Here is a 57671-nt window from a genome sequence, read left to right as displayed (position 1 = left end):
GGATTGGAAATACATTGAAGCCATTTTTTGATGCCAGGTTCACTTCTGCGCCTTTTAAAACCAGAAAACGGGCCAATTCCTCATGTCCGAAATAGCAGGCTAAACCAAGCGGTGTAAAGCCATCTTCAGAAAATTCATTGATACTGGCAGGGTTTTGAAAAATCAGTAGCGTAGACGCGTCGAATTTGCCAACGGCACAGGCCTCAAACAGGGTTAAATGATCTACAAACTCAGCAATCAAATCTGCTATTTCTTGTTTTTTGTAATAACAAGCCAATAACAATGGCGAAATGTGATGAGAAGTATTAATATTTGCCAATTTTGGATTTTCAACCAAAATTTCTTTTACTGATTGTAAATTTCCAGCCTCAATTTGCTCTTCGAGTTGCGTTATACCCATCATATTGTTTCAAAAATCGCTTTAAATTAACGAAAATTAAGGAATTGTAAACTTTAATGCTTAAATATATATAGTGTGAGGCAATCTACCAAGGCTTCGGCGGTTAAAAAACTATTATGTTTCCAAAAAGAACCAGCGGACGAAACTTGCCAGCTGAAAGCTGCCAATTGATTTGGGCGTTCCCCAAGCTACGCAAGGGGCGGGCTTTGCAGGGCTGCGCTGCGCTCCGGTACCGATGAAGGATCGGTACTGAACCCTTACAATCCCTAACGCGGTATTAATGGAAGAAGACACTGAAGTGACTAGTAGTTTTCAGCAATCTGTTAAATCTGGGGCGGTAATATTATATTAATATTTAAGAAAAGATTTTTCACTGCTTTCAGAATGACATAGTTTAAGCACTACAGGCCCAGGTTAAATAAACCTGATAGAACGGAAAGCCCGGAGTATAGCGAGGACTTGAAGGGATAGCAGGACTACCGTAACCGAAAAGCACCGAAGCCTGCTTTACAAATAATATTGAATAAATAAGTTGACAAGGTCCTTCGACAGGCTCAGGATTGACAAAAAAATCCCGTTTAACCTCTCCAGGTAAAACGGGATAAAACCTAAAACAAAATCCGCTTCATTTGATAAAAACGTTACAACTTATGTGTTGTTAAAATAATAGACAATAATTTCTGTTTAAGGTTTAATGCCTGATGAATATTTTTATTTAATTTAAGGCAGATTAAAAAATAAGGTATAAGGATATATTTACCTGGGTTTAATGCGTTGTTTTAAAAGAGGAGGCATGGCAGAAAGCATATAACAGTAATGGTTACAGTTTGTAATTATTTTTTTTGTCAGGCTTTCGTTAATGCTGCGCAGTTTTATCTAAGTTTGTTCAATATTAAATTATTTAGGATAGAAAATGTCGGTAAGGGGTAACCAGTTTAAAACCAATACATTCAGAGATAAAGGTGCAGAAAGTGCACCCGGCAGATCATCATCAGGCAGGCAACCGAAAGAAAAAGAGATTTTTTGCCAAGCTTCGATCTGGCAGATGGCCGTGCAGTTAAAATTGCAGGACTGTTTTTTGTGATCTTATCGTTATATTTTTTAATTGCCTTTACTTCATACCTATTTACCTGGCAGGATGACCAGAGTTATGTAATCGATGCCAATGGTGGTTGGGGCAATCTTTTTAAAACAGCCGAAGAATTAAAAACTGCTGGTGTTACCACGCCTGTTGTTCAAAATTGGCTGGGTAAGTTTGGCGCATTATTGTCACATCAGTTCATTTACGAATGGTTCGGTATTGCCTCTTTCCTGTTTGTTCTGGCCTTTTTCATTATCGGTTACCGTCTGTTATTTAAAGTTAAAATCCTTTCCATCTCTAAAACATTAGGATACAGCTTTTTCTTTTTACTGTTTATCTCATTAACCTTAGGTTTTGCACATGGTTTCTGGTCAGAATCACCACACTACCTGGAAGGTGAATTTGGCTATTGGAGCAATAAATTATTGAGTGCCCAAATTGGCGCGGCCGGTGTTGCCGGATTAATTGCTTTTGCCGGGTTAACCATTTTAATCATTGCATATAATATCGATTTTAAATTTCCGGAACGTAAGGCAAAAGAAGTTTACCTTGATAATGAAACACCAGATTATGTAAACGATATCAGGGAGCAGGCGGTAAAAAACAAAACTTTTGAAGAGCCGTCTGCGCCTATTGAATTTCCGGTGCGCGATAAATCTGTAAATAACGAACGTAAACAACAGAACGTAGTATTACAGCCAAACCGTTTCGAGGAAAAAGAAGAGGAAGAAACTGTAGCACCTGTAGTATTATCTCCATTGGCTGCTAATTTGCCATTGGCTACTGCTGCGGCTACATCATTGCCTCTAGTGGTAGAACCACCAATTGAAGTGGAAAAGGAACCTGCTTTTACCATCGAAAAAACCGAAGAAGAAAAAATCGGATGACCTGGTTGAGCAATTTGGCAATTATGACGAAAAACTAGATTTATCCGGTTATAAATATCCAACCATTGATTTGTTAGAAAATTATGGTACGAATAAAATTTCGGTAAATGCTGAAGAACTCGAAGCCAACAAAAATAAAATTGTGGAAACGCTTAATCATTACAATATTGAAATTGATAAGATTAAGGCAACCATTGGCCCAACGGTTACCCTTTACGAAATTATTCCGGCCCCGGGGGTCAGGATTTCGAAAATTAAAAACCTGGAGGATGACATTGCACTTTCGTTGGCTGCCCTGGGGATCCGTATCATAGCGCCAATGCCTGGTAAAGGTACTATCGGTATCGAGGTGCCAAATCAACACCCGGAAATGGTACCTATGCGCAGTATTTTAAATACCGAAAAATGGAGTCAAACCACTATGGATTTGCCTATTGCCTTAGGTAAGACTATTAGCAATGAGGTATATATTGCCGACCTGGCTAAAATGCCGCACTTGTTGGTAGCAGGAGCAACCGGTCAGGGTAAATCGGTGGGTATTAACGCCATTTTGGTTTCGCTGCTTTTTAAGAAACACCCCGCACAACTTAAATTCGTACTGGTCGATCCTAAAAAAGTAGAGTTAACCTTATTTAATAGAATTGAAAGACACTTTTTAGCAAAACTACCTGGAGAGGCTGATGCCATTATTACCGATACCAAAAAAGTAGTCAATACGCTAAACTCACTTTGTATCGAAATGGATCAGCGTTATGATTTATTGAAAGATGCACAGGTTAGGAATTTAAAAGAATACAACGATAAGTTTGTTAAACGCAAGCTCAATCCGAATAACGGTCACCGCTTTTTGCCTTTCATTGTTTTAGTGGTAGATGAGTTTGCCGATTTAATGATGACCGCAGGTAAAGAGGTGGAAGCACCAATTGCCCGTTTGGCACAATTGGCGAGGGCAATCGGAATCCATTTGGTGCTGGCTACTCAGCGTCCATCAGTAAATATTATTACAGGAACCATTAAAGCCAACTTCCCGGCCAGGTTAGCATTCAGGGTTTTATCGAAAATCGATTCGAGAACCATTTTAGATAGTGGTGGTGCCGATCAGTTAATTGGCCGTGGTGATATGCTCTTATCTACCGGTAGCGACTTAATCAGGCTACAGTGTGCTTTCGTTGATACACCTGAGGTAGACCGCATTTCTGAGTATATCGGTAACCAGCGCGGTTATGCTGATGCCTATCAACTGCCAGAATACATTGATGAGGCAGGAGAAGGAAGTAAAGCTGATTTTGATCCTAATGAGCGCGATAAGTTCTTTGAAGATGCGGCAAGGCTGATTGTAATGCATCAGCAGGGCTCAACCTCGTTAATTCAGCGTAAACTTAAATTGGGTTATAACAGGGCCGGAAGGATTATTGATCAATTAGAGGCTGCCGGAATTGTTGGCCCATTTGAAGGAAGTAAAGCAAGAGAAGTTTTATACCCTGATGAGTATTCTTTGGAACAATTCTTGAATGGTATGGATAACAAGGATTAGATTAAACCATTTAACAATAATCTACTCTAACGTTTCAAAGAAAAACTTAAAAAAGAAAAGATGAAGAAATTAATTTCAGCATTAATGGTTGTAGTTGCTTTTACAACTTCAACTTATGCTCAAACTGATGCGAAAGCTAAAGCCATTTTAGCTGAAGTGAGTAAAAAATACAAATCGTATAACGTAGTTAAAACAGATTTTACCTTTACTTTGGATAATCCAAAAGCTAAAGTAAAAGAAACCCAGCAAGGTACCTTGTATGTTAAAGCCAATTCTAACAAGTATAAAGTAGCCATGACTAACCAGGAATTGTTTAGCGATGGTAAAAGCCAGTGGACTTATCTGAAAAAAGACAAAGAAGTACAGGTAAGCAATGTAGATAATAGCGGGGATGCCATTAATCCGGCTAAGATTTTTACAGTTTACGAAAAAGGATTTAAATACGTTTATACTGGCGAAGAAAAAGCGGGTGCTAAAACTTATCAAATGATCGATTTAACACCGGTTGATGCTAAAAAATCGATTTTTAAAGTACGTTTAAGTATCGATAAAGCCGCTAAACAAATTGCAAATGTGGTGTTGTTTGATAAAAACGGAAACAAATACACCTACAATGTGAAAACTTTTTCGCCTAACGTAAACATACCAGAAACTACTTTTGCTTTCGATGCCAAAAAATATCCTGGTGTTGAAGTGGTAGATTTGAGATAACAGATTTGGCAGGCAGCGCAAGGTTTTAGCGCTATCTATAAAAAAGCGATTTAATCAGGAGATATCCCTGGTTAAGTCGCTTTTTCTTTTATATGCCTATACGTTTATCTTTTATGATTTACATTAATGCGTAAAAGCAAGATCTTGATTTTGTAATTTTATTTCGTTTTTAGTTACGGGAACGATTGCATAGATATATATGATTTATCATACATTGTTGTATTTTAATGATTAATTTCATGCTTAGTATTAACCAAATATAATTCTACAAACATGAAAAAAATCAGGTATTCTCGTACTCGGGATGGCTATTGCATTGTTCGGATGCAAGAAAGACAAAACAACAGTAGCTGATGTTGCAGGTGGTCAATCCATTGTTCAACCCAACAAACTAGGGCTAACAGTTGCGGCGGTAAGCACTACAGTGAGCAACGAAGCGGCTTTAAAAGCTGCCATATCAAATGCCCAACCGGGAGATGTGATCACGGTAAGCGGTACCATTTACCTCACCAGTACCCTTCAGTTACTTAAAAGTGGTACATCCAGCTCCAAAATTAATTTTACGGGTGGTATATTGGACTGTTCCGGTATTTCTGGTGCCAACTGGGGTGTAAAAGTAAATGGAAGTTACTGGAATATTACCAATATGACCATCAGAAACGCACCCGACTGCGGCATTGTTTTCCAGACAGGTGGCTACAATTATGTGAATAAGGTAACTACTCATGGAAATAAGGACTCCGGACTTCAGATTTATAACGGCGGTCACCACAACAGCATCAATAATTCTACCTCTTATGATAATTACGACGTGGCCAACGGTGGTGAAAATGCAGATGGTTATGCCTGTAAATTATCTGCTGGTGCAGGTAATAGTTTTAATTCGTGCAATGCCTACCACAATTCTGATGACGGATGGGATTTATACGGACAACCTTATACTGTTGTCATCAATAATTGTACGGCCACCAATAATGGTTATGGTACCAATGGTGATGGAAATGGTTTCAAACTGGGTAGTGCCGGACAAAATGTGCCCCATACCGTTACCAATTGCAAAGCCAATAACAACAAAGGAAGCGGTTACGATGGAAATGGAAACGCCGGCCACATCACGACCACAGGAAGCGGTGGCTCTGGTAATGTAAAAGGGCTTTTTAACCGGATTAATTAAGATTGTTCTCCCCGTAAAAAGGTTCAGTTGGAAACAGCTGAACTTTTTTGTTACAAGGATTAATAGCTACTTAGAGGTGAGCACCTATCTAATGTTCATTAAATCATGAGAAGGCATCCTGATGAAGTTATGCGTGTAGTCACATCTTTTTGAGAATAGTTTAGGCGTCATGCTAGCTTGCTTTAATAGCACACAGGTTTTACCGAAGAACGCCGTCAATCCCAAGAGCCGGTGAAATCAAAAAAACAGGTGCACAACAGTAAAAATGGCACTAACAAACCTGAAACGCAGTGGTTTTGTGTTCATAACCGATAATTTGATTTTTTTAAAAAAATATTGAACACAAAACGAAGTGTCGCTGTTTTTTTGATGAGCATAGGATTGTGCAAGAGGCTCATTGCTGGATTGACAATGCGCTTTGGGTACTTTGGCGCCCCAAAGTACCATGCCTCCGCGGCAAAGAGCGGGAAAATGAACATTGCGCTACATTTTTTTTACTGCGGTATTTATGAATGCTGCGCAGATTTATCTAAGTTTGTTTCCAATGTCATTGCCACTAACAAACCATACTTTAGAGAAATTAGAAGCCCTGCTTTTTGCTATGGGTTATAAGGTACGTTATGAGAAAGGGAACTTTAAAACCGGTTCGTGCCTGCTCGAACACAATAAGGTTGTTGTAGTCAATAAGTTCTCCAACCTGGAAGGAAAAATTGCCGCATTGATTACCCTGGTAAAACAGACCAATGCCGACGAAAACCTTTTAGACGAGAAACAACGGCAGTTTTATCAATCTTTACAACAAACCGAATTATTTTAATGAAGATACAACGCAAGGATTACTTATTTAGAAAGGAAAGTTTAAGCAGATGAAAGTTACTTTTTTAGGTACCGGCACATCACAAGGCGTTCCTGTAATAGCTTGTACTTGTGAGGTCTGTAGATCTACTGATAAAAGAGATAACCGTTTAAGGACTTCTATATTAGTGGAAACGGCTGATAAAACCATTGTGGTAGATAGTGGTCCTGATTTTCGTTACCAGCTTTTGCGCGCCAAGGTAAAAGACCTCGATGCGGTTTTATTTACCCACGAACATAAAGACCATATTGCCGGTCTGGATGATATCCGTCCCTTTAATTATTTATTGCACAAAGTTATTGATGTGTATGCTACCGAAAGGGTACAAACTTCGTTAAAAAGAGAATTCTATTACATCTTTGCCGAAACCAAATACCATGGTTTGCCGCAGATTAACCTGCATACCGTTACCAATGGAGAAGATTTTAAAATTGGCGAAACTACCATCATTCCATTTGCGGTAATGCACCATTTATTGCCGATTACAGGCTACCGGATTGGCGACTTTACCTACATTACCGATGCCAAAACCATATCGGAGCAAAGTTTTGAAAAAATAAAGGGTACAAAAATACTGGTGCTCAATGCTTTGCAGAAAGAACCGCATATTTCGCATTTTACTTTGGGCGAAGCCATTGCCTTTGCAGAAAGGGTAGGCGCCGAAATTACTTATTTAACGCATATCAGCCATAATTTAGGCTTACATGCAGCGGTAGAAAAAGATTTGCCATCTAACATCAGGCTAGCCTATGATGGTTTATCTTTTGAATGTTAAAATCATAAAATATGACAGTTAATTCGCCTCTATCAAAAAATAAAACTGCCACAATACGTACTCGCAGATATCCCCATTCTGTCGTCTGCAATGAAAGCCATCCAGGTGTGAAATGTATTTCCTTTATAAAAGGAAGGAATTTCCAGGCTTTCCCTTTCTTTTGACCGCCTGGCGCCACTTGTTTCATAGATGGCCGTTTTGTTGTCCACATCATAAACCATTAACATCACCTGGTCATGTTGCCTGGTGTAATCGCCGTCAGCATTATCCGTCCAGCTGAAATGTACACCTGCATCGTCATGTTCCAGCTTAACCCCTCCGCACCGCTGAGGTTTCCATAGCTTAAACGCACAGCGGCATAGTCAATTTCGCCGGCGGCATTCTGGGCATTCAGCATGTTATAGGATTTCGCCACATTATGGGCGGTCATCATGCGTTTTTTCGACTCCAGGTTAAAACCAATCCTGATAAAAGCAACAATAGGACTTAAGAAGGTCTGCATTATTGTAAAACGGGATCTGCAGGCCTTTTGATCAGCACTACCAGTTTTGTTTTTGATGGATTTTCTGCGTTTGCTCCTGATCACCCATTTCCCGTTCAGGTAATAACCCGTAACGGCGCCCACCGTTCCGGTGAAGCCGCCGTTAATTCCGTTTTCTATTTTTCCCATGATGGCATTAGTTTATATTATACAATATAGTAAATTGCTGATTAATAAACAAATAAGTTGTTATTGCTTCTGATTTACGCCGGCTTTTATTCGGGTACAATTGTCATAAGTCCGACGAAACTCCGGCTTAAGGGCGTCGAAAGTCCGTCAAAACAGTTACGCTGTTATGTCGGTGTCCAATACTGAAATAAGTTTACCATAGGAAGTTGTGTTACTGTATCTGGTTGACCATGTTAAGATAGCTATCCGGAATTTCGGTTCAAAAAATATTTGATGAATGTTGCAAATCGCTATGGTTAATTTATATATTTGCAAACTTCAAACCCAGGTGGGCGGTCCCGATAGGTATCGGGATGATAGACGCTTTCGGGAATGATTGAGTAGTAAATACCCAGGTGGGCGATCCCGATAGGTATCGGGATGATAGACGCTTTCGGGAATGATTAAGTAGTAAATACCCAGGTGGCGAAATTGGTAGACGCACCAGCTTGAGGGGCTGGCGCCCGTATGGGTGTGGGAGTTCGAATCTCCTCTTGGGTACAAAGAGTTTGGTTTTTACCAAACTCTTTCTTGTTATATGGCATCAGTTTATATTCTTTTCTCCAAAAAATTGAACCGTTATTATACTGGTAGTTGCCTGGATTTATCCCAACGACTAGATGAGCATTTACAAGGTGTTTATTCTGCTAGTTTTACGAGCAAAGCTACTAACTGGGAACTTTTTCTTCATATCAATGATTTGGCATACCAGCAAGCCAGACAGATTAAACTGCATATTAAAAAAATGAAAAGTAGAACTTACATAGAAAACCTAAAAAAATACGAAGATATTCAGACCAAGCTGATTATGCTGTACAGATAATCGTGGCGACCCCGATAGCAATCGGGGTGGTAGACGCACCAGCTTGAGGGGCTGGCGCCCGTACGGGTGTGGGAGTTCGAACAGATAGCTATCGGATCTCCTCTTGGGTACTTTAAAAGCTTCGGTAGCACCGAAGCTTTTTTGTTTGTTTATGGCATCAGTTTATATCCTTTTTCCTGAAAAATTAAATCGTTTTTAAACCGGTAGTTGTCTGGATTTGCTACAGCGATTAAAATCGCATAAGGATAAATTTTTACGGATAGTTTCACATCTAAGGCAGAAGATTGGGAACTATTTTTCACTATAAATGACCTTGACTACAAACAGTCTCGATTAATCGAATTACATATCAAAAAAATGAAAAGTATAATTTATATTAAAAACTTAAAGCAATATACTGAGCTGGTAGCTAAACTTATTAAGCGATATCGTTAAAGGCTACCCCGAAGTTATAAGCTATTTTGAAAATTCCGTTATATTTCAGCAAAAGGTGATGCTATTGGCTAAAGATGTTGTAATCAAATGTAATGTAGAATTTATGGCATGTAATGATAAAAAGTGTCTTCCACCCTCTGTAAAAGAATTTCGCGTCCCCGTAAAACGCTGAACGAGTCGAAAGCAAGTCCATCACCTTTAATTACAGAGCTTTGTTTCAAGGCCACTGGTATATCGCGATGTATGAATTCAGTCCATATCACATTACTGGTATACTGAACACTTTTACATCCTGAGACCCTTAGCTTGGTAACGCGATTGATAAATTCACCATTTCGGTTTATCGATGATTTATAATTCTATGATGGTTTATTTGTTATTATTTCTCTTCAAAATTTTATATATTTAATAAAGATTAAGATATTATTAATAAATTAACTGCGTTTTTAAACAGTCATTTCGGCCTGGTAGTTAGGTTTAATTTTAACCGTAATTCCGGGGTAATACTATACATACATTGGGGATGTCAAAGTTAACACGTGAGAAAGAGCAGGAATTACTTAGTCGTCTTCAATTAGATGACGAGGAAGCCTTTACTGCTCTTTTTTACAGTTATAAAAATAAACTCTACGGTTTTATTTTTGGAATAACAGGCTCCAGCGAGGTTGCAAAAGATATTCTGCAGGATGTATTTTTAAAGATATGGAATATGCGTCATCGCAGCCACGAAGTAGAAAACTTTAATGCCCTGGTTTACCGCATGGCCAAAAATGCCGCTCTTGATCAGTTGAAGCGGGTTTCGCGTGAATCAATAGCCCTTTCAGGTCTTTGTTTGCTTTCTGATGAGCACATGTCCATTGATCCGTTTGAGGATATGAAAGCTACGGAAATTCAATTGAAATATGAACGTGCTTTAAAAAAACTTCCAAAACAGCAACGCATGGTCTATGAATTACGCCATATAGAAGGTGTGGAATATTCCGAAATTGCAAAAAAGCTCAATCTTTCTGTAGCAACTATCCGAAGCCATTTCAGAAATGCCCTTAATACTTTAAAAGCGAGTATTTTTTTGCACTTATTTATTTTATTTCTTAGCTCTAAGTGAGAAATAGCAAAAAAAATAAATTTCTTTTGCACATTTTATTCATTCCGTCGTCTTACAACTAAAAACACGCTAAAATTGCCGTGATTTTAATTTAAGTTATATTGGAAGATAGAATACGCACTTTACTGGCTAAATATTTACAGCGCAAATGTGATAAACAGGAGCAGGATGAGTTGTTCAGGCTACTGAATGGGTTAGACCCACAGCAGTTGGATGAACTTTTAAACGGTATATGGTTAGAATATGAGTCTGACCAGGAAGTTCCTGAAGAAGATGCACAGCAAATTCTGAATGCTATTTTAGTTAAGCCCAAAAGGTATTCCATGAGGTATATCGCTATAGCAGCATCTGTTCTGATCTGCGTTTTTGCCGGCACCTATCTGTTACTGAGTTCGGGAAAATCCAATAATATTGATCAGATTGCCGATTCTGATATCAAACCAGGAGGCAACAAGGCTGAACTTACCATGGCAAATGGAAAAAAGTATTGCTTGGCAATGGCATCCGGGAAATCAACATCCCCAATACAGACCTGGTCATTCAACAAGATGCTAAGGGATCACTAACTTACTCCAAAAGTATAAGAAATGATGCCAGGATTGCCTATGATACGCTTCGGACGCCAAAAGGAGGCGTTTATCAGTTAAATCTGAGTGATGGCACAAAAATCTGGCTCAATACTTCAAGTGCGATTAGATTTCCCGAAAATTTTGCGAATAACAAACGCGATGTAGAGTTACTTTATGGCGAAGCCTATTTTGAAGTGAAACACAGGTCAGAAGCACCATTTACAGTCAAAACTTTCGCTGGTATCGTTCGCGATTTGGGTACTCATTTCAATGTTAACAGCCAGACTGGCGGCGGCCATGTAGCCGCCACTTTGTTGGAGGGGGCCATCGAAGTTGAGGCAAATGGCCAGGTGAAAAAATAAACCCGGGTCAGCAGGCATTATTTGGCAATAAAAAATTATCAGTTCTTGATATAGACGCAGATCAGATGATTGCCTGGAAAGAAGGCTATTTTATGTTCGACGAATCGCTGGAAAGCGCCATGCAGAAAATTTCGCTATGGTATGATGTAAGCGTTGAATACCAGGATGAAGCGATAAAAACCATACCGGTTTTGGCCACAATTACCCGCGACAGCAACATCAGCAAAGTTTTGCGCATTCTGGAAATGACAAAAAAGGTAAAGTTTAAATTAGACGGAAGATCGATTAAAGTTGTCCGTTTTAAATGATAAGATAATATTAACCAACCAAATTAACTATTAACCACCCACTAAAAAACATGAAAGATAACTAAATACCTCCGCCATTAAAAAGAGGAAAAGGAGTGCTGGAACACCCCTTTTCAAACTCTTAAATCTTTCCGATCAGATCGGAAATGAACTTTCTTACCAGACAATTCACGATTTAAAAGAATGTAAATGTATAAAATTTCTACGATAGATTTTATGCAGCTTCTACGCTGCGCCCCTAAAGTTCTTAAGCTTATGAAGCTAACTTTTTTCTACTGTTCTTGTCGTTGTTACAAGTAAGTGCCTCCAGTTTAGCACAAAACATCACACTTAATCAAAAAAACGTCTCCCTGATAAAAGTGTTCAGGGAAATCCGATCTCAAACAGGCTATAGCTCTGTTTGGTCTGTTACCGGTGAACAAAACAAAACGGTCAATGTGGCTTTCAAAAATACGCCATTAGAAACGGTACTTCAACAGGTACTTGCGCCAAAAAATCTTACATACAGTATTGACAAGGAAAGTAAAGCGATTCTAATCTTTCCTAAGCGCAATGAAATAATTGTAAAGCCTGTTGTAGCCGTAATGGATGTAAAAGGTATTGTTGTAAACTTCCTCAAACAACCACTGCGGAGTGCCACTATTAAAGTTAAAAACAGCACAGTTTACACCCAGACAGGTATTGACGGTTCGTTTCACTTAACGGGTATACCGAGTGAGGCCGTGCTGAACATCTCTTATGTAGGGTATGCAACAAAAGAGCTAAATGCTGCACCAGACATGGGTACCATTCAGCTTGAATTTGCTGCCAACGAACTTGAAGGCGTTAATGTTACCTACTCGACCGGTTATCAAACGCTATCGAAAGAAAGAAGTGCAGGCTCTTTTTCAAAGCCGAGCCTGAGTGTGATGAACAACAGATCAGGCAGTACGAATGTATTACAACGTTTGGACGGATTGGTTCCGGGATTAACAGTAAATAACGCTCCGGATGCGGGCAACAATCCTTTTTTGATACGTGGTTTGTCATCAATTAATTCGAACAGGGGCCCACTGGTGGTTTTGGACGGTGTACAGGTACCGGATAATGCTATCCAAAACATCAACATGCAGGATGTTGCAGATATCACCGTACTTAAAGATGCGACTTCCTCATCGATATGGGGCGCCAAAGCAGCTAATGGTGTAATTGTGATTACCACAAAAAAAGGCACTGCCGACGAAAAGTTAAAAATTGACTATGACGGCTATCATAATTTTCAGGGCATACCTGATCTGGACTACATTCAAAAGATGAACAGCAGCCAGTTTATTGCTACAACAAAGGAGTTATTTCCTCAGTATGTAGGTAGCAATGCTTATAATGCGACCCAAATAATTGCCCCGCTAACACCGCATTTGCAGTACCAGTATGATGCAAATAGGGGCTTAATAACTCAGGACCAGGCTAATGCAAAGTTGGATAGCCTGGCTGGAATCGATAACCGCGATCAGCTTAAACAATATTTCTACAGGCAGGCAGCAACCACTAACCATACCCTATCTATATCAGGAGGTGGCAAAGTCCATTCTTTTTATGGCTCTGCCAATTATATTGGAATGGTTAGTAATATTCCTGGCGAAAAAAATGACCAATATAAGATCAACCTGCGTCAGGATTTTAAGTTTAACAAACGTCTCCAGGTTTACCTGATCACAGATCTGACAAACCGGGTTACTGCCAGTAATAATATAGCTGTTCCAAGTTTAGATCTGGTACCTTATCAGTTATTTGCTGATCCCGCAGGAAATCCGTTAATCGTCAATCATATGGGCAATTATAGCGATGATTTACGTAAAGATTATCAGGCAAGAAGCCGGATCAACCTGGATTACTCTCCATTACAGGAAATAGATCGAGGCTACACTAAAGGCAATGCTTTATCCACCAGGATTGTTGGTGGGGTTACATTAGCGCTATTAAAAGGCCTCCGATATGAAGGAACCTTTGGATATCATATAAACTCCTTTAAAAACCGCGTAGAACTTGATCAGAACAGTTATACAGTAAGAGAGGAGGTGATGAGGTTTACCCAGGCGCCAACGGTGAACAGTACACCGATTTATAATATTCCGGCTTTCGGCGGGAGATTAACTGCTATTGACCAACTGCTCAAAAGCTGGACGATCAGAAATCAGTTTTTGTATGATCACACCTGGCTTGATAAGCATCAGTTGACCGTTATGGCAGGACAGGAAGCGACCAGCATTTCGCCACTTTCAACAACAAGTATCTACAGGGGATGGGATGATCAGCTACAGGTAGCAAGACCTGTTAATTACCAATTATTAGGTGCCGGCATTACCGGAACAGTGCCTGGAACAAATGGAATATTACCAAATGATGTAACTGGCGGAGAAGGTGTAATTAGCAGAACCTCTTCTTATTTTGCCAATTTAGGTTATACCTACAACCTTAAGTACACGCTGAACAGCAGTTTCCGTATTGACAGGAGCAATTTGTTTGGTTTTGATCAGTCAGCACAAAACAGACCTGTCTGGAGTGTTGGTGGCAAATGGGCGCTTGGAGGAGAGGAATTTATGAAACCAGTAAATTGGTTAAGCCGTTTAGATGTCAGGCTTACTTATGGTGTCACCGGTAATGCACCAACACCCGGTACTGCAGCATCATGGGACATTTTACGTGCTGATGCAAATGTTAATTATCCAACCGGCGTTAGCTTGATTATTAATGCGCCGGCAAACAAAAAACTTACCTGGGAACTTACCAAAAACTACAATTTGGGCCTGGATTTCGAAATCCTGAATGGTGTATTATCCGGTTCAATAGATGGGTATATCAGGAAAACAAATGATCTGATTGGCAACCTGGCAACCGCACCGCTTACCGGCTATGCATCTGTTGTAGGGAATTTTGGAGATTTGGAAAATAAAGGTTTGGATGTTTCGCTTAACTCGCTTAACGTCAGCAGTCGTAATTTTACCTGGAGCAGTTCATTCAATTTAGGTTACAATAAAAACAAAATCACACAGCTTGCCAATCCATCTCCTATTACCACAGGCCCTGGCATGATCAATGCCAGATTTCTGGATGGGTATCCTGCATTTACTGTTTTTGCCTATGACTATGCCGGTTTAAACGCTTCCGGAGATCCACAGGTTAAACTTGCTAACAGAACAATTTCGTCAAATCCAACCGCAACTACTGCCCGGGATGTGCAGTACATGGGAAGCTCACAACCTGTGTACAGCGGTGGTTTTTCTAACTACTTGCGCTATAAAAATGTCACCTTAGGCGTCAACATTATTTATAATGGCGGTAACGTAATGTTTCGCGACGTAAATACATTTTGGTCGGGTGTGCCTTACCAAAATGATATGCATCGTGAGTTCGCCGATCGTTGGAAAGTAGCTGGCGACGAGAACAAGACTAATATCCCTCGGTATGCTGGAACCAGCGCAGTTAGTGGTAATAGAAATACCAACTATTACACTTATGCAAATAGCAACGTGTTTAATGCTTCTTTTGCCAAGGTTCGCGATATTACGTTAGCCTATGATGTTAGAGGTGGGCTAATCAAAAAACTGCGTGCACAGGCTATAACTTTCAGGGCACAGGTTTCTAACTTAATGTTATGGAAAGCCAATGATTTAGACATTGATCCTGAATTCCAATCCTTAGGTAACAGAGGAGCAACGCTTACTGCCGGTAACACAGGTGCTATCAGAAACCTCCGCACCGGACAAGGAACAATAACATTAGGTGCTCACATAACACTTTAAAAACATCACGAGTTATGAAATTAAGAACAAAATATTTATTAATCACATTGGTTGCCTGCACAATGCTTTTAGCCGGTTCCTGTAAAAAAGATTTTTGGAAATACAGCCTAAAGGATCACTAATAGCAACAACTACGAATGATTACGAGCAGATATTGAATGGTTTGTCTTTGCAAAACACAATTTCCGCTGAAGTATACCTTGGAGACGATGTTGCTTTGCAAAACGATTATATCGGCGGTGCGCCTTTAAGGGTTCAACGCTTATTCAGATATGAGGACAGGGTTTACGAGCAAAACGAACTTCCTCAGGAAATTACCGCGCCTTCAGGTTATATCCCAAGGCTTTATCTTTTTAACAAAATCATCAACGAGGTCATGTTATCAACACAGGGAACAGCGCAACAGAAGAAGCAGTTACTGGCTGAAGCCAAAGTTGGCAGAGCGGTTTGCAACTTAGCCTTTTTGAATGAATTTTCTTTGCCATATAATCCTGCTTCAGCGTCAACTGATCTGGGTATACCGATCATCACTACTGCTGATGTTACGCGCACATCCTTTATACGCTCAACTGTAAGCGAATGTTATACTAACGTGATAAAAGATCTGACTGAAGCGCTGCCAGATCTGGAACCGTTGTTCCATCGCCGGCGGCTCTCTAAGCTAGCTGCCGAATTCTATTTAACAAGGGTGTATATGAACATGCAGGATTTTTCTTCTGCTAAAACACATATTGATGGCGCTTTTGCAGAGGTATCCAAAGCAACAATTCCATTGGCGCTTTATGATTATAATATTGTTTTAGATGAAAATGCTGCCGACACATGGTTCCCGCTTAGTTTTCTGGGGATATTGAACGGCTTTCCCCTTGCAGCAAACAACAGCCAGGCTATTTATAATGTGCAGGCAAGTGTATGGGGTTTAGATTTTGCCGATTGCCCGGTTTACACACCCCAGGTTGCAGCGCTTTACGGAAGCAACGACAAGCGCATACAGCTTTATTCTGACACCGAATTATTTGGAACTTATGTCTACCCTAAGAAAGTTCGCAGGTTCCCCAATTTCTTTCTGGAAGTCGGGCCATCGCTACCGGATATGTATCTGATGCGTGCCGAAATTAGGGCAAGAGCAAATGATTTGACCGGTGCGAAGGCAGATGTAGAAGCATTAAGGTCTAAGAGAGTACCTGCTTCGGCTGTCGCGGTACCCTCAGGCGTAGCAATAAATCAACAGGCAATGGTGAGATTTATTCTGGATGAACGCATCAGAGAATTTGCGCTTTCAGGTTTGCGGTGGTTAGATATGCGTCGTCTTTCTGTTGATCCGATTTACAAGGATCATATTAATCCGAACCATTACCTACTGGATGCTAATGGTGACATCATGAAAACCTATACTTTAACGCCAAAACGTTATGCGCTGAAATTTGGGGAATTGATGGTTAACCAGAATCAGGGGTTAGTAGACAACCAATAATCATTCTATTTGGGTAGTCTATTGTTACCCACTAATATATCATAAATAAAATATCAGTTATGAAAATCAACAAATTAGTAAACTACTTTATGGCTTTAGGCATGATGCTTATTATCAGTTTCGGAGCTAAAGCACAACAGCCTAATCCTTTGGCTGAAAAGTACGAGGAATTCACACTCCTGGGTAAAGTGCAGGATCAGGAAAAATTTTATAAGGACTTAATTAAAAAGATTCCTGAAACGGAGAAAAATAAAAAGATTTATGATCGGATTCGCGGCGCAATAGCGATCAACTGGCTTCACGAGGAAAACTTAAACAAGTTCAAAGAATATGATAAATCTGTTAAGGATCCGCTTTCGCAAATGGAACTGACCAACATTCTGGAAAAGTGGCTGGATGACAAAAAACACCTGGAATGGATCGATGTGATTTCAAAAGATTATCTTAAAAAATTTGATAGCGGCATTATTAAGGATGATATTAAACGTTCACACGAAATCTTATTGGAAATATCAGCTACAGTAGACTGCCTAAAAGGCAACAAGGGCTCTGCATTAACTAAAATTCAGGAAGCGCTGAAAGACACGACGATGAGGAACATGAATTATTTCAAGGACTCAAAGCCAAATTTCATCAGTCGTTATGCACTCATTTTAGATGCAAACGGCCAAACGCAAAAGGCGATTGATACACTTACAGCTGCCGTTAAAGCGGCAGAATCTAATCCAAAACTTTTAGCTACGCTTAAAACAGTTTATTCCAGGAAGAATGGCGAGGAAAATGCAATTAAGTATATCGCTGCATTACAAGATGAAGCTTATCAGCACTATTATAAGGCGCTTGAGAGCAAGTGGGATCCAGTTGGCAAACCAGCACCAACCGTTGCCATCACCAAGTTAAACGGTCAGGAATTTAAAGTGTCTGATTACAAAGGAAAAATTCTGGTAGTTGATTTTTGGAGCACCACATGTACGCCATGTAAAGCCTGTTTTCCCGCTTTCGAACGAGTGGTTGCAGACTATAAAAATGAACCCTTTCAGTTGTTCGTAGCAGGAATAGCGGAAGATAAGGAAACCCAGCAATTATATGTAGATAAATCTAAGCTGACATTGGATGTATTAAGAGATCCGGATATGATATTTTATAAAGCCATTGGTGCTAAAGGAACGCCTCATAAATTTGTAATTGACCCTCAGGGAATGATAAGAATGGAGGGAATTGGCTACGCGGGTTCGACAGACCGCGAATATTATGAACTCAAAGCAATGGTAGAGATCACTAAAAAGCATGCCGCCATTAATAATTAATATATAAACTATCAATATGAAAAAGATTCTCATGCTCCTGTTTATCTGCGCATTTTTTACGCTAAAAGGATTCGGTCAAATCTATCACCCAATCAAGTGGAGTTATGCGGCAAAGAAAACAAGTAAAACTGAAGCTATTGTATTTGTAAAAGCAACCTTAGAAAAAGGCTGGCACTTATATTCACAATATGTGGAAAAAGGTGGTCCGCAACCTACAAAGTTTACCTTCGAAAAATCAAATTCCTATGTTCTGTCTGGTTATACAAAGGAACCTCAGGCAATAGTACGTTTGGAGCCAACGTTTATGATGGAAGTCGGGTTTTTCGAAAATTCAGTAATCTTTCAGCAAAAAGTAAAGCTAAATGGCAAAAAAGCAACCGTAAAAGGAAAAGTAAAATTTATGGTGTGTAATGATAAAATGTGTCTTCCTCCGGATGAAGTCGAATTTGCCATTAACGTAATTTAATATTCCAGATTATAAAATACAACATGAAAAAATTAATGATCATCGCTTTATCAATAATTCAATTGAGTGCTTTTGCACAGGGCGGGAAAAACACTTTTACGATCACAGGGAAATATGGCGAGTTTAATGCGCCGGTAAAAGCTTACTTAGAATATACTATAGATGGTAAAGACATAAAAGATTCAGTAACACTAAAAAACGGAGCTTTTAAATTTAGCGGAACAGCCCCGTCTTCACCTGCTTATGCTGAACTCATTTTTGATTCAAAAGCTGTTGGAAAGAAAAAAGCCCCGAACGGGGAGTCGTATTTATAGAGCCAGGTAATATCACAGTTACTATAAAAGGTACTACTTTCGATGGCCTTAAAGTGACCGGTACGCCTTCTAACGACGATTATACTGAATTTAATGAAATTGTAGATGCTGAGTTTTCCAAAATGTCTCCCGAAGATAAAAGTTTCATGGAAGGGAAAATGAACGCTCAGAACACTTCCAATTTTGAGGAAAAACTGGAAGCATTTAAGAAGAGGTATAGTAAATTAACAAATGATGGGTATATAAAATTTGTAAAAAGCCATCCCAACTCTGAACTTGCTTTGGATCTAATGTCAAAAATTGCTTATGATTCAGAATATGCTGAAGTTAAACCTTTATTTGATGGCTTTTCTGATAAGATAAAGAATAGTGCTGACGGTAAAAGTTTTGCTAAAGCCCTGGAACAGATGAAAGCTACAGCAATTGGTCAAAAGGCGCCTGATTTTGAAATGGCTGATACTGAAGGTAAACTGTTTAAACTTTCATCTTTAAAAGAAAAGTATATTTTATTAGATTTTTGGGCATCCTGGTGTGGACCCTGCAGAGCGGAGAATCCAAACCTTGTAAAAATTTATAATAAATTTAAAGACCAGAACTTTACGATAGTAGGTGTTTCACTGGATAAAGCAAACGCTAAAGACCTTTGGCTGGCTGCTATAAAAAAAGATGGCCTGCCTTGGCTGCAACTTTCAGATTTGCAGAGTTTTGATAATACAGCAGCTAAACTATATGGTGTGCGTGCCATACCACAAAATTTCCTGATAGATCCTAATGGCAAAATTATTGGTAAAACCTTGGTTGGAACAGGGCTTGAGCAAAAACTTACAGAAGTGATTGGTCAGCCAGCCAAAAAAGATTAGCGGTCTAATCCTTAATTACAGACCCAATAAGCAATAAAAAGCGATTAAATTTTCAATTATTCCTGCTTAGGGGTACTTCACCGGAGTTTAGGTTTTTTAAATCCTGACTCCGGTTTTTTTATTTCCTATTAATTTGCGCTTTAGTAAAAATGATTAATTTATTAACCTGAGTTCGATTAATAATGTGCTTTCATTTGGGTTATTTGGCGCCTTACATGAACGGTCGTCACCCTGAACTTGTTTCAGGGTCTTTATAGCAAGGCGGTTTAACAGGAAAGATGCTGACCACGATTAGCTATTAGGCCTTTAAACAATAAAAACTGCTAATAAAATAAATCCGATAGCTATCGGATCAGCATAACGAAACGGCTAGCCAATTCGTCCTAATAAAGTACATTAATTTTTAAACATTAATCGAACTCAGGTTATTAAGTTTTGAAAGCACAAGTCAGCCACAACAGCTTTTCAACCACTAAGACTTGAGCCAGGAAAGCGATCTGGTGATTTGATTAATAGTGCTTTCTGGATTAAACAGAAAAGCCGTATCAATTTTTTTGATACGGCTTGTTTATGGGATGCAAATTTCGCCTCTGTAGGGGTAATAGCTTATCCTTAAGTTAATAATTGGTTTTAGTTGCCAGGATCTTTCACTTTCTCCACCACGTCCTGTATGTTCTGCGGTAAATTTGAAAGTAAATTATAACCCGTTGCACTTTCTATATCGCGGACAGACACAATATAGTTCTTCCAGCTTGGATTTGTGCTGTTGATGTTGGGTGTGTTGATGGCAATAACCCGTGTAGAACTACTCACGCGGCTGATATCATTGTCTCCCGTTTTTAGCAGTACAGCCACTTTCCATACGTTTGCCGGAACGGTAACTTTGCCATTGTTGATGGTGTTCACTACCGACGCGCTTGCCGAACCAATGCCGCCTGTGCCATAACTTCCCATGATCACATAAACCTCGTATCCGTTCAATGCCTGGGCGCGGAGATAGCTTTCAAAAGATTCCCATGTTTTCTGGTTGTTGTTCGGCGCCTGAGGGATCATGTTGGTCATCAGGAAAGTTGCTGAATTGGCAGTATTTGAGCTTGTACGGTCACCGCTTGGACAGTTATGCCCCCTGTCAAAACCGGAGCCTGAATAGCTGTTGCTCTGTACCTGGTACCAATTTGCCGGCAGGCCTGTAAATGAAGCGAAATCGTCTTTTCTGCTTGCTGCACCAGTAAAGTTGTTCGGATCCAGGTGCCAGCTTACCCAATTTGGTGTCCCGCGGGTCATGCTGTAACTCTCGGTGTAATATTTTTGATCGATCAGGTAATTTTCTGCTGAAACCAGGTTGGCCGTAGCGCCTGATGGGTTACCAAAAAGTAGGTTGGAATTATCACCTCCGGCCGGTGGTGCATCCGCACCTGCATCCGGTGTGCCTCTTCCGGGGGTTGCTGTGGAGCCGCCGTTATCCACAGGATCTGTATCCGCTCCACCTACGGTAATGCCCGGATCACCTGTACCTTTAAAGATGATATCGTCGATGTTGATCCTGGTTGTACCGGCTTTTTTGATCTGAAAGCGTATTTTACCTGTTGTATTAACCTTAAAGGAATCGGTCACCAGTGTGGTGCTGGTTTCTGTAATATCCGTACCTAACTGCGTGAAGGTTTTACCACCATCGGTAGAAGCCAGAAGCTGCCAGGTTGAACTGGCGTCTGTTCCATATTTGGCATGGGAAACGTAAATCATTTGAGTGCCTGCGATATCAAAGTTCATAGACAGGTAACCTGTTCTTAACCGGACAGACTTCGCGCCGTCCCTGGCATCAGCTGCAAGATTGCCCAGCAGCGCATCGCTCAATGTCCATTTGCCGGTTAGTAGCTGAACACTGTCTAACGCATAAGCGCCTTTGCTGCCGAATTCGAAAGTCTCCGTTATGGCATAAGCCGTTGGCGCTTTTGGTGGTGGTGTGGTTGGTGTTTCATCTCCGATGCTTGTTTTTTTTGAACAGGAGGATAGGATCAGGATGCCAATAAATCCTGAATAGGTAAGGATGTTTTTTAATTTCATGCTTTGATTTTAATGTCTGGTTGTTCGCGTTAACATAGATCATTTTTCAATGCGCCGCGAAGGTATGGAGAAAAGATGTTTGTTGTGTTAAGTTAATATTAACAAAGAGCAGGGTAATTGCAATTGGCTAGAATGCTGGTGTTTAATGCTCGTTTCGCCACGGTAACTACCTGTTTCACCACGTTAGATGATTGGTTTTGATTTCTTTACCTGATTTCTTTGGCTAAATTGATAGGGGAAGCCTTTGTTAACCAGCCCAAATTAATTAACTGTTATAAACTGGTTCGGCAAATTTATACTTACTGTTTTCTCAGCTTTTGCTGTATGATCGGTGCGCCTGGTACAAAGTATCGGGTTTCAATTTTTATTAAGTTTTGGAAAGCACAAGTCAGCCCCAACAGCTCCCCAACCGCTAAGACTTGCGCTAGGAAAGGGGTCATAAGCAATAAAGAGTTTGTGAATACTATTTGCTTATGGCTTACTTTCGTGTTAAATTTAATCACAACTTTGCTCATGTAAATTAATAAGAACATGGCCTTAAAGATGCAAAGATCGGTATAATCATTAACTAACACTATGGATCCAATAAATCTTACTGACGAACAAAAAGAATTTAACAAAGTATTTGAAAGCATAGGCGGTATTTTGATACCGCCAGATGATAACTTAACTGCATATGTACTTAATGATCAAGGTCCAAAAATCATTGATTGGGTAAGAAGACATAATTTAGAATATCCAGAATGTAATTTCGGAATCATAAACAACAATACTGTAGATGCAAAAGCCAGGATCACAAAAGACGGCAAATATTTTATCGGCATAAACAGCGGGGCAATAAATTGCATAACAGATCTTTTTAATAGACTTCTCGCACATCCCGATGTTCTTGTAAAATACGGTAATCCTGCATTAGAAAATCCAACAACAGAAATATTAGATATAGATCTTATCCCTGCGGATATCTATATTCAATATGTTTCCCCGCCGAACCTAAATTACCAAATTGTCCTCTAAGGAGGGATTTAGCACAATTTTTAATACAGACTACTTTGAAAATGTTGTTAATGCATGAATACACACACGTTAAGAATGGACATTTAGCTTGGCTACAGTCTAAAAGAGAGGAAGAATCCATGATGGAGGCATTTGAATCTAATAATCTATCTAGCGGCAATATCACGATGCAAGCTCTTGAGATGGATGCTGACTCTATTGCTATTAATCTGTTGCTTATGGAAGTAGAAGTGTTTTTCAAGTACCCAGAATACATCCCTCTTGCCTATATCCCATTTTTTGATAATATGGAGACTATTGGACTTATGTTGTTCTCAGTCGAATGTTTTTTTAGTATATTCGGAAGCATCGAATGGAGTTTTACCGACCTGGCTAACTATAAACATCCACCTGCACCCATCAGAAGATCCATGATGAAAGCTACAGTTTATGCATATTTTGAACAATATTTCCCTCATTCGATTGAATCGCTATTAAATCAAAGTAATAATGTTTTATATGAAGTAGAAATGGGATTTTCGAAAATTTCAGGGCAAAATGTAAACGCAAGTTCTCTAAAATTGTCAGCAGACACAGAATCTATTGATCATGTCCATAATATTATGGAAGCGTGGAAAAAGTCCGGGAAGAGTTGTTGCCATACACAAAGGCACCTTTAGCACTTTAATATATAAGAATAGTTTATTAAAGTCATTCCTCATTTAATGATATATTAACAAAAAATGTTTGATCTGTAGTAAATATTAAAGGAAATTCAATAAATGGTTAATTTTAAGGATAAAGGCCATGAATTAATTGATGGCCTTTATTATGAGCTGTATCTTTTTCGCAAACTGGAAAATTTATATAGATCTTTCTATCCACCGAATAGCAGTTAGATGTCCAATCTCATCGAATTCTTTAAATAATGAATTAAATAACGAGTTTTCAACCGTAACGGTGGCTTCAAATGTATGAGGCGCGGGGTGACCAATTGAAGTTAGTGACGGATCATATTTCTTAAGTGTTCGATAAACTGCGTTCCACACCATATTCCGGAGACCTTCATCTTCCTCATCAACGTCTCCTTGGATTTTAACAACCTTAACTTTACTGGAGCTATTTAAGGGAGTACTAGACATTGTTGACCTAATAACCCCTGATGAACTACTAGAAGAACCATTTGCCGAATTATCTAATTTGTCTAATTTCTCTAAAATTACTCTGATAGGATCATCATCCTTTATGTCACGAAATAATTTAGCGCTTTCCAGATACGAATAAATCGGATTGTCTGGGTTCTCATCTGCCAAGGCAAAAACTATTTTATTTCTTAATTCAGATTTTGCCTGCTCAACTCCAGAAAGGGTATCGGAATAAAAAATTGTCCTTTGATCAGTAATATCAAACGGTAGTCTGGTACCTTGTTCAGCCATAATTATAACTGGTTTTCTGGCGGCATGCCTAATAGCCAGCTCATACATAACATTAGGATTTAAGCCTGTTAAATTGGCTATCACGAGCCTATCTTCTACTATTCTTTTAATTAATTGCTTATTTATTGACCCTAAATCATCCATCCTATTTGCAGGCAAAGCTTTCATCTTGTTTTCTGCTAAAACTGGCTCGATAACAGCATCAATTAGTCCCATTGCTTTTACAAAAGTATCTGAACCAGCTGCACCAATAGGGGTTATTATAAAACAATCTTCAATAATTACATCTTCTGTAGCCTCATTCGGCTGGATTTCAGTTTTCTTTGTCATGAGCTTTTTATTAGATTTCCTAAAAATAATGATTTAATTTACAAATCGTAACTTTAATTTTCACGCCTTGAGGCAGAGTAATAGGACATTTTCAGCTTATCAATTTTAGATGGCGACCACATTCATTTCCAAAAACCTATACCCGAAATCGATGTTTGGTTTATCGATCAATTGTTCAATCGCGATGGTAAATCAACCTCCAGATAAATGCGGTTATAATATTTTTAAGTCTATTTGCTAACAAAAAATATTTGATGTTTTTTTTCATTCAAAGCCACCCAAGTGGCTTTTTTAACTTATAGCTTTTTTGCTATATTGTATGATAAGAAATTATCAACCAACATCCGACACCTTGATGAGGCTTATCCAAATTTGACCTATCACATCGGTAGGCCCTTTTAGTCTATAATCTATAATAAGCCCTCACATTCCGCAAGGGCTTAAATTTAAATTACCAATTCCATTTTACCTCACTCAAAACTTCCTTTCCCATCAGCAACATAACTGTAAATAACCATGTATTCGATTCCATTCTTTTGAAAATGCCCGATAGGAATATCGCCTTTTTCAAAGTAAGCTGATTTACTTTCGAATGGAATACCGCAAAGCATTGCATTCGGTTCTATTTGATGATAAACAACATCATTTCTACTGGTTGCAATAGCCATCAATGCTGATAAATTTTTGCTCGAACCTTTCTGGTTATATTTTGGATGGTGCGGGTGTTGGCTGGCCGTTACCCAGGAGCCCGGTTCCATTGGTTTATAAAATTTGCCCAGTGGTATATCGAAGCGGCGTGGTAAAAAGCAAGAGGCTATTGTTCCATTGGTGGTGATGGTTCCGGTTTCTATAAAGAAATGGGTAATTCGAATCCAATGCCGGGTGAGCTGATACACATATTCCCGAATGGAATTTTGCCCATCCTCTAAAAATTCTGCCCATCCGGCGTAACGTGGCAAAGTCATCATGATTTCAGAAACATGGCCATCAATATGATGTAAGGTAGCCTTTACCGCACAAATGGCAGGTAATACATTAGTGTTGGCTGATTCAGCTGCAACCTGAGCAGGGAGCTGTGTGTTTTGGTTTTTACAATTGTTGTTTCGCATAACATTGTTAAAAAGATCCTGGGTGCTGCGAAACAACAATAAACTCTTTTCAGAGAAAATTTAGATACGGTGCCAAACCGCTCACCCAGGAATATTGTTAAAAATTGATTTGCTTACTTAATTGCTTCTCTGTCTAAGTTGAAAATTCTGTTTATTATTATTTCGCATAAGCAATTTAGAAACAATATCTCAAATCACAAAGAAAAATCTTCATTATTTAATTGGTTTCTCATCAGCGTTCCAAGTAGCTTCGGTTATCCTCTTTTGTTGCTGTAATTTACTAAACTAAGTGATTTTAACAGGCTCTATGTATTCCCTTAGAAGTTGAACTTTCCAAAGCTTTGACAACTGAATTTGGGGAAAGGTTTTTCCTATTCTAATTTATATAATTTCAGACAGTTTTATCTTACCTACCCAGAGCAAGACAAATTCTACACACTGTGTAGCAAATTGACATGGAGCCATAATAGGTTAATAATGAGGGTTTAAAATGTGGCTGCAAGGGGATTTTATTTAAATGAATTCAATAAATACCAGTGACGACGTCAAAAGGTTCATCTGCTATTTTCTAAAATAATTTTCCAGGTATTGGCGTACAGAAGTTGGTTCCCTTTTCAAAAACCGGCTAAAGTATCATCTTCCTGATCCATTGCCTGCTGTTTCAATGCAGTACCCCACATGGTTAACATATTAATGTACATTTTCAGGACATTTGCCTTTTGCAGCATAGCATTAAATTCATTGATGCCCGGCGATTTGTATTCAATTTCTTCGCCTAGTATTTCAGATATATGCTGTGCAATGAATTCAAAACCTACAGCTTCGGAATTAGTCAAAGTATAGATTTTATTTTTATGGCCTTCGGTGATTAAAACATGAGCAGCAGATTCTGCTAATTCTTCACGAAGAACCCAACTCGCTTTTCCTTCGCCTGCCGGAAACAAAATGCTTTTAGTTTCGGCAACCTTATCACCAGAAAAAGCCAATATCATTTCTGCATAGATACCATTTTGAAGTATAGTATAATCCAGACCGCTCCCGGTCAGGTGTTTTTCAGTCTCGAGGTGGGCGTTTTGAAAATCAGCAATCGCTGAATCCTCAAATCCTGGTTTTCTCACAAAAGAAGTGTACACAATATGCTTTACACCGGCTTCTTTGGCCGCATTTATTGCGTTTTTGTGATGCTGTGTCCGGTTTTCAATCGCTTCTCTATTGTTACTTGATACCAACAATAATTTATCTACACCTGTAAAAGCCTTTACCATCGAAATGTGGTCGGTATAATCACCTTCCCTAATCGCTATTCCTTTTTCCAGCTCCTTTGCTTTGTTGCTGTCTCTTACCAAAACAGCAATTGCTGAAGGTTCAATTCCATTCTTTAACAAATGTTCAACTGCTTTAGAACCAAACTGGCCTGTTGCTCCTGTAACTAAAATCATAAATTTATTTTTTAAATTGTTATTAATCTCTGTTTGTTTTTTGAAGTTTTGCATCACACACATACGACACAATCAGGATCGCCAGGAAAACCAATCCTGTTATCACTTTGCCAAGCGGATCGCCTACTGCCGCATGTGCTAGGGAAGCTGAGGCAAACATAATAGCGAAACCGATGTATGCGGCTTCCCTCAACAAGCGGACAGGCAACCAGATTAAAACTGCACCTATAATTTTTGCAATTCCCAATTCAATCCTGAAATAATCGGGGAAACCTAAATGTGTCATTGATATTTTGACTTCGGGCTTCGTAAGGGTTTCAAAAGCAATAAATAGCATCATTGCTGAAATAATTGCAGTGGTAGCGTAACAGGTAATTTTTAATTTGTTCATTTCTCTATTATTTTATGTTACAAAGCTATGTATATTAGCTAACCAAAATATAGTAGTATACCAAAGGTGAGTAGTAACCTTTTGGTTAGTTAAATTAAATAGAAACGATGGCAACAAGTAAATTAGAATACACACCAGTGCAGTGTACAAACCGTATCTCGGCAACTGAGGATGCCCTTTATGTTCTTGGCGGTAGGTGGACCATCAGGGTGATGATCGGGGTTTTAGGTGGCAATACCAGATTTAATGAACTGCAACGAACGGTAAAAGGAATTTCTGCAAAAATGCTGTCGGTAGAATTAAAAAAATTAGAAATAAATCAACTGGTGGAAAGGAAAGTGCTGGCCGATCAGTTTCCGGTTATAGTGGAGTACCTGCCCACTGAATATAGTGAATCTTTAAAGGATATCATCACTGCCCTGGCGCAATGGGGTACAAACCATAAAAAGAGAATTACAACTGATAATTAGGGAAAATGTAACCGTTTTATCAAAGAGGGTGGATTGTAAGGTGCGTTAATTGTAATTAAATCTAATTTTTTTCCAAATTTAAGAGCCTGTTTAAAAATTAAAAAAAAATATTTCGTATGTCAGTCTGAGGGTTAATTAATTGTTTAAAATCAATACGAGTGAGGTATAATTGTCTTTTTCTTGTCCTACGGCGCGGTCTTGCCTCGGCTCGCCGCCGCCGAAGGGCTCTTTCTTTTGGCATCAAAAAGAAACAAAAACTGCCGGCTGAAAATTTTTCTTTCGAAGCTGGTAGGTTGGCTTTGTCAGTGGAGCCCGAAAAATTTGTTAGGCCGGATTTAAATAGAACGGGGATATCGTGCTATGGCCTAGCTGGGTGGAAATACTAAAGTAATTAAATTATTGATTAATAACGACTTGTAAAATAACGTCAATGGTAGCGTAGTCGAAGACCATTTCAAAGCATTAAAAAAGCAATCGACTCTGGTACTATAGACAGAATCCATTAGCACTGTCGTCATTCCCGCGCAGGCGGGAATCTTAAAGCGCTTGCATTACGATTATTCATGAGTTTACCCCGTTTCAAAGGCATTCATGAGCATTCCGTGGTTCCCAATCGAGTTGGGAATGACGATCTCACGCAGCCAACCATTTTGCCAAAAAGATTTATCTTTTATATTGATTTTATGAAATAATTACCCTCTATGTGAGAGCAAAAAGCCATTTATATTTGTTATAAAATTTAAATAGACTCTAACATTGATTCTTTTTTTGTTTCCAATTCATTCAAATATCATTCTAACCCGCAAAATTTGTTTAATGCTCCGGGGATATATTTGACTTCAAATGTCATTGTATCACGTCAGTCCGTTAGGCTAAGGTTGGAAATAGGGATATACCCGGCTGTTTCTTTGCCGCCCTTACCCTCAAAATAAACATATAGCCAATTTTGTGTGCTGGCGCCAATTCTATCGATATCTAACCTAACTTTATCACCTTTTAATACGTAGGTTTTAAGTTTGCTTCCTGCATCTGGTTTTCGATAAAAATAGGCCTTAGGTACTTTTACAATGTATTCGCCAGCTACGGCATTGGTAATTTTATTGTAGAAGCCATCAAAGTCTGTAGTAAGGTGATCGGTATTGCAGTTATTAAACGAAGCCTTAATTTTGCCCTGAACAAGATTTAGCGTAACAACACAGCCTGGATCGTTCTCCTCACTGTGTAAAACAACCCTGTTCTGCTGTAATGTTCCTTTACCACTATAGCTACCCATCTGTGCCGACTTGGTATTCCACCAGCTAAAAATTTCTGCTATTACCTTATCGCCATTTTTTTGAAAGGAAATGATTCCATAAGCCCCATTTGCGGCTTTTTTTCATAAGTGCCGTTTTGAGCCTGTGTTGTTAAAGATGAACACAGGATGAGTAAGCCCAATGCGATCTTCACTTTAGATTGCTGTAATTTATTTATGATTGATAATTTCATGATTGTAGCTTTAAGATCAGATTTATTTGCGAACCATTGTATCCGGAAGCGACCAGGCTTTGTGCTAAATATTCTTTTTCGGCTCTGCATTTCCGCCAGGCAGGGAATTGTTGACTATCGGAGCGGATTTGGATAACAGACCAGCCAAAATAGAAATTATTAGGATAACAAACACAATTGCGGCTATGGTAATGATAAGCTTCGTTTTTTGAGCACCCAAAGCAGGATTCGCGTTGGCGTAGCTGTAGTTATGGTTATAATTTACAGTGATGTCATCATCGTCCAGGTAATACTCCGTTTGGCGGTTTATGTTAGGGTAAACGTCGGGCTTGATTTCAGTTTTGGCAGTACTGCCGCATTGAGGAAACTTGATCGCTTTAATTCTTTCGCCATGAGCGCGTTTATTCATTTGGGCTGCGAGCATATTGTTGCAGTTCGTAAAAAATTAATGTGTGCTGAACCGATATGAAGATACAACAATATTGTTAAGCAAAGGTTTTAGTGCCGGACTGTTGTTTGTAAGATCTACAGAAATTGGACGAAATGCACCTGATTTCGGGCAGCAAAACCCGTAAGAAATTTGATTAAATTATCAGATTTAAAGGGGAAATATGTACTTATAGACTTTGTAATTTGGCTTAATTTTCAGTTTGGTAAAGTGGGAATGGCAGATTAGTTTGAACACCCGTTACAGCTTTAAATCTAAAACGTCATTTTGACTTACCATAATTCGTTTTAGACTAATTTCAGTGTTTATGCAATGCCCACTTTTGTATAGTTCAATCTAAAACAAAGAATTATGCAAAAGACAATTTTCATTACCGGAACCTCATCCGGGCTGGGCAAATCAACAGCCAAATTATTTCATGCAAATGGCTGGCATGTAATCGCAACAATGCGCGATCCCGAAAAAGAAAATGAATTGAAGGAACTTCCAAATGTAACCATAGTTCAATTGGATGTTACTGATTCGGAAAAAATCAAGAATACGATATCAGAAGTTTTGAAGTCGCATGCTGTTGATATAGTATTAAATAACGCCGGTTATGGGTTGATTGGTCCGCTGGAAGCCTTTACAGATGAGCAAATCCAGACTCAGGTACAGACGAATTTATTTGGCGTGATCAATATTACAAGAGCATTCATCTCGTATTTTAGAGAAAGAAAGAGTGGAACGTTCATCAATATTACCAGTACATTTGGCCTGCTGGGATATCCAACCTGTTCTATTTATAATGCTACCAAATTTGCTGTTGATGGTTTTTCAGAAGGTTTGGCTTATGAATTGGCACAATTTGGAATATCGGTGAAAGTAGTGGCCCCAGGTGGAATGCAAACTAACTTTGCAGGAAGATCTCTACAGGCTGGAATGCACGAAGCTTATGCTCAATTGGTGGCTCAGGTTAGTGAAGGTTATAGCGAAGAGCAGATTGCCAGTTACACAAAAGCAGAAGACGTAGCCAAAATCATTTATGATGCAGCTACAGACAATAAAGAACAGCTGAGATATATTGCCGGCAATGATGCTAAAGGTTTATATCAAGAGCGCCTTGAATTAACTCCGGAAGGACAATTCGAAAAACTCCGTTCCCAGTTCGTATTTTAATAGATATAGCCATTCTATAATGGATTGACATGGGAGTGGCTGCTGATGAATTAACTAAATTTGTACAATGAGAAAACATCCGGTCCTATTCGATTCGCTTTCCCAGTTGCATAAGGCGATGGGGCAGGCGGCTCCGTCCCATCCGCTGATCAGCGTTATGAATTATGGAGATGCAAAGTTTGATCCAATGGATTTTGAGCATGGCATCATCCTGAATTTTTACAAGATATCTTTCAAGACGAGTTTTTCAGGGAAACTGAAATATGGTCAGGGATACTACGATTTTGAAGAAGGCGGAATGTCATTCATCGCCCCCGGACAGCTTTTGAAAATGCAGGATGAGGAAGCGGACTACAGCGGGATGACGCTCCATATCCACCCGGATTTCTTAAGATCCTATCCGCTAAATTCTGGGATTAAACAATATGGTTTTTTTAGTTATTCTGCCGCAGAGGCACTATATCTTTCGGAAAAGAAAAAGCAACCATCCTGAGCATTTACAGGTTTATACAGGATGAGCTGAATGAGCGTATTGATAAATTCAGCCAGGATGTGATCATTTCGCAAATCGAGTTGCTGCTCAATTATGCCAATCGATTTTATGACCGGCAGTTTCTCACCAGGAAGACTGTGAGCAACGACCTTCTTGCCGGATTGGAACAGCAATTGGATGACTATTTTAGAGGAGAACGTTCTTTAATTAAAGGGCTTCCTGATGTGAACACTTTGGCTGAAAATCTAAATGTAACGCCAAGATATTTGAGCGATCTGTTGCGAAATCTTGTCGGATTAAATACCCAGCAATTCATACACGAAAAGGTGGTAGAAAAAGCAAAGGAATATCTTGCGAAAAATGAACTTAGCATTGCCGAGATCGCCTATCATTTAGGCTTTGAGCACCCGCAGTCATTCAATAAGTTATTTAAAAATAAGACCTCCTTTTCTCCGTCAGATTATAAAAAGAGTTTGCTGAATTAGATTGAAAGAGTAAACAACCATAGTGATATGGTAAAAAAGAAAAAATGGACATACAAACTTTTATCACGGAATGGATTGCAGCCAGTAACACATTCGACACAGAAAAATATTTAAGTTTTTATTTACCTGCTGCTATTTTAGACGATCCATCGGTAGGTAGAAAGTTTAAAGGGCATAAAGGAATTCAGCAATATTTTGATGACTACTTTATAGGGTACAATACCCATACAGATCAGGTAGCGCTCAAGATAATAGATCAACAAAATGCATATTTGGAAGTTCAATTTTCTGGTGATTTTCCGGAAGGTAAAATTGGAGGAACATTTGAATTCAAATTTGAAAACGGTAAAATCTCTTTTGTTAGCGCCAATTTAATTCACTAAATGATATGTTAATGAGTAAAGAAAATTTTGACGAGATTATCCACAGATCGCTGGAAATAAGAAAAAAGTACCATGAGCTAGAGCTGCTGCATCACGGAAGTGAGTGGACAGTGGAAGAAGATGCTTTGGCCTACCTTACTGATGCCGGACTGGTTGGACGCAACATTATGTCGCAGCAGCAGCGCTGGCCCAAAGCCGGTTCTGAGACAGAACTGGAACATAAACTTGCTGAAAATATTTGGTGGTTAATTGTGTTGGCCGAGAGGTCTGGAATTGACATAAAAGAGGCGGTTGATAAATTTTTGACAAAAATGGATGTTGCGTTAAAGTAGAAACCGTGAGAAAATGAGGATAGCATAATCTAAGGGCTGTTGCAATTAAGGGGAGGATTAGCAGATTGTTTGAACGCTTTTGACCAGAAGATATTGCGGAGACTATAGTATTTCGCTTGATACAGATTAATATACTCAATAGTAGTGTTAAACCTTTATTTAAATATCTAAGAGCCTGTTTAAAATTAAATAAAATTTAATTCGTATGTCAGTCTGAGCGTAGTCGATGACTATTTCAACGCATTAATAAAACAATCGACTACGCTACAATTGACAGAATCCATTAGCACGGCCTTCATTCCCGCGCAGGCCTATAGTGTAGACACAATTAATTATAACATCTTCTATCGCTATATGCCGCGGGGCATGGTACTTTGGAGCGCCAAAGTACCCAAAGCGCTTTGTCAATCCAGCAATGAGCCTTTGCGCAATCTCACACGTATCAAAAAAACAGGGACACTTCGTTTTGTGTTCAATATTTTTTTTAAAATTAAATCATCGGTTATGAACACAAAACCACTGCGTTTCAGGTTTGTTATTGCTATTTTTACTGTAGTGCACCTGTTTTTTTGATTTCCCCGGCTCTTGGGATTGACAGCGTCCTTAGTTAAAATCCGTGCTTTATTAAAGTTGGTTAGCAAAACGCCTAAACTAACTCAAAAAAGATGTGTCCACACGATAGGCGCAGGCGGGAACCACGCAGTGCTCAGCGAAGCTAATCTTAAAGCACTTGCATTACGATTATTCATGAGTTTACCTCGTTTCAAAGGCATTCATGAGCACTCCGTGGTTCCCAATCAGGTTGGGGATGACGATTCCTCGCAGCCTGTAATTCGCTAAAAATCTGTCATTTATATTGATTTTATACAATAAGTTATCCCTTAGTGTGACAGCAAAAGGCTATTTATATTTGTTATAGAAATTTAAACAGGCTCTAAATCAGCCAAAAGTCTGCCCCTTTCATATTTTGTTAAAAATAATTTGGATAGTTAATCATTACAACATTACCCGGTAATAGCATAGTGGAAGAAAACCGCCTTATCTAAGATAGGCGGTTTTCTGATGTTGTGTGTCATCGTGCTATATCTATGCCCAAAATATTATTCGGTCACATTTAGGGAATCGATAAGGTTGTCCTTAAAGCCAAATTTGAAATTCAGCTTTACCGGACTTCCCGGAAAGGTGCCCGAAACATTTGCTGTCAGTACACCGCTTGAGCTGGTCTGCTCATAGTTGAGTGGTTCCAGCTCAGATTTGTACGCATCCATTGAATGCTGAATCCATTGATGAATTTCTTGTCTGCCATTATGGGTTTTTCCCTCGTCATGAACGATGGCAGATTCGGTAAAACAATCCGCGAAAGCCTTGCTATCGTAATTGTGCTGCGTTTCTATGAAACGCGATACTACTTGTGGTAATTCCATGATGATATGATTAAGTGGTTAAATAGTCGGTACCGTTCCGCCATCGATGACGAAGTTTGTTCCTGTTAGGTAATTGGCTCTTGGCGAGACCAGAAAGCCGACCAATTCGGCCACTTCCTCTGGTTGGGCCGGCCTGCCGAAAGGTATTCCTCCCAATGCATCCATAACACTTTGCTGAGCCTGCTCTATGGTGCTATTGGAATTTCTGGCAATCTCACCCAGCCAGGCTTCCGATGCTGTAGTATTTATCCATCCCGGCGAAACGGTTAGCACACGTACACCTTTTGGCGTAACCTCATTTGATAAACTTTTACTGTAATTGATCAGTGCTGCTTTTGAAGCTGCATAGGGCAATGTAGAATCGTATAGGGGCAATTTGCCCTGGATGGAAGCGATGTGAATGATAACACCATCTTTACGATCGATCATCTGTGGTAAAAATCCCTTGTCAAGTCTGACTGGCGCAAGTAGATTAGCTTGCAGGGTCGATATCCAATCTTCATTACTCAATGCTGAAAACCCACCGGCTGGTGTTGTTGAACTGCCAAGGTTGTTTACCAGGATATCCAGCCTGCCATAGGTTGACAGTACCTCGCTGATTATTTTTTGCGCATCTTCTGGTCTGCTCAGGTCAGCAGAAACAAAATTAAGTTCCGGATCTGGTTGTTCGGCTTTGTTCCTCGCCGTAATGATCACTGTGGCGCCAGCGGCCTTTAAACGTTCTGCAATTGCTTTGCCGGCACCTTTGGTTCCACCTGTTACAAGGGCGATCTTTCCGGAAAGTTCATTGCTGTAATTGATTTGCTGTGTCATAATTTTAATTGTTATTTTTGACTAAATGGCTTTTGTTTACAATACAAATCTAGGGACTGTGAATGCTTAGAAACATGGCCAGATACGGCCGAAATATGTTCAGATTTCCTTGCCATATTGATGTAGTATTTTAGATGATATGATAAATATTGTTATCTTATGTCAACCTGCAACAAACAGGAAAAACGCCTGGGTTATAGTTTTATCGGTATAATGAAAAATAAGAAAAAACGTATTGAGGAACTGACGGTTGATTTTCTAAAGTCCCGGCTGGATATCAATACCAAATTTAAGGGCCTGTACGTTTTTGATACCGATTCGCAGGAAATGGATACATCCTTTTATCTCGCCATATCGTGCCGATCATAATTCGATTCACCTGATCACTGATGGAGAGGTGAATGTAAAGATCAATCTGCTGGAATACACACTGAGAAAAAATGATCTTGTATTGTTTACGACCAATACCATCCGTCACTTTGGTACGGTTACCCCAGATTGTAAAGCGACCAATCTACTATTCTCAAATGACTACTTATTAAACTCAGCCATCCCGTCGAAGACCGCAGAGGCTTATGATTACCTGACCGGTATCATTAGCCCGGTGTCCAGGCTCAGCGAAGACCAGGTCGACTTGTTCAAGGCTCAACTCTCCGTACTGGCGCTAAAGATGAAGGATACGCGAGCAAACAGGTTTTATGCGGAGGATATCTTGCGGCACCTTTTTTCGGCGCTTATTTTCGAGGTTGGTGCATTATATCAATCAGAGGCCGAGCCATACGTGGTACCTGGCAGCCGGAAGGAATATGTGGTTCATCAATTCCTTAAACTTGTTATGAAGAAATTTAAAGAGGAAAGAAGTGTACAGGCTTATGCTGACATGCTAAATATCACCCCAAAATACCTGACCACTGCTACACGGGGGCTTACGGGTAAAACTGCGGGAGAACTGATCGATGAAATGCTCGTTGTTGAGGCAAAGGTATTATTAAATGAGTCAGGGTTGCCGATCGCACATATCGCTGAATCATTGAACTTCAGTGACCAGTTCGTATTCAGTAAATTTTTTAAGAAACATTGTGGCCAAAATCCAAGCAGCTATCGTCGTAATGCCTGACCGCATTCAATCGATCAGATGGGCGATGGGCACAAACATCAAATAACTTATTCTTGCACCTGAACATAGCTCTTTTGACTACAATAATTTTTTACAGGTAGCGTATCTGTGGATTGTCAGGTACGAGGTAAAATCTTTTATATTGCAGATGCGGATTTGAGTTCACAGCACACGCCTCAACCTAATGTTACTGCCCAAATGATTTATCCTTACAACTTTTTCCATTAGGTTTTAATTTTTCATTTTCAATAACCCTTCAGGATTTAGTACGGTTATATTTGCTCCAATCCGATCGATTAGTTTCTCTTCCTTAAAATCAGAGAGGGTTCTGCTGACTGTTTCTGTGGCCATACAGGCCATAGCGGCAAGGTCTTCCCTGGAAATGATAAACGAGTTTTGCTCTGGTATATTCTGGTGATATAATCTTAAGATGGCACCAGCCATTTTTTTACGTACCGATTGATAAGCCAGCTGGAGTAGCTGCTCCTCTTTTTCCTGGTTATCACTCGATAGGAGGTTGATAAATTCCCTGGCCACTTTCGGGTATTGAAGGAGTAAAAGTTCCATCTGATCTAAGGGGATGAAGCAGATCTCGCTATCTTCTACAGCAGTTGAGGTATCGGTATAAGCCGTACCGCTCAAAATGGCATTTATCCCAATGTAAGAGCCTGAAACATGCATCCCTGTCATCAGCTCCCGTCCGTCTTGCGCGAGTTTTATTGTCTTTACCTTTCCGCTATGTACCAGATAAAGACCTTTTCCAAAATCTCCCTCATAATAAATTACCTGTCCTTTTTTGAATCGCCTTTTTGTTTTGCCTTCGATTAATTTGTGAAATTCCGAGAGTCCATCGGTATGAGCTACCAATATCCTGAACTCGTCAGAAACGGTATGGAGCACCTTATCCTGCGCTTCCTTTTTTCTTATTCTAATATCAATTGCATTCAGGAGTTCCATGTCATCAAAGGGTTTGATAAGATAATCATCTGCGCCCAGTTCCATTCCCTTTCGCAGATCCGTGTGTTCAGCCTTGGCGGTGAGAAAAATAAAAGGGATTCCCAAAGTTTCGGCATGTTTGTTCAGTATATAAAGCACCCCGTATCCATCCAGTTCAGGCATCATAATGTCACACAAAATAATATCCGGGAGTTCACTAAGGGCCATATCGACCCCTGTCTTACCATTTTTGGCCTCAAAAACGGTGTAATTTGCCATCTTAAGTATCTCTGCTATACTTTCGCGAATCGCATTATGATCTTCAATAATCAGTATTTTCTTGCTCATTTTGATGATTATTGGGGAAAGATAAGTGAATACAGATAAAATAATACCCTTTGGCAAACAGGTGCATTGCAATTCTTTTCGTCCTGCAAGATGGGCGCACCTACGTCACATAAAGGGCAAGGTACTGATAATTATCTAAGGGGATGATGAACATCATCTTTACTTCGGTACCTGGTCATTTAGCTCAGCCTCTTTAGGTAAGCTGTTTTTTATGGAATTTATTGTAAACAGGTTGCGGCAAAAACAGTCGGCTCGTATGGCAATTATCTAATTATAACCCGTTTAGTAATGTTTTATGTACGTGATGTCCTCTGGAATGGAGATGGTGAATCGGGAAGATTTAGTGATAGCTATATTTCTTCTGCTATTTCGTTGATTCACATCACTTTTTCCCCGTGACTGCCATCATGGCAGGCTCATATTATCCTGGTCACTTTTACAGCATATCTTAAATCAAGCAATATGCCTACCCAACCAGTAATAAATCAAATTCCAGCATTAAGAACAGCGCATGACAGTATGGGCGATGTTCAGGTTCTTCTGAACCGCTACTGGGGAGCCCAGACCGAACGTTCACGAAATAATTTTAAGATTGGTCCGGAAGCATCTATGCCCGAAGAGATTATTGAAGCTTTTGGTTATCTGAAAAAAGCTGCGGCATACGCCAATAAAGATTTAAATGTACTTTCAACTGAAAAACGAGATCTGATTGCAAAGGTGTGCGATGAGATTACTGATGGTAAGCTTTACGGAGAATTTCCGCTTGTGATCTGGCAAACTGGTTCCGGAACTCAGTCCAATATGAATGCCAATGAGGTAATCTCCAACCGAATCCATGTATTGCAGGGAAACGAAATGGGCAAAGGCGAGCTATTTGTTCACCCAAATGATGATGTAAATAAATCCCAGTCTTCTAACGATACTTTCCCAACGGCAATGCACATTGCTGCCTATAAAATACTGGTCGATGTGACCATACCTGGCATTGAAAAGTTAAGGGATACACTTCATGTTAAATCTGAGGAGTTCAAAGATGTCGTGAAAATTGGCCGTACCCACCTGATGGATGCGACACCCCTGACACTAGGCCAGGAAATCTCCGGTTATGTTTCCCAGCTTGATCATGGGCTTAAGGCGCTTAACCATACCTTGGACCACCTTTCCGAAATCGCACTTGGGGGCACCGCAGTAGGTACCGGCATGAATACGCCGGGTGGGTATGATGTTGCCGTTGCCGCATATATATCAAAATTTACCGGTTTCCCCTTCCGCACGGCAGATAATAAATTTGAGGCTTTATCTGCTCATGATGCCCTGGTAGAAAGTCATGGCGCATTGAAGCAGATCGCAGTATCGCTGATGCATATTGCCAATAACATTCGGATGCTGGCCTCCGGACCAAGGTGTGGTATCGGCGAGTTGCATCTCCCTGAAAATGAACCCGGCTCCTCTATTATGCCCGGTAAGGTAAACCCTACGCAGAATGAGGCAGTAACGATGGTTGCGGCACAGGTAATGGGCAATGATGTAGCCATCACCGTTGCGGGATCCAACGGACAGTTTCAGCTCAATGTATTTAAGCCAGTAATGGCCGCAAATTTTCTGCAGTCTGCACGGCTTATCGGCGATGCCTGCTGTTCATTTAATGAAAACTGTGCAATGGGCATCAGCCCGAATTATGACGGCATTAAAAAACACCTGGAAACCTCTCTCATGCTTGTAACAGCTTTGAATCCGCATATCGGATATGACAATGCTGCAAAAATTGCAAAGTCCGCATTAAAGGAAAACAAGTCACTGAAGGAAGCCGCAATCAGTCTTGGGTTAGTCACCAGCGAACAATTTGATGAATGGGTAAGGCCGGAAGATATGATTGGCGCAATTAGCTAACCGTAAGCGCATTGATAAAAATCTCAAAACAGTAATCATGAAACAATTTTATATCATCCTGTTACTCGCCTGCAGTATGCTTTTCGCTTCCGCACAGCAAAAAGACCAAACCCGGTTAAGTGACACCCTGAAAAATTATTCTGCATACAAACGTAAACTCAGCTTTGCGGGTGTGTTGCAAACGCGTTATTTGTTTTCTATAGATAAAAACGTAGACATTAACGGCAAAAACTATGATCCCGCAATGTCTAAGGCAATATCTAATACCTTTATGATCAAGCGGGCGAGGGTAATGGTTAAGGGCGATATTAATGATCATTTTTCGGCCAATATACTGGCCAATCTGGCTGAGTTTAATAGCGATCCGACCAACAAGGTGTTGGAAAATGCTTACATCAAATATTCTCTTAATGAATATTTCCACATTCAGGCAGGGCAGTTCCGCCCTTTTTTCGGAATCGAAGATGCCATGGCAGTAGATATTATCCGAACACTTGACTTTTCCAACCAATATTATGCTTTCGGAAAAAACGGCTGGCAGAGTTTTCAAACCGGACTTTCTGTATTGGGTAACGTGATTCCTGGAGGAAAACTCAGGTATTTTGCCGGGGTTTACAATGGAAACAATAAAAACCAGCCCGCCGATGACAATAACACCAAGAACTTATATGGCAGGCTGGAAGCTGATTTGCTGAAAGACTTTACCATTGGCATTAACGCAGGCTCGGGAAGTTTAGCTTCCAGTGGTATTGGCAAAGCTTATGGAGCCGATGCTACCGCCAAGATCCCGCTTTCGAAAAAATTCGACCTGCTTTTAATGGCTGAATATAAGGAAGGAGCAAACTTTATGGCCTACAATGCCGACAAACAGATTGCCCGCCCTGATCTGGATGAATACCAGATGCAGGGGTTTTATTTTTTTCCAACGCTCCGTTACAACCATGAAAGCAGAAGATTGCGGGCGGTGGAATTTTCCTGCAGGTACGAATATTTTGATGAAAATTACAAACTGGCCAGCAATCCCCGCCAGACCCTCATTCCAAATGTGTCACTGATTTTTGCCGATGACTTTTATGCGGCCCTTCAGCTTGGGCTAGCTATAGACAAGTTTAAAAAAGAAGTGCCCTTGAGTACAACTTACAACCACAGCCTTGGCTATGTTCAGTTACAGATACGCTTTTAAAGAAAATATTATGAAAGAGATCAATTTTAAATCGCTTATTATTACCCTTGTGGTTGGCGTGGCCATCTGGTTTATTCCTGTGCCCGATGGGGTTAAGCCCAACGCCTGGCATTTGCTGGCTATTTTTGTCGCCACCATTGTGGGCATCATTTCCAAGGCCGCATCCATGGGTACAATGGCCATAATCTGCATTACCCTTTGTGCAGGAACCCAGGTATTGGCGCCGGGCGATCCGGTTAAATCCATTCAGAATGCATTAAGCGGTTTTGGTAATTCCACCATCTGGTTAATTGGTCTTGCTTTTTTTATTGCAAGAGGTTTTATCAAGACGGGCCTTGGTACCAGGATCGCCTATAGTTTTATCAGGATTTTTGGTAAAAGTCCATTAGGGTTGGCTTATGGTCTGAACACGGCCGATCTGATATTGGCTCCGGCCATTCCCAGTAATACCGCAAGAGCAGGAGGTGTGATTTTTCCGATCATGAAATCTATTGCGGTAAATATGGGCTCAGTACCAGAAAAACCTGAAACACATCGCAAGATCGGTGCATTTTTAACTTTAAGCAGTTACAATGCAAATATGATTACCTCGGTTATGTTTCTGACTGCTACTGCCAGTAACCCGATGGCGCAAAAGTTTGCAAAAGATCTCGGTGTCACCATCACCTGGGGAAGCTGGACAATTGCAGCACTGGTTCCCGGATTGGTCTGTTTCCTTTTGGTTCCGCTTTTTCTTTATAAAGTATTTCCACCAGAACTTAAGGAAACCAAAGAAGCGCCGGCCATAGCAGCCAAACAGCTAAAGGAGATGGGGCCAATTACGATAAAGGAATGGTTAATGGTCGCAACCTTTATTATTCTTCTGGTGCTCTGGATATTTGGAAACCTGTTTGCAATAGATGCCACAACCGGTGCGTTGATTGGTCTCTGTATTCTGCTGTTGTGCGGGGTACTCACCTGGGAAGATGTCAAATCTGAAAAAGGCGCATGGGATACCATTGTCTGGTTTTCTTCCCTGGTAATGATGGGCTCATTTCTGAATTCACTTGGCTTCATCGGCTGGTTCGGCCACCTGGTGGGCGGGCAAATGGCACATTTGAGCTGGCAACTGGCTTTTCCGGTCATCATACTGGTATACTCTTACTGTCACTATATGTTTGCCAGCGCTACCGCACAGGTAGCGGCTATGTACTCGGTATTTCTTGCCGTTGGAATTGCCGTGGGTGTACCTGGAACTATGCTGGCTATATTTTTAGGCGCCTGTGCATCGTTGATGGGTTCGCTGACACATTATGGCCATGGTCCTGCACCGATATTTTTTGGAAGTACCTATGTCGATCTTAAGGACTGGTGGAAACAGGGCTTTTTTATGAGTGTGCTGTTTTTGTTGGTCTGGTTTCTGGTTGGCGGGGTATGGTGGAAGGTTATAGGTCTTTGGTAGCGATGGTTCGGAGCAAAATTATTTTATAAAAGATATGAAACAAACGACTTTAATATACAAACTGATCATGGCCACAACAGGACTTTTCCTGTGCTTCTTTCTGGTGATCCATCTGCTGGGAAACCTACAGCTGTTATTGCCCGAATCGCAGGCCAGAGAACAGTTCAACTGGTATTCACACCTGTTATCCGGGAACATCCTGATTAAATTTATATCTTATGTACTTTATCTTTCCCTGATCGGACACGCTGTTTATGCGCTGGTCATCACGAGAAAAAACATCAAGGCTAACGGTACAAAATATGTTTATGATAAGCGGAGTAAGGTAAGTTCATGGAACAGCCGGAATATGGGCGTACTTGGCACCATAATTCTCGTTTTTCTGATCATCCATTTTAAGGACTATTGGTATATATACAAGTTTGGCAACCTGCCATTGGATGCAAAAGGGAATAAGGATTTATATGCCATTGTGGTCAGTTCGTTTCAGCAAGGATGGTATGTACTGATCTATGAAATCTCCTTTCTGGCGCTCGGCTTTCATTTGTTGCACGGTTTCTTTAGTGCCACTCGTACCGTGGGGCTTTATCATCCTAAATATGCAAAAGCAGTTCGCGTTTTCGGCTGGATATATACGCTCGCAATCACTTTTGGCTTCATGCAGATTCCAATTTACATTTATTTTAATTTCAATTTCTGATGATGGATTCTAAAATTCCTGCAGGCAATCTGGCTGATAAATGGAAAAATTATAAAGACAGTTCTAAACTGATCAATCCTGCAAACCGCAAAAAACTCGACATCATTGTTGTTGGAACGGGGCTTGCGGGTTCCTCCTGCGCAGCTACGCTTGCCGAGCAGGGCTACAATGTAAAATCTTTTTGCTTCCAGGATTCGGCCCGAAGAGCACATTCTGTTGCTGCACAGGGCGGGGTAAATGCGGCGAAGAATTATAAAAATGATGGCGACAGCGTCTACCGTATGTTCTATGATACGATTAAAGGTGGTGATTTCCGCTCGCGGGAAGCCAATGTTTACCGCCTCGCTGAATGTTCACTTGCCCTGATCGATCAGGCTGTAGCACAGGGTGTGCCTTTCGCCAGGGAGTACGGCGGTTACCTGGGCAACAGGTCTTTTGGAGGCGTACAGGTTTCACGAACTTTTTATGCGCGCGGGCAGACGGGGCAACAACTCATGATTGGGGCCTATCAGGCCCTGATGAGGCAGGTAGCTGAGGGGAAAGTGAAAACGTATACCCGCCATGAAATGCTTGACCTTGTTCTCATCGATGGAAAAGCCAGAGGAATTATTGCCCGCAACCTCGGAACCGGGGAGATCGAACGCCATGCTGCCCACGCGGTAGTTTTAGCTACGGGTGGCTACGGAAAGGTATATTATCTTTCTACACTGGCGATGGGCTGCAACAGTTCTGCCATCTGGAGGGCCCATAAAAAGGGTGCTTATATGTCGGGAGTGAGCTGGATCCAGTTTCATCCAACCTGTTTGCCCCAGATTGGAGAAACCCAGTCTAAGTTGACGCTGATGTCAGAATCGCTACGGAACGATGGCAGAATCTGGGTACCAAAAAAGGCTGGTGATGATCGGGTACTGAACGATATTCCGGAAGACGAACGTGATTATTATCTCGAACGCCGTTATCCAGCTTTTGGTAACCTTTCACCAAGGGATATTTCCTCCAGGGCGGCGAAAGAGCGCATTGATGCCGGTTGTGGCGTTGGGCCAATGAAAAATGCCGTTTGCCTTGATTTTTCAAAAGCAATAAAGGAACAGGGCAGAGATAAGATTGAGGAAAAATACGGCAATCTTTTCAGGATGTACGATAAGATCAACGGGGTAGATGCCTATAAAGAACCTATGCTGATTTCGCCCGCTGCACACTTCACTATGGGCGGGCTCTGGGTAGATTATGATCTTATGACCACTATTCCCGGACTATTTGCCCTGGGTGAGGCCAATTTTTCCGATCATGGTGCTAACAGGCTGGGTGCCAATTCTTTGCTTCAGTCCTGCGTTGATGGCTATTTTATTGCCCCATACACCATTCCAAATTACCTTTCGGGAGAACTTAAGTCTGAAATAATTACAACCGATCATCAGGCATTTGCAGCAGCTGAACAGTTGGTTAGAGAACAGCTTTCCAGGTTTTTAAACCTCAAAGGACATCTTTCCGCCGATCACTTTCACAAAACACTTGGTAAGCTGCTTTACGATAAATGCGGGCTATCCCGGACCAGGCAGAGTTTGGAAGAGGCTATTCTAGATCTTCGGGCACTCAAAAAATCCTTCGATCACGAACTGAAAATCACAGGAGATGATCGGGTGAATTCAGAGTTGGAAAAAGCAGGTCGTGTTTCCGATTTTCTGGAACTGGGCGAACTAATGTGTTATGACGCCCTTCAAAGGGAAGAATCATGCGGAGCCCATTTCAGGGAGGAATATCAGACTGCCGATGGGGAAGCTGTGCGCAACGATGAGGATTTTTGTTACGTTTCTGCCTGGGAATGGAAAGGGGAGGGCGTGAAACAGGAATTGCATAAAGAACCCCTCATTTTTGAAACCGTAAAGCTTACCGTTAGAAGTTATAAATAGTTAATTGTTAAAATGTCTGTTATGAAATTACATTTGAAAATCTGGCGTCAGGAGCACAGGTTGGCTAAGGGAGATATGGTTGCTTACGAAGTTGATAATATCTCCCGGGACATGTCCTTTCTGGAAATGCTGGATCTGTTAAACGAAAGTTTAATCCAAAAAGGAGAACGGGTTATTGAATTTGACCATGACTGCAGGGAAGGTATCTGTGGCGCCTGTGGCATGATGATCAACGGCCGTGCACATGGGCCGCTGAAAGGAACAACTACCTGTCAGTTGCACATGAGAAGTTTTAAAGATGGACAGACCGTTTATATAGAGCCTTTCAGAGCAGCATCTTTTCCTGTATTGAGGGACCTGAAAATTGACCGTTCCGCCTTTGATCACATTATCCAGGCGGGTGGATATATTTCTGCCTCCACCGGTCAGGCCCCGGAATCAAACAGCATTCCGGTTGCACATGGAATTGCGGAGGCAGCATTCGATGCAGCTGCCTGCATAGGTTGCGGTGCATGTGTGGCAACCTGTAAAAATTCGAGTGCAGCGCTGTTTACTTCAGCCAAGATTTCCCAATTGGTACTTTTGCCCCAAGGCAAACCGGAATCAGCAGGCCGGGTAGTTGATATGGTTAACCAGATGGATTCGGAAGGCTTCGGTCACTGTTCCAACACCGAAGCATGCGAGGTAGAATGTCCACAGGAGATTTCTGTATTGCACATCGCACGTATGAATTATGAGTATGGTAAATCATTGCTTTTAAGAAAATAGACAGTTAATAATCAGCATCATGTATAAGTTAGCGTTAGCTCACAGAATAGAGTTGGAAACCCGAAAACGGCTTCACGCTGTGAATGCGGAAGCATTTATAATTTTCAACTCTTGCATTACTTTCTTGCCTCAAAACCTGGAAGTAACCCTTTATCCCGACCCGGAATTATATGATATAGATGCTACTGAATCGTTTCGGAAACAATTGCGTGATATTCATCAGCATGTTAAAGAAGATTTAATGTAGTATTCGAAGTAAACATAGGCTAAAAACGGCCTGACTGACTTAATTGTTTAGCATGTGAATCGGTTCATATAAAAACGAGAAACGGCCTGATGGCTTGTAAAGTGCCACAATTTGGATGATTAACTAACAATATATTAATATTTTGCCGCTTTTTGCTAATATCCGATCAGAATGGATGCCTTTTGTGGTGTATATTTAAATATTACATATTTTTTATACAACACTGTAATAAACCCCGGATTAAAGTGGGCCCATGCCTTACCAATTTATTCTGAATGTGGAGGTGTATTGTAAAATCTTTTATTTTAAGTATTAACCCATCATAAAAATATTTTTCACGAAAAGCCTGCTGATCTTCTGAGGGAATCACCCCTCTAAAGATGAGTACGCTGTGTGATGAAATTTCATCAATCTATAAACCTAATCAACCAAAAACCAAAATGAAAAAACAAATTTTATTATTCCTGATCATTGTATTGTTATCAGGCTGTAAAGAGGAATTTAACTCCATTCAGCCCACCCCGCTAACTAAGCCGCAAAATCAGGCCAGAATAGCAGCGGTTGCAGCTGCTGCTGCTCCCGAAGTCTATATTCCGCAGGAACTCAGTTCGAATGATTTTAATAATTCGGCCAGCACATGGAGTTGGTCAAGATCCCGCTCTTCCGATCACTTTATTGTTTTCTGGGCTAAACCCTATGGCAGTAACGATCCAAATTCGACCGCTGTACCAGCAGCATATCGGGTGAACATTACCGACCTGCTGAGCAAAGCGGAAGGCTTTTTTCAATTAAATGTAACTCAATTAGGTTTTGCTAATTTGGCTACATCTAAGCTGAATAGATACAAGATGATGATCTTTATCAATTATCAAACGGAATGGCTGGCTACTGGTTCTGGCTATGATAACGTAATTGGTGCCCTTTGGGTTAGCCCGGCTACCATGCAGCCGGTTGGTCATGTCATCGGTCATGAGATTGGACATTGTTTCCAATATCAGGTTTTTGCTGACCAGGGTGTTGGCGGTTTCCGCTATGGGTTTGGCGGTAATGGCGGTAACGGATTTTGGGAACAAACGGCTAATTTCCAGGGATTCCAGAGCTATCCTTCGACGGTTTTTACCGCATACGATTTCACCGTTTACAAGGATAATTACCACCGACATGTTCACCATGAATGGTATCGTTATGCCAGTTACTTTATTCTCTACTATTGGGAATTTAAAAGAGGGCGCGATTTTGTCGGAAAATTATGGCGTGAGTCTCGCCAACCGGAAGATCCAATCCAGGCATATATGAGGCTTAATGGTATTAATGTGGCTACTTTTAATGGAGAAATCTACGATCAGGCCGTAAGATTTGTGACCTGGGATATTCCTTCACTCCGGACTTACGGTACCGATTACCATGGTGCTCAAACGTGGAACTATACAAGGCTGACTGACGGAAGCTACCAGGTAGCATATAATCGTGCTCCGGGCACTACTGGTTACAATGTTATCCCTTTAACTGTTCCTGCCGCAGGTACGGTTGTATCAACCGTGTTTACCGGTATGGTTAATGCGCCCGGGTATAATCAGGTGGCAAATCCGGCAAGAGCAGGTTGGCGCCATGGATATGTTGCACTTTTAAATACAGGAGAACGCAGGTATAGCGGCATGTGGACCAACAACGCAACGAGTAGCTTTACTGTGCCGGCTGGTACTGTAAAATTATGGTATGTAGTAACCGGAGCGCCGACTACCTATGCACCACATCCATGGGATGAAAACGAAGCCAATGATGACCAATGGCCTTATAAGGTAAAATTCACGAACAGCTCCGTGTTGTAAGACATCGCTAAATAATACATTTTATATAAATTAGGATTAGGCCGTCTCATATTTGTTGAGGCGGCTTTTTTTACGTTAGCCTGGTAACTTCTTTAAGAACGCTTGCCTATCACCTTGGCCAGATCAATTACCACAGGAGATGACCAGACTTTTAATATTGAAAATCTCAATTTAATTCATCATCCGGTCGATTCCTTTTTTTGCTTTTCCCGTTAGTAATACTTATTATTGATTACACACAAAAACAATACACAGATGAAACATTTACAATTAAAGAAGGGGTATTTTCTGATGCCCTTCGTAGGGGGTATGATGTGCTTACTACTCACCAGCTGGCTAGTGCCGGCAAATGCACAATTTTCGGGAGATCGAAATGAAAAGGAGTACTATAACAGGATCTTTTCTATACTTAATGGAAGAATAGGGCCTATTGGTAATACTGATGTCACCTATTACACCGGAGATTTTTACCCGGAAATTAAAGGTAAGATAAAATCTATTGGCAATACTGATATCACCTATTACACAGGAGATTTTTATCCGGAAATTAAAGGTAATGTAAAATCTTTTGGGAAAACTAATATTACCTATTACACCGGAGACTTTTACCTGGAAATTAAAGGTAGGATAAAATCAATAGGTACAATAGATTTGATTTACTACACCGGAGATTTTTATCCTGAGCTTAAGGGAAAGCTAAAATCAGTAGGTAAAACTGGGGTGACCTATTACACCGGAGACTTCTATCCAGAAATTAAAGGTAAACTTAAGGCTGTTGGCGATACGAATATTACTTATTATACAGGAGACTTTTATCCAGAGCTTAAAGGTAAACTAAAAGCTGTTGGCGATGCCGAGATCATTTATTACACCGGAGATTTTTATCCAGAGCTTAAAGGTAAAGTAAAATCAGTGAATGGGAGTTTTCCTGAAAGCATTTTGTTCCTTTTTCCCGAACTGGGCATAACCAATTAGCATGTTGAGGAGGTCGAAAATAAAGGATGGTACCGGTAGTGGTGTTAAGCTTAGCATGATCGTATTTAAATTCTAAACAAAAAATAGGCTGCCTCATAAATAGAGAATTGTTATCCTGAGGGGGAATTTATTTATAAAATCAATATGAGTGACGTAGAATCGTTTTTTCTTGTCCTGCGGCGCTGTCTTGCCTCGGCTACCGATGAAAAATCGGTACAGGTCCGCCGCCGCCGAAGGGATCTTTCTTTTGGTGTTAAAAAGACCAGCGAAGCTAGCTGAATGCCATTAAAAACATAAAGACACATAAAAAACAAAAACAACGGCTGAAAATTTATTCATTTGTTGTTTATAACTTTCAGCTGCATTCATGAAGGCTTCGCCGTTTTCCTTCGAAGCTAGTGGGCTGGAAAGAAAAATCTTAATTATTAAATGAAATCCCAGTTGCTGCAAACTGTCAGTTAAATTATTGAAAAATTAAAGTTGTACGGAGCAGGATTACTAATAGGATAGATTTCATCCCATTTAAGCAACATACTTCACGAATAAAATAATTGTCGTTATGACGTTTATTTCTTATTTTTGGTTAAACCAAACCTTAAATCAGCTATGCCCAGGCTAACCAAACTACTGTTTCTTAATACTTTATTTTTATTTGGCATTTCATTAAATATGAAGGCCCAGGAGCGTAAGCAGCTTTTTGATTTTGACTGGAAATTTAAATTGGGTGACGCTCCCAAAGCCATTGCAAAAGATTTTAATGATCAGGATTGGAGAACGTTAGATCTTCCACACGATTGGAGTATTGAAGGTAAGATCGATCCTAAAAATCCTATGGGGGAGATGGTGGTTTTTTTCCTTCCGGAATTGCCTGGTACCGTAAAACATTTGATGTACCCACTAACTGGAAAGGTAAATTGGTCTCCATTAATTTTGAAGGTGTGTATATGAATTCGGAGGTTTTTATTAACGGCAAGTCTCTAGGGGTATATCCTTATGGATATTCTGCATTTACATACGATCTTACGCCTTATCTTCATTTTGGTCAGGAAAACGTGATTGCTGTCCGTGTAGATAATGCTAAACAGAAAAATAGCAGGTGGTATAGTGGTTCTGGTATTTACAGGCATGTCTGGATCAAGATTACAAATCCCATTCATGTTCCAGATTATGGTGTAGGCATTATTACCTCACAAGTTTCTCCTGCTCAGGCATTGGTTCAGGTAAAAACAAAGGTAAATAATAATGCTTCGGTAATGAAGACCGTTGTTATTCGTACCCGTATTGTTGGATCAGATAGCAGAGAAGCTGCTGCTCATCAGGTTTCCGTTAAATTAGCGCCTCATAGCCAACAAGAACTTATTCAAGAAATAGCTGTAACTAAACCTAAATTATGGTCGGTAGAGCAACCACATTTATATCAGGCTAAAACAGAAATATTTTCTGATCGGAAAATAATTGATTCAAATAGCGAGAATTTTGGAATTCGCGATATCAAATTTTCTACTACAAATGGTTTCCAGCTTAATGGTAAAACCATAAAATTAAATGGAGGTTGTGTACATCATGATAATGGCTGTTTAGGGGCAGCTGCATTTGACCGGGCAGAAGAGCGACGGGTAGAACTGTTGAAGGCAGCCGGTTTTAATGCGATAAGAACATCCCATAACCTGCCATCAGAAGCATTTTTGGCCGCATGCGACCGTTTAGGAATGCTGGTGATTGATGAGGCTTTTGATGGCTGGAAAACATCCAAAAACAAGTATGATTATGCCATGTATTTCGACAAATGGTGGGAAAAAGATGTAGAGGCCATGGTACTAAGAGACAGAAACCATCCGTCGATTATCATCTGGAGCATCGGAAATGAAATTATTGAGCGAAAAGAAGCGCAGGCCGTACAAACCGCAAAAATGCTGGCCGGTAAGGTACGTCAACTAGATCCTACACGTCCGGTTACTTCAGCCATGACCACCTGGGATAAAGATTGGGAGATTTTTGATCCTTTAATGGCCGAACATGATATAGCTGGCTATAATTATCAATTGCACAGAGCGATAGATGATCATAAAAGAGTACCATCCAGGATTATTGTTCAAACAGAATCCTATCCAAGAGATGCTTTTGCAAACTGGAAACTGGTTAATTACAACAGTTATATTCTTGGAGATTTTGTGTGGACTGCGCTTGATTACTTAGGCGAATCTGGCATTGGCAGGTGGTATTATTCTGGCGAACCTGCAAATTTTCATTCGTCTGCAGAATTATTTCCCTGGCATGGTGCTTATTGTGGTGATATTGATTTACTTGGACACCGTAAACCTATTTCCCATTACCGAAGTATGTTATATAACGATACCGAAAAACTTTACGTAGCGGTTAAGGAGCCAAATCCAGCGCCTCTGGAAATTAAAGAAACGGATTGGTCTGTATGGCCAACATGGGAAAGCTGGACCTGGCCAGGTTACGAGGGGAAGAATATACAGGTTGAGGTATACTCCAAATATCCTAAAGTGAGGTTGTATCTCAATAAAAAACTGATCGGTGAGAAAGAAACAACAGAACAACAGGAGTTTAAAGCAATTTTTACGCTGCCTTACGCCACGGGAGAATTAAGTGTTGCCGGTGTACAGGGTGGTAAAGAGGTAGAGACCAGAATTTTAAGAACTGCCGGGAAAACCAGCGCTATAAAAGTATTTTCAGATCGAAATATAATTACGGCTAATGGGCAGGATCTTGCTTTTGTAACTGTCGAACTTACTGATAGCAAAGGTTTGTTTCAACCCAATGCAGAGAATAGGTTGCACTTTGCAATTGAAGGCCCCGGAACAATTGTGGGTGTAGATAATGCAAACCTAAAAGATACAGATCCGTATACAGGCAATTCCCGCAAAGCCTGGAAAGGCCGGGCCTTAGTGGTGATTAGGACCACAAATAAAGCGGGTAATATTAAAATTAAGGTAAGTTCAGAAAATTTAGCGGGTGGAGAAATAATATTAAAATCAAGGAAATAGTTTAGCTTAACTACTGATTGCAATGAGATAAGATTTAATCTATTAATTTTTATTTTTGCTATGGAAGGGTAAGCTTCGATTTACTCAGAAAAAGTCTGGTATCAGCACCGAATTGACCACCAAAATTGCGGAAGAACCACTTTCAATGAAATACACAAGCAGTGACGTTTTTTTCCTTTTCCTTAATTTACCCCTATCCAAAGATTTCATCAACTCTGCTTAATCTTATTCATATACCAAAAGATCGTCTGGCCAAAATAGTCTCTCTGTCAAAGAATTAATATATTGCGGTGAGCACGGTTTTTGAAATAATCCACTTGCTATCTTTTTTCTCAAAAAAGAAATACACTTCATTAGTCAGTTCCCCTTGGTCTTTTTTCGATTGGCGCGTCAGATTTATAAAAACCACCAATGCAAAACTGGAATCTGGGGAATAAATAACAGGTGAAAGTATTGAGCCATGCTGCCAGCTAGCCTTACTATATTCTGTCCTTGAAAATACACTATTAGATTTAAGGTGCAAAACATTATGCCTGAAAACCGAAGTATCAATCTGAGATAAAAAATCCCATTTAGATTCTCTAAAAATAGAATCTGACTCTTCTCTTTTAGCCGAATTTTTTTTAAGTGATAGCAATAATGATTTTGAAATTGTTATATATTTAGGATATAAGTTATCTGAATAATATTTCTTTAATACCAGCTGATAGATTTCTTTATCTTTCGCAGAAACCAGGGATTGCCCGCTTGCCAGGGTAGCCGTGAACAGAAATAGAATTAAAAAAAATGTTTCATTAGCAGTTCTTTTTATTGGTTGAGTTACTTTTATTCTTATATTCCCTTGCGGCGTTACTTTCCGATCTTGCGGGTCTCTGGTATTTCACCTTGGTTGTCTTTTGTAAATTGCCCCAGAATAGATCCTGACAATATTGATTAAGTGTTATAGATTTGTCAGGGGATTCGGTGATACCTTTGATTTTAGCAAAATCCTCCAATAATTTCGCCATTGATGTAACATATGTTGTTGCCATCTGAGTGTGTTGTGCAGGCTCCAGTCTGTCAAGATCGGTTATAGCAGATCCATCTCTATCGTATATGAGTTGGTTAAGATCCTGAAAAATAATCTTCTGCTCTTCATCTGTCACCCTACTTATTCCGTAGGTGAGATAAGCATGCATTAGTTCATGGATGGTTGTAGCCGCTACCGCAAGATCTGTAGCCTCATTTAGCATCAATGTATTAAGTGTAATTTCCAATCTACTGGGTGATGTACTACCATTGGTTCTGGTAGTAAAAACCTGACCTGATGCATCGGTTATTTCCTTATCCGGTATTTCATCCTCTTTGATACGAATATCCTGGGTATTCAGTCCGGCGAGGAAACTGATAGCCGACTGTGTTTTGTTCGGGTCGCCGTAGTTGGCCGCACCGATCACTGCAGTCATCGCTCCGGTGAGCTTTGCCTGCGAAACTATATTGTTTACAATGGTCGCAATACAAGTCCTTGTCTGAGGATCCACTATGATCCTTGGAGCTAAATAATTGGTAGAACCTCCTCCTCCGGCATACCCCCCTCCATGTGTGGCACCGTATCCATCATATTCTCCAACTACAGGGTTATCGGGATCTGCACAGACGTAATAGGCGATATAGGGGGTACATTCCATATAGCCGTCAACACCTACGCACGTACTGCCATAGACAGGTGAATATATTGGACAGGCCAATGGGGGCGGTACCATTACTTTATGATTATTTATATCCGGTATAGTTGTCCTGAAACCGGGCAGTGACATCAGTTTGATATCCTTACTGAACCCTGGCTCTATACCGCTTATTCTTTGTGTGGCAGATCCTTTACTGTATTCCCAGCCGTTTGCCAGGGTACCGTTCATTTCAAAAAAGACGATCTTACCGCTAAAACTACCTGCCTGTTTATAATGTATATTACTTAAGTTCTCTTTTTCTGGAGCATTCCCTATTATGGACATGTAACAGCCATAAGCAACCTCTGTGCTGCCGTTTTTCTTAAAGATCAGCAGACGGAAGTTTTTATCACTTCTCATCTGGTCTTTTTCACTACCTTCTATCTTCTGATAGATGTTTTTTGGGTTGGAAAGTTGGAGTTCGTAAACTGTCTTATCTTCGTCCTGGCTGTTGACATACATTGTCTCCCATAGGGGCTCCATTCCATCAAAACGGCTGTAGCTTATTTTATTCGTTTCGAACCATTGCTTCAATACTGCAGTTACGGGTAATTCTTTCGAATTGAATCTGTTGTCCTTTTTACACGAATGTACAATAACTGATGTTATTATAAATAATATCAGAGCTGATATGTAATGCCCGAACAGAGTGCGTTTTTTCCTCATAAGTTAATTTAGAATAAGAGCTGCTAATTACTTTTACAAAGATGTAATAAATATGATTATCCATAAAATAATTTATCATTTAATATATTTTAAATTTCACCTAATCTCTAAATAAGCCTCTGAAGCTATTAGTTATAGCACTGTTTTATTTATCTGACAATATTTATATTTTGTTAAATATTAAAATTATAAAATATTTGTAATCTTACTTGGTTACTATGAAATGGCAGGCCTTTAATATAGATTTTGTCTTGAATGGAAGTCATTAAGTTTTCTGTTTGGCATAATATTTTCGATATAGTCGGAATTAATTTAGCTGATATAATTGAATGAATATTGCATATTTCACTGAAACTGGTTCTTCCCCAATTTTGGTGGTTTTTCATGATAAATCTGGTTGTTATTCATTGAGGAATCTTACCAAACTGATTTTCTCACCAATTGATTCTTTTAAAGTAGTTTCAGTAGATAACCAGGCCGACTTTGTTAATATTTATGTGCAGAGTAGGCAAAGAATCTGCCATTGTCCAGATTGCCTAAGCCCTTCAACGAAGCTTCACAACTATTATTTAAGAAAGTTTCGTGACCTGCCAACATTTGGGAAATCATGCAATATATAGCTGCGATCCAGAAAATACTGATGCCTTAAAGCTGAATGTGAAAGAAAGATATTCACAGAACGTTTTGATGACCATTTCGAACCCTGTAAGCGACGGACAAAAAAGATTGGGTGAGAAATTATTAACTATTGCCCTGGAAATGGGTGGCAGGCACCGCTGAGCGCATTTGCAATACATTATCCATGCCCGTAAGTGATTCTACTTTACTAAGGCTGATCCATAAAACTCCTCTGCCACCTTTAGGGCAGCTTAAAGCTGTAGGGGTAGATGACTGGGCATATAAAAAGCGCGATAGATATGGCAGCATCTGGTAAACCTGGATACCGGGAAAGTAATCGATCTGCTGCCAGACCGGGAGGAAAAAACATTGACAAGTTGGTTGCAAGGGCAACCTACGATAGAGATAATTACACGGGACCGTTACGGTAAATATATGCAGGTAAGCCACAAAGGGGGGGCAGGCTATACAGATCACTGACCGTTGGCATCTACTTAAGAACCTTGGTGAAGCCGTTAAAAGGATAATGGTACGCGAATACACCAGACTTAGTAGAGCAGTAGCCCCTAAAACAGTTGAAGAACCGCTGGGGGTTCTAAAAGATTTTCCTGCAAGGAAGAAGTTGGCCGCTACAGGCGGTGTTGTCAAACAACGATTTGATGAGATGAAGAAACTACATGCTAAAGGATTATCTAATAACGCAATTGCAAAATCCCTAGGAATGCATAGAAGTACCGTCAGGAAATACCTGTCGATGGATGTGCTGATGCGGAAGTTCTATGGAGAAAGAGGAATGATAGAGGCTCATTTTGAATACATCAAAGAACGAATGCAAGCAGACACTAATATTCATTTAAAATCAATTAATAAATATCCTTACATATTCGTCCAGTAACATTAAGAGCAGACTATTTGGTCAATGCCAAGACAGGCAACGGCTTTGTGGTAAGCAGCGAAATTATTACCCATGATCGGATAATCAATGTCTCCCCGGTTCATATTTCCGGTGATCTTGTGAGCAATGTACTTAACGGAGAAAGGCCGAGCAAGCTTAGAGGCTTTGAGATGGTTTCGGTTGAAAAGATTATCAGGGAATTCTTCGAGGATCTCTCGGCCATTTCCATGGCCTTGCCACGGGTGGTCTTTTCCAATTCTCTACTCAGTGGCGGCAAGGTCGAAAAAAGCGACTGGAACGCTTTTGAAAATCCCAATGAAACAAAAATCCCAGCTATGGCAAGTACAACTTATCACTCCGAACTTGGGGGAAAGAGAAAAACCATCTTTGAATATTCGGTTTTGAGCCGATTCTTAGGAAACGGCTATTCTGAGGGTGATTTTATCTCCAAGACAGAAAGGCAATTCATTGATAGCTTCAACCAACTACCGGAAAAGGAACGCATGGAATACTATAACAAGCTTAAAGAAGAAATGACCGAGATAGCGCTCTAGTTTTTCCTTTCAAGATAGTACTTTTTTAGGATCTTTGCGCTGTCCGATCCCGGTGCCAGATCAAAATATCCCGGCCATCCGTAGCCTTTTTCTTTCCAGAAACCAAAATCATCTTTTATTAGCTCAAGAATGCTGAGATCGGCATTTTTGCCCTCGCCCAGGAGCAGCTCACGGAGCGCGGGTTGGGCTCCAGGCTTCATCAGGTAGCCAAATTTCATCCAAATCATGTATCCGATGATCGGACACTTGATAATACCGCTGTCTACCTTAAAATGATATTCGTCTTCTCTTTTTGCCCAGCACTCGATACCATTGTACCTATATTTTCGGGTATAGGAAACCTGCCTGTTGACCCACGGAAAAGCCAGCTTCGATCCTGGGCTCTTTAAGACAATAAAGTCGTTTTTTACAATTCCCAGCTTTGGAAAGATGTATACCTGCAGGGTAACTATCAATACGCTTGTTATTGTCAGAAGGGCTGCTTCTTCTTCCTCACCGATACTCAATCGGTCAATATCCAAGGTGATTCGGCTCGATCTGTCGAGCTTTGGATGGATTCCCTGCACGCCGGCAAGTTTTAAAAGCTGGATTTTTGAATATACTTTTCCGCATATCTTGTAAGGAGGTTCGTGAGCGTTCATTTTTGAAAGGTTAATATAGGCGGAATTTAGTATTTTTTGCGGTTTAATCAAAATCAAAGTCAACGTCAAGTAAAATCAGGATGAGTCAGATCATTGGGGATTATCTGAAAAGTGGTCACCCATTTCTAATCAAAATGTACTAAAGCAGGGTGCACACTTTGGATTGAAATCCGGTTTTTATTATCCCTGAAATCCCCAAGTGGGTATAATTTTAATAATGTTTGTTTTTATTCAGATTTTTACAATCTGTTTTGTTAAATCAAATGAAATATAACTGGGTAAAAAAATAAGCTTTTTTATAAAAAAACTTAATTAAATTAGCTTAATTTTCTATTACTTTGGAAATCCGTACCAAATTTTTTGAAAAAAGAAACTAATGATTTTGATCTCTGGCAGAACTTGCTAAATGGGGACAGGCTTGCGTTAAATAAAATTTACGAAAGATTCTTATCTCCACTTTATCAGTATGGTATGCGTATGCTTCAGGATGAAGATGCGGTACGAGATTGTTTGCATAATCTTTTTGTGAAAATCTGGGTGAATCACAAAACACTTAAACCCACTGATAACATCAAATATTATTTAATATCTGCCTTGCGGAATAGTATTATCAATTATAAAAATCAAGAAAATAGGTTTCAAAAGGTTGATATTCAGGAGAACGATGTTTTTGACTTAAGATTTACTGTTGAATCGGAGTACATTAAAAAAGAAGAGCAAAATCAGAAGGTACTTCAGCTTAGCGAAGCGATGAATAAACTTACTTCAAGACAAAAAGAAATTATTTATTTGAAGTATTTTGAAGAAATGGATTACGATGAAATCTCTAAAATAATGGATTTAAGTAAAAAAGGAACCTACAAGCTGAGTGCGAGGGCTTTAGAAGCGTTAAGGGAAATAATGAACGTAGACAAGGCGATGCTTTTAGCAATTTTACTGGTTGCGAAAAGATAGCGTTTTATTGTGTCGTTAAAAAAAGATTAAAATAATGTTATTTCTGTGGGGTAATTTTTAATTCTTTCCTGTTTGTATAATTGAATGGTCGTTA

The 57671-nt window shown here is 40.1% G+C and carries 55 protein-coding genes, 1 tRNA gene and 2 pseudogenes (1 of these 58 running past the window's edge); 40 read left to right on the top strand and 18 right to left on the bottom strand.

The features are described from left to right. A protein-coding gene (locus tag ACQ86H_RS19010; RefSeq protein WP_431292139.1) for an ankyrin repeat domain-containing protein crosses the window boundary here: on the bottom strand, positions 1–403 show its 5' portion. It extends 257 nt beyond the left edge of the window; the window shows 403 of its 660 coding nt (coding positions 1–403); it begins with the start codon at positions 401–403; its stop codon lies off the left edge, out of view. Positions 404–1313: 910 nt separating this feature from the next. Here ACQ86H_RS19010 and ACQ86H_RS19005 point away from each other — a divergent pair. From ACQ86H_RS19005 to ACQ86H_RS18985, 5 genes and pseudogenes are all read left to right on the top strand, one after another. Beyond that, a pseudogene (locus ACQ86H_RS19005) lies at positions 1314–3902 on the top strand (DNA translocase FtsK 4TM domain-containing protein). 60 nt (positions 3903–3962) lie between these two features. After that, on the top strand, positions 3963–4613 hold the full coding sequence (locus ACQ86H_RS19000) for a LolA family protein (protein WP_138822909.1): 651 nt from the start codon (positions 3963–3965) through the stop codon (positions 4611–4613). 304 nt (positions 4614–4917) lie between these two features. Continuing rightward, positions 4918–5787: a right-handed parallel beta-helix repeat-containing protein gene (locus ACQ86H_RS18995; RefSeq protein ID WP_431292138.1), complete on the top strand. Its 870-nt coding sequence runs from the start codon at positions 4918–4920 to the stop codon at positions 5785–5787. Positions 5788–6331: 544 nt separating this feature from the next. Further along, positions 6332–6604: a hypothetical protein gene (locus ACQ86H_RS18990; RefSeq protein ID WP_138822913.1), complete on the top strand. Its 273-nt coding sequence runs from the start codon at positions 6332–6334 to the stop codon at positions 6602–6604. 49 nt (positions 6605–6653) lie between these two features. Then, positions 6654–7418 (top strand): MBL fold metallo-hydrolase, encoded by a 765-nt coding sequence (locus ACQ86H_RS18985; protein ID WP_431292137.1) that lies wholly within the window; start codon positions 6654–6656, stop codon positions 7416–7418. 32 nt (positions 7419–7450) lie between these two features. Here the strand turns inward: ACQ86H_RS18985 and ACQ86H_RS18980 are convergent, their stop codons facing one another. Next, a complete protein-coding gene (locus ACQ86H_RS18980; RefSeq protein WP_431292136.1) occupies positions 7451–7648 on the bottom strand; it encodes a DUF6266 family protein in 198 nt (65 codons plus the stop codon). Beyond that, on the bottom strand, positions 7645–8088 hold the full coding sequence (locus ACQ86H_RS18975; RefSeq protein WP_431292135.1) for a DUF6266 family protein: 444 nt from the start codon (positions 8086–8088) through the stop codon (positions 7645–7647). Before ACQ86H_RS18975 ends, ACQ86H_RS18980 begins: the two co-directional genes overlap by 4 nt. Positions 8089–8544: 456 nt before the next feature. On the opposite strand from ACQ86H_RS18975, the gene ACQ86H_RS18970 reads away from it, so the two are divergent. The 12 genes from ACQ86H_RS18970 (at position 8545) to ACQ86H_RS18915 (ending at position 19932) form a co-directional block, all read left to right on the top strand. Continuing rightward, a tRNA-Leu gene (locus ACQ86H_RS18970) sits at positions 8545–8628 on the top strand. Positions 8629–8665: 37 nt separating this feature from the next. Beyond that, on the top strand, positions 8666–8950 hold the full coding sequence (locus ACQ86H_RS18965; RefSeq protein ID WP_431292134.1) for a GIY-YIG nuclease family protein: 285 nt from the start codon (positions 8666–8668) through the stop codon (positions 8948–8950). Between the two features lie 958 nt (positions 8951–9908). Continuing rightward, positions 9909–10490 carry an RNA polymerase sigma factor gene (locus ACQ86H_RS18960; protein WP_431292133.1) on the top strand — a complete coding sequence of 194 codons (582 nt, stop codon included), beginning with the start codon at positions 9909–9911 and terminating at the stop codon, positions 10488–10490. A gap of 101 nt (positions 10491–10591) precedes the next feature. Next, complete coding sequence (locus ACQ86H_RS18955) at positions 10592–11056, top strand: hypothetical protein (RefSeq protein WP_431292132.1); 465 nt, start codon at positions 10592–10594, stop codon at positions 11054–11056. Then, complete coding sequence (locus ACQ86H_RS18950) at positions 10978–11421, top strand: FecR family protein (protein ID WP_431292131.1); 444 nt, start codon at positions 10978–10980, stop codon at positions 11419–11421. The genes ACQ86H_RS18955 and ACQ86H_RS18950 overlap by 79 nt, the downstream gene beginning before the upstream one ends. Before the next feature lie 65 nt (positions 11422–11486). Continuing rightward, positions 11487–11729 (top strand): DUF4974 domain-containing protein, encoded by a 243-nt coding sequence (locus ACQ86H_RS18945; RefSeq protein WP_431292130.1) that lies wholly within the window; start codon positions 11487–11489, stop codon positions 11727–11729. A 437-nt stretch (positions 11730–12166) separates the two neighbouring features. Further along, positions 12167–15511 carry a SusC/RagA family TonB-linked outer membrane protein gene (locus ACQ86H_RS18940; protein WP_431292129.1) on the top strand — a complete coding sequence of 1115 codons (3345 nt, stop codon included), beginning with the start codon at positions 12167–12169 and terminating at the stop codon, positions 15509–15511. Positions 15512–15605: 94 nt separating this feature from the next. Beyond that, on the top strand, positions 15606–16985 hold the full coding sequence (locus tag ACQ86H_RS18935) for a RagB/SusD family nutrient uptake outer membrane protein (protein ID WP_431292128.1): 1380 nt from the start codon (positions 15606–15608) through the stop codon (positions 16983–16985). Positions 16986–17044: 59 nt separating this feature from the next. Beyond that, complete coding sequence (locus ACQ86H_RS18930; protein WP_431292127.1) at positions 17045–18292, top strand: redoxin domain-containing protein; 1248 nt, start codon at positions 17045–17047, stop codon at positions 18290–18292. Between the two features lie 16 nt (positions 18293–18308). Continuing rightward, positions 18309–18758: a protein-disulfide reductase DsbD domain-containing protein gene (locus ACQ86H_RS18925; protein WP_431292126.1), complete on the top strand. Its 450-nt coding sequence runs from the start codon at positions 18309–18311 to the stop codon at positions 18756–18758. A gap of 23 nt (positions 18759–18781) precedes the next feature. Next, positions 18782–19072, top strand: coding sequence for a DUF4369 domain-containing protein (locus ACQ86H_RS18920; RefSeq protein WP_431292125.1), 291 nt, complete (start codon positions 18782–18784; stop codon positions 19070–19072). A 53-nt stretch (positions 19073–19125) separates the two neighbouring features. Next, on the top strand, positions 19126–19932 hold the full coding sequence (locus ACQ86H_RS18915; RefSeq protein ID WP_431292124.1) for a redoxin domain-containing protein: 807 nt from the start codon (positions 19126–19128) through the stop codon (positions 19930–19932). Positions 19933–20562: 630 nt separating this feature from the next. Here ACQ86H_RS18915 and ACQ86H_RS18910 read toward each other — a convergent pair. Further along, entirely contained in the window at positions 20563–21996 is a 1434-nt protein-coding gene (locus ACQ86H_RS18910) for a DNA/RNA non-specific endonuclease (RefSeq protein WP_431292123.1), read from the bottom strand. 576 nt (positions 21997–22572) lie between these two features. Between ACQ86H_RS18910 and ACQ86H_RS18905 the strand changes: the two genes are divergently transcribed. Next, positions 22573–23013, top strand: a complete 441-nt coding sequence (locus ACQ86H_RS18905) for a hypothetical protein (RefSeq protein ID WP_431292122.1) — start codon at positions 22573–22575, stop codon at positions 23011–23013. Positions 23014–23063: 50 nt separating this feature from the next. After that, on the top strand, positions 23064–23672 hold the full coding sequence (locus ACQ86H_RS18900) for a hypothetical protein (protein WP_431292121.1): 609 nt from the start codon (positions 23064–23066) through the stop codon (positions 23670–23672). A 183-nt stretch (positions 23673–23855) separates the two neighbouring features. Here the strand turns inward: ACQ86H_RS18900 and ACQ86H_RS18895 are convergent, their stop codons facing one another. Both ACQ86H_RS18895 and ACQ86H_RS18890 read right to left on the bottom strand, forming a co-directional pair. After that, positions 23856–24758: a hypothetical protein gene (locus ACQ86H_RS18895; protein ID WP_431292120.1), complete on the bottom strand. Its 903-nt coding sequence runs from the start codon at positions 24756–24758 to the stop codon at positions 23856–23858. Positions 24759–25228: 470 nt separating this feature from the next. Continuing rightward, entirely contained in the window at positions 25229–25867 is a 639-nt protein-coding gene (locus ACQ86H_RS18890; RefSeq protein WP_431292119.1) for a hypothetical protein, read from the bottom strand. 354 nt (positions 25868–26221) lie between these two features. Here ACQ86H_RS18890 and ACQ86H_RS18885 point away from each other — a divergent pair, with 354 nt between their 5' ends. Further along, complete coding sequence (locus ACQ86H_RS18885) at positions 26222–26356, top strand: DUF1016 N-terminal domain-containing protein (RefSeq protein WP_431292118.1); 135 nt, start codon at positions 26222–26224, stop codon at positions 26354–26356. Positions 26357–26481: 125 nt separating this feature from the next. On the opposite strand, the gene ACQ86H_RS18880 is transcribed toward ACQ86H_RS18885, so the two are convergent. Together ACQ86H_RS18880 and ACQ86H_RS18875 are read right to left on the bottom strand one after the other, a co-directional pair. Then, positions 26482–27306, bottom strand: coding sequence for an SDR family oxidoreductase (locus ACQ86H_RS18880; protein WP_431292117.1), 825 nt, complete (start codon positions 27304–27306; stop codon positions 26482–26484). A gap of 22 nt (positions 27307–27328) precedes the next feature. Then, on the bottom strand, positions 27329–27697 hold the full coding sequence (locus ACQ86H_RS18875) for a DoxX family protein (protein ID WP_431292116.1): 369 nt from the start codon (positions 27695–27697) through the stop codon (positions 27329–27331). A 107-nt stretch (positions 27698–27804) separates the two neighbouring features. Here ACQ86H_RS18875 and ACQ86H_RS18870 point away from each other — a divergent pair, with 107 nt between their 5' ends. Further along, a complete protein-coding gene (locus tag ACQ86H_RS18870; protein WP_138822958.1) occupies positions 27805–28167 on the top strand; it encodes a winged helix-turn-helix transcriptional regulator in 363 nt (120 codons plus the stop codon). Between the two features lie 859 nt (positions 28168–29026). Here ACQ86H_RS18870 and ACQ86H_RS18865 read toward each other — a convergent pair. The 3 genes from ACQ86H_RS18865 to ACQ86H_RS18855 all read right to left on the bottom strand — a co-directional run bounded on the left by ACQ86H_RS18865 (position 29027) and on the right by ACQ86H_RS18855 (position 30061). Continuing rightward, positions 29027–29440 (bottom strand): hypothetical protein, encoded by a 414-nt coding sequence (locus tag ACQ86H_RS18865; protein ID WP_431292115.1) that lies wholly within the window; start codon positions 29438–29440, stop codon positions 29027–29029. A 41-nt stretch (positions 29441–29481) separates the two neighbouring features. Then, on the bottom strand, positions 29482–29652 hold the full coding sequence (locus ACQ86H_RS18860) for a hypothetical protein (RefSeq protein WP_431292114.1): 171 nt from the start codon (positions 29650–29652) through the stop codon (positions 29482–29484). Between the two features lie 64 nt (positions 29653–29716). After that, complete coding sequence (locus ACQ86H_RS18855) at positions 29717–30061, bottom strand: hypothetical protein (protein ID WP_431292113.1); 345 nt, start codon at positions 30059–30061, stop codon at positions 29717–29719. Positions 30062–30451: 390 nt separating this feature from the next. Here ACQ86H_RS18855 and ACQ86H_RS18850 point away from each other — a divergent pair, with 390 nt between their 5' ends. From ACQ86H_RS18850 to ACQ86H_RS18835, 4 genes and pseudogenes are all read left to right on the top strand, one after another. Continuing rightward, positions 30452–31258: an SDR family oxidoreductase gene (locus ACQ86H_RS18850; RefSeq protein ID WP_431292112.1), complete on the top strand. Its 807-nt coding sequence runs from the start codon at positions 30452–30454 to the stop codon at positions 31256–31258. A gap of 67 nt (positions 31259–31325) precedes the next feature. Continuing rightward, positions 31326–32236 (top strand): annotated as a pseudogene (locus ACQ86H_RS18845) (helix-turn-helix domain-containing protein). A 44-nt stretch (positions 32237–32280) separates the two neighbouring features. Further along, positions 32281–32619, top strand: coding sequence for a nuclear transport factor 2 family protein (locus tag ACQ86H_RS18840; protein ID WP_431292111.1), 339 nt, complete (start codon positions 32281–32283; stop codon positions 32617–32619). A gap of 11 nt (positions 32620–32630) precedes the next feature. Next, positions 32631–32951, top strand: a complete 321-nt coding sequence (locus ACQ86H_RS18835) for a MazG-like protein (protein ID WP_219077686.1) — start codon at positions 32631–32633, stop codon at positions 32949–32951. 1100 nt (positions 32952–34051) lie between these two features. On the opposite strand, the gene ACQ86H_RS18830 is transcribed toward ACQ86H_RS18835, so the two are convergent. Together ACQ86H_RS18830 and ACQ86H_RS18825 are read right to left on the bottom strand one after the other, a co-directional pair. After that, entirely contained in the window at positions 34052–34375 is a 324-nt protein-coding gene (locus tag ACQ86H_RS18830; RefSeq protein WP_431292110.1) for a nuclear transport factor 2 family protein, read from the bottom strand. An 18-nt stretch (positions 34376–34393) separates the two neighbouring features. Beyond that, a complete protein-coding gene (locus tag ACQ86H_RS18825) occupies positions 34394–35188 on the bottom strand; it encodes an SDR family oxidoreductase (RefSeq protein WP_431292109.1) in 795 nt (264 codons plus the stop codon). 307 nt (positions 35189–35495) lie between these two features. Between ACQ86H_RS18825 and ACQ86H_RS18820 the strand changes: the two genes are divergently transcribed. Further along, a complete protein-coding gene (locus ACQ86H_RS18820) occupies positions 35496–36305 on the top strand; it encodes a helix-turn-helix domain-containing protein (RefSeq protein WP_431292108.1) in 810 nt (269 codons plus the stop codon). A 231-nt stretch (positions 36306–36536) separates the two neighbouring features. Here ACQ86H_RS18820 and ACQ86H_RS18815 read toward each other — a convergent pair whose 3' ends face one another. Then, on the bottom strand, positions 36537–37589 hold the full coding sequence (locus ACQ86H_RS18815; protein ID WP_431292107.1) for a response regulator: 1053 nt from the start codon (positions 37587–37589) through the stop codon (positions 36537–36539). Positions 37590–38051: 462 nt separating this feature from the next. On the opposite strand from ACQ86H_RS18815, the gene fumC reads away from it, so the two are divergent. From fumC to ACQ86H_RS18760, 11 genes are all read left to right on the top strand, one after another. Continuing rightward, a complete protein-coding gene (gene fumC, locus ACQ86H_RS18810; RefSeq protein WP_431292106.1) occupies positions 38052–39479 on the top strand; it encodes a class II fumarate hydratase in 1428 nt (475 codons plus the stop codon). A gap of 37 nt (positions 39480–39516) precedes the next feature. After that, positions 39517–40662, top strand: coding sequence for a porin (locus ACQ86H_RS18805; protein ID WP_431292105.1), 1146 nt, complete (start codon positions 39517–39519; stop codon positions 40660–40662). A gap of 10 nt (positions 40663–40672) precedes the next feature. Then, positions 40673–42103, top strand: a complete 1431-nt coding sequence (locus tag ACQ86H_RS18800; RefSeq protein WP_431292104.1) for an anion permease — start codon at positions 40673–40675, stop codon at positions 42101–42103. Between the two features lie 34 nt (positions 42104–42137). Beyond that, positions 42138–42803, top strand: coding sequence for a succinate dehydrogenase cytochrome b subunit (locus ACQ86H_RS18795; RefSeq protein ID WP_431292103.1), 666 nt, complete (start codon positions 42138–42140; stop codon positions 42801–42803). Then, entirely contained in the window at positions 42803–44713 is a 1911-nt protein-coding gene (locus ACQ86H_RS18790; RefSeq protein ID WP_431292102.1) for a fumarate reductase/succinate dehydrogenase flavoprotein subunit, read from the top strand. The genes ACQ86H_RS18795 and ACQ86H_RS18790 overlap by 1 nt, the downstream gene beginning before the upstream one ends. A 21-nt stretch (positions 44714–44734) precedes the next feature. Further along, positions 44735–45481, top strand: a complete 747-nt coding sequence (locus ACQ86H_RS18785) for a succinate dehydrogenase/fumarate reductase iron-sulfur subunit (RefSeq protein WP_431292101.1) — start codon at positions 44735–44737, stop codon at positions 45479–45481. Between the two features lie 19 nt (positions 45482–45500). Beyond that, positions 45501–45728 carry a hypothetical protein gene (locus ACQ86H_RS18780; protein ID WP_138823021.1) on the top strand — a complete coding sequence of 76 codons (228 nt, stop codon included), beginning with the start codon at positions 45501–45503 and terminating at the stop codon, positions 45726–45728. Between the two features lie 440 nt (positions 45729–46168). Further along, a complete protein-coding gene (locus tag ACQ86H_RS18775) occupies positions 46169–47557 on the top strand; it encodes a DUF6055 domain-containing protein (protein ID WP_431292100.1) in 1389 nt (462 codons plus the stop codon). 255 nt (positions 47558–47812) lie between these two features. Beyond that, entirely contained in the window at positions 47813–48532 is a 720-nt protein-coding gene (locus ACQ86H_RS18770) for a hypothetical protein (protein ID WP_431292099.1), read from the top strand. A 606-nt stretch (positions 48533–49138) separates the two neighbouring features. Next, the gene (locus ACQ86H_RS18765) at positions 49139–49480 is read left to right on the top strand and encodes a hypothetical protein (protein ID WP_431292098.1); all 342 of its coding nucleotides are present in this window, start codon (positions 49139–49141) and stop codon (positions 49478–49480) included. Further along, positions 49396–51543, top strand: coding sequence for a glycoside hydrolase family 2 protein (locus tag ACQ86H_RS18760; RefSeq protein ID WP_431295430.1), 2148 nt, complete (start codon positions 49396–49398; stop codon positions 51541–51543). Before ACQ86H_RS18765 ends, ACQ86H_RS18760 begins: the two co-directional genes overlap by 85 nt. A 277-nt stretch (positions 51544–51820) precedes the next feature. Here the strand turns inward: ACQ86H_RS18760 and ACQ86H_RS18755 are convergent, their stop codons facing one another. The 3 genes from ACQ86H_RS18755 to ACQ86H_RS18745 all read right to left on the bottom strand — a co-directional run bounded on the left by ACQ86H_RS18755 (position 51821) and on the right by ACQ86H_RS18745 (position 54842). Continuing rightward, complete coding sequence (locus ACQ86H_RS18755; RefSeq protein WP_431292097.1) at positions 51821–52180, bottom strand: hypothetical protein; 360 nt, start codon at positions 52178–52180, stop codon at positions 51821–51823. Between the two features lie 157 nt (positions 52181–52337). Then, the gene (locus ACQ86H_RS18750; RefSeq protein ID WP_138823038.1) at positions 52338–53915 is read right to left on the bottom strand and encodes a hypothetical protein; all 1578 of its coding nucleotides are present in this window, start codon (positions 53913–53915) and stop codon (positions 52338–52340) included. Between the two features lie 741 nt (positions 53916–54656). Beyond that, positions 54657–54842 carry a hypothetical protein gene (locus tag ACQ86H_RS18745; RefSeq protein WP_138823040.1) on the bottom strand — a complete coding sequence of 62 codons (186 nt, stop codon included), beginning with the start codon at positions 54840–54842 and terminating at the stop codon, positions 54657–54659. A 217-nt stretch (positions 54843–55059) separates the two neighbouring features. On the opposite strand from ACQ86H_RS18745, the gene ACQ86H_RS18740 reads away from it, so the two are divergent. After that, positions 55060–55428, top strand: coding sequence for a hypothetical protein (locus ACQ86H_RS18740; protein ID WP_431292096.1), 369 nt, complete (start codon positions 55060–55062; stop codon positions 55426–55428). Positions 55429–55445: 17 nt separating this feature from the next. Beyond that, on the top strand, positions 55446–55982 hold the full coding sequence (locus tag ACQ86H_RS18735) for a hypothetical protein (RefSeq protein ID WP_138823044.1): 537 nt from the start codon (positions 55446–55448) through the stop codon (positions 55980–55982). Here ACQ86H_RS18735 and ACQ86H_RS18730 read toward each other — a convergent pair. Further along, the gene (locus tag ACQ86H_RS18730) at positions 55979–56623 is read right to left on the bottom strand and encodes a hypothetical protein (RefSeq protein ID WP_138823045.1); all 645 of its coding nucleotides are present in this window, start codon (positions 56621–56623) and stop codon (positions 55979–55981) included. The genes ACQ86H_RS18735 and ACQ86H_RS18730 overlap by 4 nt on opposite strands. A gap of 360 nt (positions 56624–56983) precedes the next feature. On the opposite strand from ACQ86H_RS18730, the gene ACQ86H_RS18725 reads away from it, so the two are divergent. Further along, a complete protein-coding gene (locus ACQ86H_RS18725) occupies positions 56984–57577 on the top strand; it encodes an RNA polymerase sigma factor (RefSeq protein ID WP_138823047.1) in 594 nt (197 codons plus the stop codon). Positions 57578–57671 lie beyond the last annotated feature (94 nt).

The sequence above is a fragment of the Pedobacter sp. P26 genome, assembly GCF_050632135.1.
Taxonomy (GTDB): domain Bacteria; phylum Bacteroidota; class Bacteroidia; order Sphingobacteriales; family Sphingobacteriaceae; genus Pedobacter.
The sequence above is the reverse complement of the archived record's forward strand: the minus strand, read 5'-3'. Positions and strand labels throughout refer to the sequence as shown.

Coding starts and splice junctions, on each gene's coding strand:
- ACQ86H_RS19000 (WP_138822909.1), top strand. CDS start 3,963: ATGAAGAAATTAATTTCAGCATTAATGGTTGTAGTTGCTTTTACAACT.
- ACQ86H_RS18995 (WP_431292138.1), top strand. CDS start 4,918: ATGGCTATTGCATTGTTCGGATGCAAGAAAGACAAAACAACAGTAGCT.
- ACQ86H_RS18990 (WP_138822913.1), top strand. CDS start 6,332: ATGTCATTGCCACTAACAAACCATACTTTAGAGAAATTAGAAGCCCTG.
- ACQ86H_RS18985 (WP_431292137.1), top strand. CDS start 6,654: ATGAAAGTTACTTTTTTAGGTACCGGCACATCACAAGGCGTTCCTGTA.
- ACQ86H_RS18975 (WP_431292135.1), bottom strand. CDS start 8,088: ATGGGAAAAATAGAAAACGGAATTAACGGCGGCTTCACCGGAACGGTG.
- ACQ86H_RS18965 (WP_431292134.1), top strand. CDS start 8,666: ATGGCATCAGTTTATATTCTTTTCTCCAAAAAATTGAACCGTTATTAT.
- ACQ86H_RS18960 (WP_431292133.1), top strand. CDS start 9,909: ATGTCAAAGTTAACACGTGAGAAAGAGCAGGAATTACTTAGTCGTCTT.
- ACQ86H_RS18945 (WP_431292130.1), top strand. CDS start 11,487: ATGATTGCCTGGAAAGAAGGCTATTTTATGTTCGACGAATCGCTGGAA.
- ACQ86H_RS18930 (WP_431292127.1), top strand. CDS start 17,045: ATGAAAATCAACAAATTAGTAAACTACTTTATGGCTTTAGGCATGATG.
- ACQ86H_RS18925 (WP_431292126.1), top strand. CDS start 18,309: ATGAAAAAGATTCTCATGCTCCTGTTTATCTGCGCATTTTTTACGCTA.
- ACQ86H_RS18920 (WP_431292125.1), top strand. CDS start 18,782: ATGAAAAAATTAATGATCATCGCTTTATCAATAATTCAATTGAGTGCT.
- ACQ86H_RS18910 (WP_431292123.1), bottom strand. CDS start 21,996: ATGAAATTAAAAAACATCCTTACCTATTCAGGATTTATTGGCATCCTG.
- ACQ86H_RS18905 (WP_431292122.1), top strand. CDS start 22,573: ATGGATCCAATAAATCTTACTGACGAACAAAAAGAATTTAACAAAGTA.
- ACQ86H_RS18900 (WP_431292121.1), top strand. CDS start 23,064: ATGCATGAATACACACACGTTAAGAATGGACATTTAGCTTGGCTACAG.
- ACQ86H_RS18895 (WP_431292120.1), bottom strand. CDS start 24,758: ATGACAAAGAAAACTGAAATCCAGCCGAATGAGGCTACAGAAGATGTA.
- ACQ86H_RS18890 (WP_431292119.1), bottom strand. CDS start 25,867: ATGCGAAACAACAATTGTAAAAACCAAAACACACAGCTCCCTGCTCAG.
- ACQ86H_RS18880 (WP_431292117.1), bottom strand. CDS start 27,306: ATGATTTTAGTTACAGGAGCAACAGGCCAGTTTGGTTCTAAAGCAGTT.
- ACQ86H_RS18875 (WP_431292116.1), bottom strand. CDS start 27,697: ATGAACAAATTAAAAATTACCTGTTACGCTACCACTGCAATTATTTCA.
- ACQ86H_RS18870 (WP_138822958.1), top strand. CDS start 27,805: ATGGCAACAAGTAAATTAGAATACACACCAGTGCAGTGTACAAACCGT.
- ACQ86H_RS18865 (WP_431292115.1), bottom strand. CDS start 29,440: ATGGGTAGCTATAGTGGTAAAGGAACATTACAGCAGAACAGGGTTGTT.
- ACQ86H_RS18860 (WP_431292114.1), bottom strand. CDS start 29,652: ATGAAATTATCAATCATAAATAAATTACAGCAATCTAAAGTGAAGATC.
- ACQ86H_RS18855 (WP_431292113.1), bottom strand. CDS start 30,061: ATGAATAAACGCGCTCATGGCGAAAGAATTAAAGCGATCAAGTTTCCT.
- ACQ86H_RS18850 (WP_431292112.1), top strand. CDS start 30,452: ATGCAAAAGACAATTTTCATTACCGGAACCTCATCCGGGCTGGGCAAA.
- ACQ86H_RS18840 (WP_431292111.1), top strand. CDS start 32,281: ATGGACATACAAACTTTTATCACGGAATGGATTGCAGCCAGTAACACA.
- ACQ86H_RS18835 (WP_219077686.1), top strand. CDS start 32,631: ATGAGTAAAGAAAATTTTGACGAGATTATCCACAGATCGCTGGAAATA.
- ACQ86H_RS18830 (WP_431292110.1), bottom strand. CDS start 34,375: ATGGAATTACCACAAGTAGTATCGCGTTTCATAGAAACGCAGCACAAT.
- ACQ86H_RS18825 (WP_431292109.1), bottom strand. CDS start 35,188: ATGACACAGCAAATCAATTACAGCAATGAACTTTCCGGAAAGATCGCC.
- ACQ86H_RS18815 (WP_431292107.1), bottom strand. CDS start 37,589: ATGAGCAAGAAAATACTGATTATTGAAGATCATAATGCGATTCGCGAA.
- fumC (WP_431292106.1), top strand. CDS start 38,052: ATGCCTACCCAACCAGTAATAAATCAAATTCCAGCATTAAGAACAGCG.
- ACQ86H_RS18805 (WP_431292105.1), top strand. CDS start 39,517: ATGAAACAATTTTATATCATCCTGTTACTCGCCTGCAGTATGCTTTTC.
- ACQ86H_RS18800 (WP_431292104.1), top strand. CDS start 40,673: ATGAAAGAGATCAATTTTAAATCGCTTATTATTACCCTTGTGGTTGGC.
- ACQ86H_RS18795 (WP_431292103.1), top strand. CDS start 42,138: ATGAAACAAACGACTTTAATATACAAACTGATCATGGCCACAACAGGA.
- ACQ86H_RS18790 (WP_431292102.1), top strand. CDS start 42,803: ATGATGGATTCTAAAATTCCTGCAGGCAATCTGGCTGATAAATGGAAA.
- ACQ86H_RS18785 (WP_431292101.1), top strand. CDS start 44,735: ATGAAATTACATTTGAAAATCTGGCGTCAGGAGCACAGGTTGGCTAAG.
- ACQ86H_RS18780 (WP_138823021.1), top strand. CDS start 45,501: ATGTATAAGTTAGCGTTAGCTCACAGAATAGAGTTGGAAACCCGAAAA.
- ACQ86H_RS18775 (WP_431292100.1), top strand. CDS start 46,169: ATGAAAAAACAAATTTTATTATTCCTGATCATTGTATTGTTATCAGGC.
- ACQ86H_RS18770 (WP_431292099.1), top strand. CDS start 47,813: ATGAAACATTTACAATTAAAGAAGGGGTATTTTCTGATGCCCTTCGTA.
- ACQ86H_RS18765 (WP_431292098.1), top strand. CDS start 49,139: ATGCCCAGGCTAACCAAACTACTGTTTCTTAATACTTTATTTTTATTT.
- ACQ86H_RS18750 (WP_138823038.1), bottom strand. CDS start 53,915: ATGAGGAAAAAACGCACTCTGTTCGGGCATTACATATCAGCTCTGATA.
- ACQ86H_RS18745 (WP_138823040.1), bottom strand. CDS start 54,842: ATGCTGCCATATCTATCGCGCTTTTTATATGCCCAGTCATCTACCCCT.
- ACQ86H_RS18740 (WP_431292096.1), top strand. CDS start 55,060: ATGGTACGCGAATACACCAGACTTAGTAGAGCAGTAGCCCCTAAAACA.
- ACQ86H_RS18730 (WP_138823045.1), bottom strand. CDS start 56,623: ATGAACGCTCACGAACCTCCTTACAAGATATGCGGAAAAGTATATTCA.